Consider the following 56,531-nt stretch of genomic DNA (forward strand, 5'->3'; position numbering starts at 1 on the left):
CCCGAAAAAAGTGGAGATCCTGACCGAAGCGGGGATCAACATCGTCGAGCGCGTACCGCTGATTGTCGGCCGTAACCCGAAGAACGCCCACTACCTGGATACCAAAGCCGCGAAAATGGGCCATCTGCTGAAAGAGTGATGCTAAAAAGCCCGGCACGGGTGCCGGGCTCGTTTCATCAGTCCAGCATCTTACGAATCACATAATGTAAAATGCCGTCGTTCTGGTAATAGGTCAGCTCGGTTGCCGTATCAATACGGCACCGGCAATCCAGCACCTCGATTTTCCCGTCTGCCCGCGTTAACTTCACCGGCACCGTTTTACCCGGCTGCAGGTTTTGCAGACCGCTAATCTCAATCTGCTCTTCCCCGGTCAGTCCCAGCGTTTTACGCGTCACGCCCTGCGGGAACTCGAGCGGCAGGATCCCCATACCGATCAGATTCGAGCGGTGAATACGTTCAAACGATTCGGCGATAACCACGCGAACGCCAAGCAGACGCGGACCTTTCGCCGCCCAGTCGCGGCTGGAGCCGGAACCGTACTCTTTCCCGGCGATCACCGCCAGCGGCGTACCTTCCTGTTGATATTTGACCGCCGCATCATAGATCGAAACCACTTCCGTCCCCGGCAGATGGCGCGTCATGCCCCCTTCCACGCCCGGTACCATCTCGTTACGAATGCGGATGTTGGCAAAGGTCCCGCGCATCATGACCTCATGATTGCCGCGACGCGAGCCGTAGGAGTTAAAATCGCGGCGTTCGACGCCCCGGCTCTGCAGATAACGGCCTGCCGGGCTATCGGCTTTGATACTCCCCGCCGGAGAGATATGGTCGGTCGTGACGGAATCTCCCAGCATCGCCAGTATGCGCGCGCCGTGGATATCCTTAAGCGGTGCCGGCTCGGCCAGCATCTCATCAAAGAACGGCGACAGACGAATATAGGTCGAGTCATCCTGCCAGTCGTAGGTATCTGAGCCCACGACGTTGATGGTTTTCCACTCCGGCGTGCCTTCAAAGACCTCCGCATACTCTTTGCGGAACATCTCGGTTGAGACCTTTTCAACGGCCAGCGCGATTTCACGTGAAGATGGCCAGATATCTTTCAGGTATACAGGATCGTTCTTGCGATCGTGACCAATCGGGTCGGTCGCCAGGTTGATATTCATGTTCCCTGCAAGGGCATATGCCACAACCAGCGGCGGTGAGGCGAGCCAGTTGGTTTTCACCAGCGGGTGAATACGCCCTTCAAAGTTTCGGTTACCGGACAGGACCGCGCCTACCGTCAGGTCACCCTGCCTGATCGCCGTTTCAATGGGTTCAGGCAGCGGGCCGGAGTTACCAATACAGGTCGTACAGCCGTAGCCCACGAGGTTAAAGCCCAGTTCGTCAAGGTACGGCGTCAGTTTGGCCTGCGCCAGGTAATCCGATACCACTTTGGAACCCGGTGCCAGCGAGGCCTTGACCCATGGCTGAGGTTTTAGCCCAAGCTCTACCGCCTTTTTCGCCAGCAGACCGGCCGCCATTAAGACGCTGGGGTTCGAGGTGTTGGTACAGGAGGTAATAGCCGCAATAACAACCGCGCCATCCGGGAGCTGATACTGATGTCCGTTCAGAACATAGTCGACCGGACGGTGATCTTTCTGCGCCACGTTCACTTCAAGGGCATTGCTGGCGGCAAAGGCTTTTGGCACGTCACTCAGCGCAACCCGATCCTGTGGACGTTTCGGTCCGGCGAGGCTCGCCTCGACGCTTCCCATATCGAGTTCGAGCGTGCTGGTGAAGACCGGTTCATCGCCCGGGTTTCGCCACATGCCCTGCGCTTTGGTATAGGCCTCCACCAGCGCGACCTGCTCTTCGCTGCGCCCGCTAAGGCGCATGTATTGCAGCGTGACGTCATCGATGGGGAAAAAGCCGCAGGTTGCACCGTATTCCGGCGCCATATTGGCAATGGTGGCGCGGTCGGCCAGCGGCAGCGAATCCAGACCATCCCCGTAGAATTCTACAAACTTGCCCACCACACCATGCTTACGCAGCATCTGGGTGACGGTGAGCACCAGATCGGTGGCGGTAATGCCTTCAGACAGCTTGCCGGTGAGCTTGAAGCCCACCACGTCAGGGATAAGCATGGACACCGGCTGGCCGAGCATGGCCGCTTCCGCTTCGATACCCCCGACGCCCCAGCCCAGCACGCCCAGACCGTTGATCATGGTGGTATGGGAGTCCGTGCCCACCAGCGTGTCCGGATAGGCGACCCACTCTTTATCCTGCAATTCACTCCAGACGGCTTTACCCAGATATTCAAGGTTAACCTGGTGACAAATACCGGTACCCGGCGGGACCACGCTAAACCGGCTGAACGCCTGCTGCCCCCACTTCAGGAACACGTAGCGCTCGTGGTTGCGCTCCATCTCCAGACGCACGTTCTCGCCAAAGGCGTCGTCATCACCAAAGCGGTCAACGGTTACGGAGTGGTCAATGACGAGGTCAACGGGGGAAAGCGGATTCACTTTTGCCGTATCTCCGCCGAGACGCTTAACGGCCTCGCGCATCGCGGCTAAATCAACGACGGCAGGAACACCGGTAAAGTCCTGCATCAGCACCCTGGCCGGGCGGTAGGCGATTTCTCTGTCGGCATGGGCATTTTCCAGCCACCCTGCCAGCGCCTGGATATCATCGAGGGTGACAGAGTCACCGTCCTGCCAGCGCAATAGATTTTCCAGTAAAACTTTCAATGACTTGGGTAAACGCGAAATGTCCCCAAGCGTTCTGGCAGCCAGCGGCAGGCTGTAGTAATGCCAGGTTTTATTTTCTGCCTGTAACGTATCCTTACTGGCTTCGCGTAGGGTTAACGACATAAGCTCCTCCTTAATCACAGAGATGCCCCGACAATCATCAGGGCCGTAATTAAAGATAACACAAAGATGTCGTAACGTTTTGATAACAACCCAAATTGATAAATTTAGGATTGGTCCAGAAAGGGAAAACAAAAAACCCCGCCGTGGCGAGGTTTTACAATTTAGTGGAGGGCCAACCAGATGAGCTGACTCCAGAACAGAATCGACACGGTAAAAACGCCGATCCATGACCAGTATTTGTGAGACGTCATGTTATTCATCATAGGGACACCAGGCATTATTTATTAAAAGTTCCGAGGTAAGTCCTCAGTGCTATATTGCTGATGTGTATTTATTAAAGAGTACGAAAGTGCAGAGTCGATATTCAGACTATTTGCATCATTACGCAATTAACTAAATTATTGTTTTTTGGGTTCGTCTTCTGCGAACACATCAATAAACGCTTGCTGCTGCGGCGTCAGTTTCCAGGACGCGGGTACAACAGTCGCAGGTGCTTTACGCCCTCTGTGGCCGTTGTCACGATGCTGACACATCTGTTTTACCGTTTCTGTACGTACCGTCACTGCCATATTTAACCCCAATATTTCCAGGCAAGGAGAGCAACCACCACCCAAAACAGGGTAGAGACGAGAAAGACCGCCAGCCAGGCTTTACGCTTGAGCGCAGGATCCCTTTGCGGTTCTTCACTTCCTGAAGGCATTGCTAACCTCATACAATCGACATCGCTTATCATTTAGGACCAAACAATTGGTACAATTAATCATCTGTTGAGATAAATCCTAAAGAAACTTTAGCCGAAAAGCCAGTGAATTTACGCACCGGAAGGTATGAAATATTCAATCTTTTGACCAGAAATAAATAATTGAAAAGAAAAATTTGCGAAGGCGTAAATTAGTTTCTACTTTTGTCGCCAATTCACGACATTATAACCATGCGGATTAAATGGATAATGACATTATATGACAGGGGATACGCAGATGATGATAATTCTAATTTAGCTTTGAGGCGTTATTTCGGTATCTTTCCCTAAGGGAAAGATACCGGGTGTGATTATTTTTCGGGGAGTTTGATGTCTTTAAACATCTCTTCAATATCTTCATTTGAGCGTAATGCAACGGCGGTATCAACCACGTCACGCGTTAAATGAGGGGCAAAGCGCTGAATAAAATCATACATATAGCTGCGCAGGAAGGTGCTGCGACGGAAGCCAATCTTTGTGGTGCTATGACTGAAAACATCATGCGCATCAAGACGCACCAGGTCAGGGTCTGACACCGGATCCACCGCCATGCTGGCAATAACGCCCACCCCCAGACCAAGTCGCACATAGGTTTTAATCACGTCGGCATCCGTCGCGGTAAAGACAATGCGCGGCGTTAACCCTGCCCGGTTAAAGGCCGTATCAAGCTCGGACCGTCCGGTAAAGCCAAACGTATACGTTACCAGCGGATATTGCGCCAGCTCTTCGATAGTCACCGACCCTTTGCCCGCCAGGGGGTGATCGGGGGTCACCACGATAGAACGGTTCCAGTGATAGCATGGAAGCATCACCAGATCGTCATACAGGTGAAGCGCTTCGGTGGCGATGGCAAAGTCTGCATTCCCCTTGGAAACGGCTTCAGCAATTTGCGTTGGCGAGCCCTGGTGCATATGCAAAGAGACGCGGGGATAACGCTCGATAAAGCCTTTGATAACGCCGGGAAGCGCATAGCGCGCCTGGGTATGCGTCGTGGCAATATACAGCGAACCTTTATCCGGCCAGGTGTGTTCCCCTGCCACCGACTTAATTGCGTCGACTTTAGAGAGGACTTCCCGCGCAATGCGGATGATTTCCTGCCCCGCAGGCGTCACCTGGGTGAGATGCTTACCGCTGCGGGCAAATATCTGGATACCTAACTCGTCCTCCAGCATACGAACTTGTTTGCTGATGCCCGGTTGCGAGGTATACAACCCCTCGGCGGTAGAAGAGACGTTAAGGTTATGATTCACCACCTCAACGATATAACGAAGCTGCTGTAATTTCATGCCAGACCATCCGATTTAGCGCATGCGGTCAATCGCTTAAGACGATTTAATAATAAGAAACAGGTTAACTATAACCACTATATCATTTATAGCCTGACTGTATAGTACGGAACAAAAAATAATAACAAGGCAATAAAAAAGGGCCGGAAATCCGGCCCTTTTACAGGTAAGTTACGGTAAGGGAAGATTATTTCTTGCCTTCGACCCATTTGCCATCGACAAAGAAGGCTGACCATCCGGTCGCTTTACCCTCTTTCTCGGCCGCAACATACTGCTGCTTAGTTTTACGGCTAAACCGTACCACGGTTTTGTTGCCTTCCGGATCCTGCTGTGGCGCATCGGCCAGATAACGCAGTTTCTCAGGCAGACGATCGCGGAAGCGATGCAACTCTTCCACCAGCGGCGCGCGCGTTTCACGCGATTTCGGGAAGGTGTTGGCGGCCAGGAAGACACCTGCGGCACCATCACGCAGCACGAAATACGCGTCGGATTTCTCGCACGGCAGTTCTGGCAGCGGAACCGGATCTTCCTTCGGAGGAGCCACTTCGCCGTTACGCAGAATTTTGCGCGTGTTTTTACACTCGTCGTTGGTACAGGCCATGTACTTACCGAAACGCCCCATTTTCAGGTGCATTTCAGAGCCGCACTTCTCGCATTCCACAATCGGGCCGTCATAGCCTTTAATGCGGAACTCGCCCTCTTCGATCTCATACCCGTCACACGTTGGGTTATTACCGCAGACGTGCAGCTTACGTTTTGGATCGATCAGGTAGCTGTCCATTGCCGTGCCGCATTTCTTGCAGCGGCGTTTGGCACGCAGAGCGTTAGTTTCCGCATCGTCACCTTCCAGCACGTTGAGAACTTCGTTCTCAGGCACCAGGTTGATGGTGGTTTTGCAGCGCTCTTTTGGTGACAGCGCATAGCCGGAGCAGCCAAGGAATACGCCCGTGGTTGCGGTGCGGATCCCCATCTTGCGGCCGCAGGTTGGGCAGTCGATGCTGGTCAGAACCATCTGGTTAGGCAGCATGCCGCCCTCTTCAGGGTCTTTCTCCGCTTTTTCAAGCTGGTCGGTAAAGTCGCTGAAGAAGCTGTCGAGTACCTTTTTCCATTCCGCCTGATGGCTGGCAACCTGGTCGAGGCTGTCTTCCATTTGCGCGGTGAAATCGTAGTTCATCAACTCGCGGAAGTTTGCTTCCAGACGGTCAGTGACGATCTCACCCATTTTTTCCGCATAGAAACGGCGGTTTTCAACGCGTACGTAGCCACGGTCCTGGATCGTCGAGATGATGGACGCGTAGGTCGATGGACGACCAATACCGCGTTTTTCCAGCTCTTTCACCAGGGACGCTTCACTGAAGCGCGCAGGCGGCTTGGTGAAGTGCTGGGCTGGCACGAGGTCAACCAGCGAGAGCTCATCCCCTTTATTTACCGCCGGCAGCGTTCGGTCTTCATCACCTTTACGCAGCGCTGGCATCACCTTCGTCCAGCCGTCGAAACGCAGGATACGACCGCGCGCTTTGAGACGGAACTCACCCGCACCAACGGTCAGCGTGGTGGAGTCGTACTGCGCTGGCGTCATCTGGCACGCCACGAACTGGCGCCAGATCAGCTGATACAGCTTCTGCGCGTCAGCTTCCATGTCTTTCAGAGATTCCGCTAACACCGAGACGTCAGAAGGACGAATCGCTTCGTGTGCTTCCTGAGAGTTCTCTTTGCTGGCGAACTGGTTAGCGCTTTCCGGCAGGTATTTCTTACCGAAATTGTCACTGATGTAGCCGCGAACCATATTAACAGCGTCCTGGCTCAGGTTGGTTGAGTCGGTACGCATGTAGGTGATGTAGCCCGCTTCATACAGGCGCTGGGCCATCATCATGGTCTTCTTCACGCCATAACCCAGACGCGTGCTTGCAGCCTGCTGCAGCGTGGAGGTAATAAACGGCGCACCCGGCTTGCTGCTGGTCGGTTTGTCTTCACGTTCCAGCACCTGATAGCGTGCTTTTTCCAGCAGCGCTACGGCGGCCATGGTCTGGTCGCGGTTTTCCGGACGGAAAGGCTTGTCGTTGTGATGGCTCACCTGCAGCGGCAGAGCGTCACCGCCCGGCGTGGTCACATTGGCATCGACTTCCCAGAACTCTTCCGGCACGAAGGCTTTAATTTCGCGCTCACGCTCAACGACCAGACGCACGGCGACGGATTGCACACGCCCTGCGGACAGGCCACGGGCAATCTTCTTCCACAGCAGTGGAGAGACCATGTAGCCCACAACGCGGTCCATAAAGCGACGAGCCTGCTGTGCGTTTACGCGGTCAATATTCAGTTCGCCCGGCTTCTCAAACGCCTGACGAATCGCATTCTTCGTAATTTCGTTAAACACTACACGGCTGTAGCGTTTGTCATCACCACCGATCACTTCCCGCAGGTGCCACGCAATGGCTTCCCCTTCGCGGTCAAGGTCGGTTGCGAGATAGATGTGGTCTGCTTTTTCAGCAAGCTGCTTCAGCTCGTTAACGACTTTTTCTTTCCCGGGCAGCACTTCATATTGTGCATCCCAGTTATGCCATGGGTTAACACCCATGCGGTTGACAAGCGCGCTACGTTCATCCTTTTTAGGCTTTTTAGCCCCTTTGGTGGAGGTAGAGTCTGCGCTCTTTTTGCTGGCTGAGCCACTGGTCGGCAAATCGCGGATATGACCGACGCTGGACTTAACCACGTAGTCATTACCCAGATACTTATTGATCGTTTTGGCTTTTGCCGGGGACTCAACGATGACGAGAGCTTTACCCATATTCACCTTTACCTAATTTAATTCTTCCAGGAATACGCCGCACGTTGATTTCCCTTCCGCTGACGACGAGCCAATGATATTGCGACTGCGTCAGGAGATATCAACCCCTTTGACTTACCGGACGTTAATGAGAAGACGCCCAGGTGATTGAGTTTTCGGGTATTTTTCTCACATCTCGTGTAATTCGTGACGAATTCCCGGTTGAATGTCAAGCAATTCTGTTGCCAGAATGACGAAAGCGCACACTCTACCTGATAAAATTCGTTACGCAACTTTATTAGCATGCAAAAGCAGATCCCGCCAGCCAGGACCCTGCACCTTATCCCCTCACATTACAGGGAAAATTTGCCCCCAAAGCGCCCTCGGCGTAGACTATTGTCACTGTTTAAGGAGTGGATTATGCAGAATACGACCCAACCTATTGACCGAGCCTCTCTGCTTATCGAAGCAAACAAGCTTATCCGTGACCATGAAGATACGCTGGCGGGCATTGAAGCCACCGGCGTAGAGCAGCGTAATGGCGTGCTGATTTTCAGCGGCGAATACTTCCTTGACGAACAGGGTTTACCGACCCCGAAAAGCACCGCCGTTTTTAACATGTTCAAATACCTGGCGCATACGCTTTCAGAGAAATATCACCTGGTCGATTAATGCAAAACGCGAGGCATATGCCTCGCGTTTTTGTTTACAGCAGCGGTTTTTGTCCGCGCTGTAGCCAGCGCAGCAGCAGACGGTCCGCGCTTTCTGCCGCACTGTTGGTAAAGCGGTCAAGGAGTCGCTTACGCTGGGTAAAGCGCACGCCCACCAGTTCCCGGCCTTCCATCAGATTGAGCAGCAGATCGTCGCTGGTTCCGACTTCATCCACCAGCCCTTTCTCCTGCGCCTGGACGCCGTACCAGTGCTCGCCCGTCGCGACCTGTTCAATATCGAGCGTTGGGCGCATACGGTGTACAAAATCTTTAAAGAGATGATGCGTTTCGTTGAGATCTTCGCGGAATTTTTGACGCCCTTCTTCCGTGTTTTCCCCCAGCAGCGTCAGGGTACGTTTGTACTGACCCGCCGTGTGAAGTTCGATATCAATCTCTTTATTTTTCAGGAAGCGGTTAAAGTTCGGAATTTGTGCGACCACGCCGATCGAGCCAATAATGGAGAACGGCGCGGCAACAATTTTGTCCGCCACGCAGGCCATCATGTAGCCACCGCTCGCGGCCACTTTATCCACGGCAACGGTCAGCGGGATCTGTTTTTCACGCAGGCGCTGCAGCTGTGAGGCGGCCAGTCCGTAACCGTGAACCACCCCGCCCGGGCTTTCAAGACGCACGACAACCTGATCCTGCGGTGTCGCCACGGCCAGAACGGCAGTCACTTCTTCCCTCAGAGATGACACTTCATGCGCATCCATACTGCCTTTAAAATCGAGCACATAGACGCGTGACGTGGCCTTATCCTGCGGCGCATTGAGCTTTGCTTTTGCCTTTGCCGCTTTGGCTTCCTGTTTATGCTTTTTCTTCTGTGCTTTCAGCCAGAGTTTCTGTTGATGACTATCAAGCAGCGCCAGAGACATCTCTTCCTGCATCTCTTTATACTGCTCGCTCAGGCGGGTGATGCGTAACTCCCCACGCTGACGCTTGCGCTGCGTCAGGTTGGCAATCAGAACGGCTACCACCGCAATGGCAACCACCACCGTCGCGATTTTGGCCAAAAACAACCCATATTGAGAAAGTAATTCCACGCGTTCCACCTTGATTTAACCACGAATCTTTCACGGCAGTGTACAACAGCCCTGCCCATGCGTCTCGCTCGTGACATTACCTCTGCGAGCAGCCTTCAGGAATCCCCGGACTGGAGTTTAAATATTTGCAAATTGTTAATTTTACAGTAATGCGTCCTGTAGACTGATTGAATTATTAGGCTAATTCGGGCATAAAGCCGAAAAGTCATCATAAAGGCGCCAATGCGTCACCGGTCGCCTGAGGAGTCACCGTGCATTATCAACCGCAAAAAAATCTGCTGCAAAACCGGATTATTCTTGTCACCGGTGCCAGCGACGGGATTGGCCGCGAGGCAGCCCTGACATACGCCGAATATGGCGCCAACGTCATTCTGATCGGGCGCAACGAAGAAAAACTGAAAAACGTCTCCCAGGAGATTGAGGCCGTATGCGGCACGCCGGCCCCGTGGTATACGCTCGATTTACTGACCTGCACGCCCGCGGTGTGCCAGGAATTAGCCCAGCGCATCAGCGCTCACTATCCGAGACTCGACGGCGTGCTGCATAACGCCGGTTTGTTAGGCGAGGTTCGTCCGATGGATGAACAGGATCCAGATATCTGGCAGCAGGTGATGCAGGTCAACGTCAACGGCACGTTTTTCCTCACACAAGCATTGCTTCCTTTATTACTCAAATCCGAGTCCGGGTCCCTGGTCTTTACCTCGTCCAGCGTTGGCCGTGAAGGACGCGCAAACTGGGGAGCCTATGCCGTTTCAAAATTCGCGACCGAAGGCATGATGCAGGTGCTGGCGGAGGAGTACCAGAGCCGCCATCTGCGCGTAAACTGCATTAACCCGGGCGGTACGCGCACCAAAATGCGCGCCAGCGCGTTCCCGAGCGAAGATCCGCAGAAGCTGAAAACCCCGGCAGACATTATGCCGCTCTATCTCTGGCTGATGGGCGACGACAGCCGCCGCAAAACCGGGATGACCTTTGACGCCCAGCCGGGACGTAAACCAGGAATTTCGCAATGAGTGAAGAACGTCATCAGCAGCGCCAGCAGCGTCTGAAAGAACAGGTCGATGCGCGCGTCGCGGCAGCCCAGGACGAACGTGGGATCGTCATCGTTTTTACCGGCAACGGAAAAGGGAAAACCACCGCCGCATTCGGCACGGCGACACGCGCCGTTGGACACGGGCAAAAAGTGGGCGTGATCCAGTTTATCAAAGGCGAATGGCCCAACGGTGAGCGGAATTTACTTGAGCCTCACGGCGTTGAGTTTCAGGTGATGGCGACCGGGTTTACGTGGGATACTCAGAACCGGGAAACCGACACCGCCGCCTGTCTCGCCGTCTGGGAGCATGCAAAGAGAATGCTGGCCGATCCCTCTCTGAATATGGTTCTGCTGGATGAGATCACCTACATGGTCGCCTACGACTACCTGCCGCTGGAAGCCGTGCTGGATGCTCTGATGAATCGTCCTGTACACCAGACGGTTATCGTTACGGGGCGCGGATGTCATCGGGATATTCTGGAGATGGCCGATACCGTCAGCGAGCTGCGTCCGGTCAAACATGCGTTTGATGCAGGCATCAAAGCGCAAATTGGAATTGATTACTAAAGAAAAAAGCCCGGTTCGTTGACCGGGCTTTTATATTAACCGTTGTTGTTACGGCTGCCGGAGCGGCGGCTGCTGCTCACCTGGCTGTGTCGCTTCACTGCGCGACGGATCTGATTCGCCTTCATGCGTCGACGATCTTTTTCCACCGCCACTTTTGAGGTGGTTTCCGGCGTCAGGCCGACCAGCTCGCGCAGGTAGTTGGTTTGGGTCAGATCCAGTTCGGTATACCCACCGCGCGGCAGACCTTTCGGCAGCAGAATGTCGCCGTAACGGACGCGGATCAGGCGGCTAACCTGCACGCCTACCGCTTCCCAGAGACGACGCACCTCGCGGTTACGGCCTTCGGTCAGGGTCACGTTGTACCACTGGTTAATGCCTTCCCCACCGGTAAACTTGATGGTTTTGAACGCCGCAGGACCGTCCTCCAGCTGAACGCCACGCGACAGATCGCGCAGTTTATTTTCGTCAACCTGGCCAAATACGCGCACCGCGTATTCACGTTCCACTTCACGGCTTGGGTGCATCAGACGGTTTGCCAGTTCACCATCGGTGGTGAACAGCAGCAGACCGCAGGTGTTCACGTCCAGGCGGCCGACGGCAATCCAGCGAGCGCCACGCAGTTTAGGCAGACGGTCAAACACCGTCGGACGACCTTCCGGGTCGTTGCGGGTGCACAGCTCGCCTTCCGGCTTGTAGTAAGCCAGCACGCGGCAGATCTGTTCCGCGGACTCTTTAACGGAGATAAGATGACCGTCGATGCGGATCTTCAGCCCCGGTACGATTTCTACGCGGTCACCCAGCGTGGCGATTTTACCGTCCACACTCACGCGGCCCGCTTCAATAATGGCTTCGATTTCACGGCGTGAACCGTGGCCGGCACGCGCCAGCACTTTCTGTAACTTCTCGCTCATTGAGCTTCCTCAGGTGTCGCCTTCACAGGCGTCGAATCAGGTCAAAAGAGGGCTGAGCCCTGCTTTGATGGCCGCGTAGTATATCTGCTTATACCTTTACAAGAAAGGCTTTACGTCACCCACGCCTTCACGAATCACTTCCGGTGCATCTTCGGTTAAGTCGACCACGGTGGTCGGCTGCTGGCCGAGATAGCCGCCGTGAATAATCAGCTCGACCACCTTCTCCAGGCGATCTTTGATCTCTTCCGGATCGGACTCGGTAAACTCGCTTCCGGGCAGCATCAGCGAGGTGGAGAGCATCGGTTCACCGAGGGTTTCCAGCAGCGCCTGCGCAATCGGGTTCGACGGCACGCGCATGCCGATGGTTTTGCGTTTCTCCTGCAGCAGACGACGCGGTACTTCCTTCGTGCCCTTCAGGATGAAGGTGTAGTTACCGGGCGTGTTGTTCTTAATCAGGCGAAACGCCACGTTATCAACATACGCATAGGTCGACAGCTCAGAGAGATCGCGGCACATCAGGGTAAAGTTATGGCCGTCCGGCAGCTGGCGAATACGGCAAATGCGCTCCATTGCCCCTTTATCTTCAATTTTACAGCCCAGCGCGTAGCCTGAATCGGTCGGGTAGACAATCACGCCGCCTTTGCGGACGATCTCCACGGCCTGGTTGATCAGACGTGGCTGCGGGTTATCCGGATGGATATAGAAAAACTGACTCATACTTCCCTCTCTTCAATTTGCTGCGGCTGTTCCCAGAGCTGCCAGACCGGCTCAACGCCAGCAGGCAGCCAGAGCTTGCGCCCCAGTTCGATCCACGCGCAGGGCTGATGGAAATCAGAGCCCTGTGACCCAAGCAGGCCGAACTGGCGGGCATAGGTCGCGAGCTGCGCGCGCTCGTTGGGCGCCTGCTGACACTGGGCGACTTCCATCGCCTCGCCACCGCATTCGGCAAAGTGTGCCAGCAGCCTTTTCAGCCATTTAGCAGAAAGATTATACCGCCCAGGATGGGCCAGCACGGCCTTACCGCCAGAATGATGAATCACATCAATAGCTTGTTTTATTGTACACCACTGTGGCGGAACGTATCCGGTTTTACCGCGCGCCAGATACTTTTTAAAGACGTCCGCCATAGTCGTCGCTTTGCCCGCGTCGACCAGAAAACGGGCGAAATGACCGCGGGTGACCGCCCCGCCGTTCGCCATCTTTTGCGCGCCTTCCAGCGCGCCCGGAATATGCGCCTTTTCCAGACGCTCGCCGATCATCTCTGCGCGCTGATTGCGGCGCGTTTTTTGTTCTTGCAAAAATGCCGTAAGTGCCGGATGGTCTATATCGATATTCAGGCCAACAATATGAATCTCATGGTTTTCCCAGACGGTCGAGATCTCGACGCCGGACACCAGATTCAGCGCCAGCCCGCTGCGGGCGATCTCGGCGCGCGCCGCCGGAATGGCATCTGTCGTATCGTGATCGGTTATCGCCAGCGTGCCGACACGCATTTCAACGGCGCGATGAACCAGGGCTTCGGGTGTCAGCAGGCCGTCAGAGGCCTGAGTATGGCTGTGTAAATCATAAATAATGGCGTAGGTGGTATCGCTCAAAGCACTTCCCATAACAGGTTGGAGACATCCGAAAACACCATGATACCGACTTAACGCGAAATTCTGAAATCAAGGGTTGACAACTTGCCATCGAACTAGTTAACTAGTACGCAAGTTCACACGAGAAAGGTATCTGAAAATGACCGCACATTTCACTCTGCACGGCTGGTGGCGCACTTCCTGATCTTCGGGCAGTGTCACGCGTCTGCGAAATGCAAACAGATACCCGCCCGCTACCCAGCGGGCTTTTTTTTGAACAAAATATGAGAACAACAACATGCAAACAGCCAAACCTCATCTCGAACTGCTGACCTGCGAGGCGGCCTATCGCCACAACCCGACCGCGCTGTTTCATCAGGTGTGCGGGGCACGTCCGGCAACGCTGCTGCTGGAATCGGCGGATATCGACAGCAAGGACGATCTCAAAAGCCTGCTGCTGGTCGATAGCGCGCTGCGCATTACCGCTTTAGGTGACACTGTCACCATCAAGGCATTATCAGACAATGGCGCATCGCTGCTGCCGCTGCTGGATGCCGCCCTGCCTTCAGGCATTGAAAACGAACATCATCCAGAAATGCGCATTCTGCATTTCCCGCCGGTGAGCCAGCTGCTGGACGAAGACGCGCGCCTCTGCTCCCTGTCCGTTTTCGATGCCTTCCGCCTGCTGCAGAATCTGGTCACCGTGCCGCAAGACGAGCGTGAAGCGATGTTCTTCGGCGGGCTGTTTGCTTACGACCTGGTTGCCGGTTTTGAAGATTTGCCGGAAACCGAGCAGGGTAATCGCTGCCCGGATTATTGCTTCTATCTGGCTGAAACGCTGCTGGTGATCGACCACCAGAAGCAATACACCCGCATCCAGGCAAGCCTGTTCACGCCGTCTGCCGCTGAGAAAAACCGTCTTGAGCACCGCATCGCTCAGCTGCAGCAGCAGATGACGGAAGCACCACCCGCGCTGCCGGTGCAGCGCGTGGAGAAAATGACCTGCGACGTTAACCAGACTGACGATCAGTACGGCGCCGTGGTTCGCCAGATGCAAAAAGCGATTCGCGCCGGGGAAATTTTCCAGGTCGTGCCGTCCCGTCGCTTCTCGCTGCCCTGCCCGTCGCCGCTCGCAGCCTACGACGTGCTGAAAAAGAGTAACCCAAGCCCTTACATGTTCTTCATGCAGGACAACGAATTCACGCTGTTCGGCGCCTCGCCGGAAAGCTCGCTGAAGTACGATGCCACCAGCCGTCAGATTGAGATCTACCCGATTGCCGGAACCCGTCCGCGCGGGCGTCGCGCCGATGGCTCGCTTGACCGCGATCTGGACAGCCGCATCGAACTCGAAATGCGTACCGACCACAAAGAACTCTCCGAGCACCTGATGCTGGTTGACCTGGCGCGTAACGATCTGGCACGCATTTGTACTCCCGGCAGCCGCTACGTGGCGGACCTGACCAAAGTCGACCGCTATTCGTTCGTGATGCACCTGGTCTCCCGCGTGGTTGGCGAGCTGCGCCACGATCTCGACGTACTGCACGCCTACCGCGCCTGTATGAACATGGGCACCCTCAGCGGCGCGCCGAAAGTGCGCGCCATGCAGCTGATTGCCGCCGCCGAAGGACGCCGTCGCGGCAGCTACGGCGGCGCGGTGGGTTACTTCACCGCGCACGGCGATCTCGACACCTGCATCGTAATCCGCTCCGCCTATGTCGAAGACGGTATCGCCACCGTCCAGGCGGGTGCGGGGATTGTTCTTGATTCTGTTCCGCAGTCTGAAGCTGACGAAACGCGCAGTAAAGCCCGTGCGGTCCTTCGCGCCATTGCTACCGCACACCATGCACAGGAGATTTTCTGATGGCTGACATTCTGCTGCTCGATAATATCGACTCCTTTACCTATAACCTGGCAGATCAGCTGCGTGCGAATGGCCACAACGTCGTTATCTACCGCAACCACGTTCCGGCCCAGACCCTGATTGACCGTCTGGCAACCATGCAAAACCCGGTGCTGATGCTCTCCCCGGGGCCAGGCGCACCGAGTGAAGCCGGCTGTATGCCGGAGCTGCTGACCCGCATGCGCGGAAAACTGCCGATCGTCGGCATCTGCCTCGGCCATCAGGCGATTGTTGAAGCCTATGGCGGCTACGTTGGCCAGGCGGGTGAGATCCTGCACGGTAAAGCGTCCAGCATTGAACATGACGGCCAGGCGATGTTTGCCGGCCTGCCGAACCCGCTCCCGGTCGCGCGCTATCACTCGCTGGTTGGCAGCAATATTCCCGCCGGGCTGACGATCAACGCCTCGTTTGAAGGCATGGTGATGGCGGTGCGCCACGATGCGGACCGCGTCTGCGGCCTGCAGTTCCACCCGGAATCGATCCTGACCTCCCACGGCGCCCGCCTGCTGGAGCAGACGCTCGACTGGGCGTTACAGAAGCTGGAGCAGACCAATACCCTGCAGCCGATTCTGGAAAAACTGTATCAGGCGCAGACCCTGAGCCAGCAGGAGAGCCATCAGCTCTTCTCCGCCGTGGTTCGCGGTGAGCTGAAGCCGGAACAGCTGGCAGCCGCGCTGGTGAGCATGAAGGTGCGCGGCGAAAGCCCGCAGGAGATCGCCGGTGCCGCTACGGCCCTGCTGGAAAATGCCGCCCCGTTCCCGCGCCCGGACTATCAGTTTGCAGATATCGTCGGTACCGGCGGTGACGGCAGTAACAGCATCAATATCTCCACCGCCAGCGCCTTCGTGGCTGCGGCGTGCGGTTTGAAGGTCGCGAAGCATGGTAACCGCAGCGTTTCCAGCCGGTCAGGTTCTTCCGATCTGCTCGCCGCATTCGGTATTAACCTCGATATGAACGCCGAGCGTTCCCGTGAAGCGCTGGATGACCTGGGCGTCTGCTTCCTGTTTGCGCCGAAGTATCACACCGGTTTCCGCCACGCAATGCCGGTTCGTCAGCAGCTTAAAACCCGCACGCTGTTTAACGTGCTCGGCCCGCTGATCAACCCGGCCCACCCGCCGCTGGCGCTGATTGGCGTTTACAGCCCTGAGCTGGTACTGCCGATTGCCGAGACGCTGCGCGTGCTGGGTTATCAGCGTGCCGCCGTGGTGCACAGCGGCGGTATGGATGAGGTTTCTCTTCATGCCCCGACGCTGGTGGCCGAACTGCGCGACGGCGAAATTCTGAGCTATCAGCTGGAGGCTGCCGACTTCGGCCTTGCGCCATACCATCAGGAAGCGCTGTCAGGCGGTACGCCGGAAGAAAACCGTGACATTCTCACGCGCTTATTACAAGGTAAAGGAGAGGTCGCCCATGAGGCCGCCGTTGCTGCCAACGTCGCCATGCTGATGCGTTTGCACGGTGAGGAAGACCTGAAGGCCAACGTTCAAAAAGTTCTGGATGTACTGCGCTCCGGTGCAGCTTACGATCGCGTTACCGCACTTGCGGCAAGAGGGTAAAGAATGCAGACCGTTTTAGCGAAAATCGTTGCCGATAAGGCCATCTGGGTGGAAGCCCGCAAGCAACAGCAGCCGCTTGCGAGTTTCCAGAATGACGTCGTCCCGAGCAGCCGTCGTTTCTATGACGCCCTGCGGGGTACGCGCACCGCGTTTATTCTTGAGTGCAAAAAAGCGTCCCCGTCCAAAGGCGTTATTCGTGACGATTTCGACCCGGCGCGTATTGCCGGCATTTATAAGCATCATGCTTCAGCCATCTCCGTGCTGACGGATGAGAAATATTTTCAGGGCAGCTTCGATTTTCTGCCGATCGTCAGCGGCATCGCGCCGCAGCCGATCCTGTGCAAAGACTTTATTATCGACCCGTATCAGATCTGGCTGGCGCGTTTTTACCAGGCCGACGCCTGCCTGCTGATGCTCTCAGTGCTCGACGACGAGCAGTATCGCCAGCTTTCCGCCGTGGCGCACAGCCTGAACATGGGCGTGCTGACCGAAGTGAGCAACGAAGAGGAGCTGGAGCGCGCGATTGCGCTGGAAGCCAAAGTGGTCGGCATTAACAACCGCGATCTGCGCGACCTGTCCATTGACCTTAACCGTACGCGTCAGCTGGCGCCGCGTCTGGGGTCTGGCGTCACGGTGATCAGCGAATCCGGCATTAACAGCTACGCCCAGGTGCGCGAGCTGAGCCACTTCGCCAACGGTTTCCTGATTGGCTCCGCCATGATGGAACATGACGATCTCAACGCGGCCGTGCGTCGCGTGCTGCTGGGTGAAAATAAAGTCTGCGGCTTAACCCGCGAACAGGATGCCCAGGCCGCGTATGAAGCCGGGGCGATTTACGGCGGGCTGATCTTTGTCGATTCCTCTCCACGCGCGGTCAGCGAAGAGCAGGCGCGTAAGATCATCGCAGCGGCTCCGCTTAGCTACGTGGGCGTTTTCCGCAATGCAGATATTGCAGACGTTGCGGCAAAAGCCGAGGCGTTATCCCTGAGCGCGGTGCAGCTCCACGGCGATGAAGACCAGAGCTACATCGATGCCCTGCGCGCCGCGCTGGCACCACAGGTGCAAATCTGGAAAGCGCAAAGCGTTGGCGATACGTTGCCCTCGCGTAACCTGAACCATGTGGATAAATACGTCCTCGATAACGGCCAGGGCGGTACCGGCCAGCGTTTTGACTGGTCGCTGCTGAACGCCGAAAAGCTGGACAACGTCCTGCTGGCGGGCGGATTAAGCCCGGATAACTGCGTAGAAGCCGCTAAAACCGGCTGCGCAGGCCTCGATTTCAATTCAGGCGTAGAGTCCCAACCGGGTATCAAAGATGCCAGCAAGCTGGCCTCGGTTTTTAAAACTCTGCGTGCATATTAAGGAAGAGAAGATGACGACATTACTTAACCCGTATTTTGGTGAGTTCGGCGGGATGTACGTCCCGCAAATCCTGATGCCCGCGCTGCGCCAGCTGGAAGAAGCGTTTGTCAGCGCGCAGAAAGATCCGGCGTTTCAGGCGGAATTTACCGACCTGCTGAAAAATTACGCCGGTCGTCCGACCGCGCTGACCAAATGCCGCAACCTGACGGAAGGCACCAAAACTACGCTGTATCTGAAGCGTGAAGACCTGCTGCACGGCGGCGCGCATAAAACTAACCAGGTGCTGGGCCAGGCGCTGCTCGCGAAGCGTATGGGCAAAACCGAAATCATCGCCGAAACCGGTGCGGGTCAGCACGGCGTGGCCTCTGCGCTTGCCAGCGCCCTGCTCGGCCTGAAATGCCGCATCTATATGGGAGCGAAAGACGTTGAGCGTCAGTCTCCGAACGTCTTCCGTATGCGTCTGATGGGAGCGGAAGTGATCCCGGTGCACAGCGGCTCCGCGACGCTGAAGGATGCCTGTAACGAAGCGCTTCGCGACTGGTCTGGCAGCTATGAAACCTCGCACTATATGCTCGGTACCGCGGCGGGCCCGCACCCGTTCCCGACTATCGTGCGCGAATTCCAGCGCATGATCGGTGAAGAGACCAAAGCGCAGATCCTCGATAAAGAGGGTCGCCTGCCGGATGCGGTGATCGCCTGCGTTGGCGGCGGGTCTAACGCCATCGGCATGTTCGCAGACTTTATCGACGACGCCAGCGTCGGTCTGATTGGCGTCGAGCCTGCCGGTCACGGCATTGAATCGGGTGAACACGGCGCGCCGCTGAAGCATGGCCGCGTGGGGATCTACTTCGGGATGAAATCCCCGATGATGCAAACCGATGAGGGTCAGATTGAAGAGTCTTACTCTATTTCTGCCGGCCTCGACTTCCCGTCCGTCGGGCCACAGCATGCGTTCCTGAACAGTACCGGCCGCGCGGACTATGTCTCCATTACCGATGACGAAGCGCTGGAAGCCTTTAAAACGCTGTGCCGCAGCGAAGGGATCATCCCGGCGCTGGAGTCTTCGCACGCCCTGGCGCACGCGCTGAAAATGATGAAAGAAAACCCGGAAAAAGAGCAGCTGCTGGTGGTGAACCTTTCCGGACGCGGTGACAAAGATATCTTCACCGTTCACGATATTCTGAAAGCACGAGGGGAAATCTGATGGAACGCTACGATAACGTATTTGCAGAGCTGAAATCCCGCCAGGAAGGCGCGTTCGTTCCCTTCGTCACCCTGGGCGATCCGGGTCCGGAACAGTCGCTGAAGATTATCGACACCCTGATTGAGGCCGGGGCCGACGCGCTGGAGCTGGGTATTCCGTTCTCCGATCCGCTGGCGGATGGCCCGACCATCCAGAATGCGACCCTGCGCGCATTCGCCTCCGGCGTGACGCCGACCCAGTGCTTCGAGATGCTGGCGGCGATTCGCCAGAAGCACCCGACCATTCCGATCGGCCTGCTGATGTACGCCAACCTGGTGTTCAACCGCGGTATCGATGAGTTTTACGCCGAGTGCGCACGCGTGGGCGTCGACTCCGTTCTGGTGGCAGACGTGCCGGTCGAGGAATCTGCGCCATTCCGTCAGGCGGCCATGCGCCATAACGTCGCCCCGATTTTCATCTGCCCGCCGAACGCCGATGACGCCCTGCTGCGCCAGATTGCCTCTTACGGACGCGGCTATACCTACCTGCTCTCCCGCGCGGGCGTGACCGGTGCCGAGAATAAAGCCGCACTGCCGCTGCATCATCTGGTGGAGAAGCTGGCCGAGTACCATGCCGCGCCTCCGCTGCAGGGGTTCGGGATTTCCTCCCCGGATCAGGTCAGCGCAGCGATTGACGCGAAGGCGGCAGGTGCCATCTCCGGCTCCGCAATTGTGAAGATCATCGAGAAGAACGTGGACAAGCCAGAGCAGATGCTGGCCGAGCTAAAAGCGTTTGTGACCGCAATGAAAGCGGCGACGCGTAAAGCATAACCTCTCTACCGTCTGGCTTCCTGCCAGACGGTTACCCTTCCTTCCCCACCTTCTACAACGGATTACCTCAAAATTGATCCCGTCGATATTTTCGGCGTGAATGGCTTTCCATTCTGGCGTGCAAGCGTATGATCTGGACTCTTTTTTATCTTTAATCCTTCTGAGTTCAGAGGCTTATTCATGTCATGGCACGCCTTCAAACAGACTTACCTGGTTAAGTTCTGGTCACCTGTCCCGGCCGTTATCGCGGCAGGCATTCTCTCTACCTACTATTTCGGCATCACCGGCACCTTCTGGGCCGTGACCGGCGAGTTCACCCGTTGGGGTGGTCAGTTGCTACAGCTCGCTGGCGTGCATGCCGAAGAGTGGGGGTACTTTAAACTCATTCATCTGGACGGCACGCCGCTTACCCGCATCGACGGGATGATGATCATCGGCATGTTCGGCGGCTGTTTCGCGGCGGCGCTGTGGGCAAACAACGTTAAGTTGCGGATGCCCAAAAGCCGTATTCGAATAATGCAGGCGGTGGTCGGCGGCATCATTGCCGGGTTTGGCGCCCGTCTGGCGATGGGCTGTAACCTGGCCGCTTTCTTTACGGGGATTCCTCAGTTTTCGCTTCACGCCTGGTTCTTTGCTGTCGCCACGGCCATCGGCTCTTACTTTGGCGCAAAATTCACCCTGCTGCCGCTGTTCCGCATTCCGGTGAAAATGACAAAAGTCAGCGCAGCGTCACCGTTAACCCAGAAGCCGGACCAGGCGCGTCGTCGTTTCCGCCTCGGTATGCTGGTCTTTATGGCTATGGTCGCCTGGGCGCTTTGCACTTCGATGAATCAGCCCAAACTCGGCCTGGCGATGCTGTTCGGCGTGGGTTTTGGCCTGCTCATTGAACGCGCGCAGATCTGCTTTACCTCCGCGTTTCGCGATATGTGGATCACCGGCCGGACGATGATGGCGAAGGCGATTATCGCCGGGATGGCGGTCAGCGCCATCGGTATCTTCAGCTATGTTCAGCTCGGCGTTGAACCGAAAATCATGTGGGCCGGTCCTAACGCGGTCATTGGCGGCCTGCTGTTCGGCTTCGGTATAGTGCTGGCTGGCGGGTGTGAAACCGGCTGGATGTACCGCGCCGTTGAAGGTCAGGTGCATTACTGGTGGGTGGGCCTGGGAAATGTTATCGGCTCGACGATCCTGGCGTACTTCTGGGACGATCTGTCCCCGGCGCTTGCCACGAGCTGGGACAAGGTCAACCTGCTGAGCACCTTCGGCCCTCTCGGCGGCCTGCTGGTCACCTATGCCCTGCTGCTGGTCGCTTTTTTACTGGTTATCGCGCAGGAGAAACGCTTCTTCCGTCGCGCGAGTGTTAAAACAGAAACCCAGGAGAATGCTGCATGAAAGAGATCGTGCCCGATTACCGTCTGGATATGGTTGGTGAACCCTGCCCTTATCCGGCTGTTGCCACGCTTGAAGCCCTACCGCAGCTCAAAAAAGGGGAAATTCTGGAAGTGGTCAGCGACTGCCCGCAGTCCATTAACAACATTCCGCTGGATGCGAAAAACCACGGCTACACGGTGCTGGATATCCAGCAGGATGGCCCGACCATTCGCTATTTGATTCAAAAATGATCGCCAGGGGCCTCGCGAGGGGCCTTTATCGCATTGAATTATAAGACATCTTGATCCACGGCAAAAACGCGATCTTTGACTTAAGTAAAATCTCACTTCCCTTTTGAAGGAGGTTTTCGCGGTTTGATGTATTTACGAGCTTTACTGGTTTTCGCCTTATTAATTCCCTTCCATGCGCTGTCCCTGAATTTCTCTTCTACCTTCCTGCGCCTTAATTGTCCGCAAAGAGGACTTATCGAGGTCATTCTGCACGTTTATGACCATACCCAGGAACGATGGCGCGGCCATTTTGAAACCGGCGCGGGACATAAACGTGCAGGTGATACCGAAATCATCCCGTTTGCCAACGGCGATATTCTCTTTCATTCCCTGTCCAGCGACGCTTTCAGCTATTTATATGATGGGGAAAATATCCTGAGGCACTGCGTAAAGCTTGATGAGCGGCCGGTTTATCCGTCGTTTTGAAGTGAGCAAAGCAAACTGGCCACCCTGTGGCCAGTTTGACGGGGGATTAGAAACGATAACCCGCAGAGAACATAAACACCCACGGATCCAGGCGAGTATTGATACTTTGCTGCTGACCGCCCGCCTTGAAGCGTACGTCCGTATCAATATCCATGTACCAGACCGAGGCGTTAATCAGCCAGTCGCGGTTAATCAGATAGTCCAGACCGACCTGCCCCGCCATACCCCATGAATCTTTCAGGCTGAGGTCAGTCAGACCGGCCTCTTTACCGGTATCGTTAAACTTCTCGTCAAAGAAGGTGGTGTAGTTCACACCGGCGCCAATATAAGGACGCACCTTGCTGCTGGCATCGCCAAAGTACCATTGCGCCATCAGCGTTGGCGGTAAATGGTGAACCGTAGCGATATCACCGGTTGCGCCCAGGCCCACGCGATGACGGAACGGCGTTGCAGCCAGAAGCTCAACACCAACGTTTTCCGTCGCCATATAGGTGAACGTTAACCCTAACTGGGTGTTATTACTGACGTTAAAACCGCCCATACCCAGCACGTTATCCGATCCTTCAGTCGGGCGAACCGTAGCCGAACCGGCACGAATAAAGAATTCGCCTGCTTCATGCGCATACGCGCCGCCAGAGAGACTGCTTAATACAAGGGCTGCCACCGCTAATTTTTTCATATCCGCTCCATCGTTGTGGTTTTAATCGCGGATGAGAATATACTCACAAATGAGTAATAAGTGATCTGCTACAGATCACATTAAAACCAGTAACTTAACATTCATTGATCTGGATTAATTTTTTGTTACGCGTCCAAAAGCGATAAGTTGTTTCCATGTCAATTTTTGGCATTTCACGGTTACAAAATTTTCCCTTTTTCCCCTCTTGCTCTTCCTCTGACGGCTGGATAATTTATCGCTCTCACAAGTTGATTTGATGCGTTCTTCTTTTGCAGGTGTGCCATGAGTGACATTAACCCGTGCATGACGTGCGGAGCCTGTTGTGCGTATTTTCGAGTCTCTTTCTACTGGGCCGAAGCCAGCGATGGCGGCGGTACCGTTCCGGTTCATCTTACTGAGCCGTTAACGCCCTTTCTGCGCTGCATGAGCGGCACAAACCAAAAGCAGGCCCGCTGCGTAGCGCTACAGGGTGAGCCAGGGGTCTCTACCCGATGTTCTATCTATGATGACCGGCCCAGCCCGTGCCGGGAATTTGCCATGTCGGGGGAAGATGGGCAGGTCAACGAAGCCTGCAATCGCGCCCGGGCGCGCGTTGGATTACCGCCGCTTTACAAAGATATGCTTTTCCATACAAGCCTTGATGCTGCCACAGCAGGTGCATCCGGTGTACAATTGCCGGCTAATTAACACCTGCAATACTCAAGGAGAGTGCATGTCTATCACGGCGAAGTCTGTCTACCGTGACACGGGAAACTTTTTCCGCAATCAGTTCATAACCTTTTTACTGATCGCGTTGCTATGTGCCTTTATCACGGTGGTGCTGGGCCATGCCTTCTCACCGAGTGAAGAACAGATTGCCAGCCTGAGCCAGGGCGACCATCTTGCCGGAAGCGTGGGGCTGTTTGAACTGGTGCAAAACATGACGCCGGAGCAGCAGCAAATTCTGCTGCGGGCGTCTGCCGCGTCCACGTTCTCGGGCCTGATCGGTAATGCGGTTCTGGCGGGCGGCGTTTTGCTGATGATTCAGCTGGTCTCGGCGGGTCACCGGGTCAGCGCCTTACGGGCGATTGGTGCGAGTGCGCCAGTCTTACCTAAGCTGTTTATTCTGATCTTTTTAACCACCATGCTGGTGCAAATGGGGATTATGCTGGTGGTGGTGCCGGGCGTATTACTGGCTATCGTGCTCTCATTTGCGCCTGTGATGGTGGTGCAGGATAAAATGGGGATTTTTACCGCGATGCGCAGCAGCATCAGACTGGCATGGGCTAATATGCGTCTGGTGGCTCCCGCCGTGATCGGCTGGCTGCTCGCCAAAACGCTCCTGCTGTTGTTTGCACCGAATTTTGCGGTATTAACGCCAAATGTTGGTGCGGTAGTGGCGAATACGCTGAGCAACCTGATTTCAGCGGTACTGCTGGTCTATCTGTTCCGCCTGTATATGTTAATTCGTCAGTAATCCTGAGGCGGGCGGCATCGCTGCCTCCCGCCCCGCTCAGAAGATGGAATCACAGAATGAAGCAGTTTCTTGATTTTTTACCGCTCGTGGTCTTTTTTGCTTTTTATAAGCTGTATGACATTTATGCCGCGACCACTGCGCTGATCGTTGCGACCGCTGTTGTACTCATCTACAGCTGGGTTCGCTATCGTAAAGTCGAAAAGATGGCGCTGATAACGTTCGTTCTGGTCGCCGTATTCGGCGGGCTGACTCTTTTCTTCCACAATGATGAATTTATTAAGTGGAAAGTGACCGTTATTTACGCGCTGTTTGCGGGCGCATTGTTAATTAGCCAGTGGGTCATGAAAAAGCCGCTGATCCAGCGCATGCTGGGCAAAGAGCTGACGCTACCTCAGGAAGTCTGGTCCCGTCTGAATATCGCCTGGGCGGTCTTCTTTATTCTCTGTGGTCTCGCCAACATCTATATCGCCTTCTGGCTGCCGCAGAATATCTGGGTCAACTTTAAGGTCTTCGGCCTGACCGCGATGACGCTTATCTTCACGCTGTTAAGCGGCGTATACATCTATCGCCACATGCCGCAGGACGACAAGCACTGATTAATGACTGACCAGAACGTCTACGACAGGCGTTCTGGTCTATTCTCTCCGCTGTGAAATCATAGTAGCATCCCGCCTGAAGTCTTCCGTTACGAGTTAAAACAATGACAACAACTAACGCCCCGCAGGGCGAACTGGTTTTACGCACACTGGCAATGCCCGCTGACACCAATGCCAATGGCGATATTTTTGGCGGCTGGCTGATGTCGCAGATGGATATGGGCGGCGCAATTCTGGCAAAAGAGATTGCCCACGGGCGCGTGGTGACTGTGCGAGTGGACGGCATGACCTTCCTGCGCCCGGTTGCGGTGGGAGACGTGGTTTGCTGCTACGCGCGCTGCGTCAAACGCGGCAACACCTCTATTTCAATCAACATCGAAGTATGGGTTAAGAAAGTCTCTTCTGAACCCATTGGACAGCGTTATAAGGCCACTGAAGCGCTGTTTATTTATGTTGCAGTGGATAGCGAGGGAAAACCTCGTCAACTTCCGCAGGCCTGATTGACAGGCAAAAAAAAGCCTCCATCAGGAGGCTTTTTTTATTCCATCTGCGCCCCGCCGTTCAGGCGGAAAACAATATTCACAATCAGTCCGCTGCCCGGTTTTCCGGCTTCATAGCGCCATCTGCGCATCGCCGATTTCACTTCGCGCTCAAACATATTGGAAGGCTGAGCGGACAAGATTTCCACGTTATCCACGCGGCCATCGGCAGTGACGTCAAATTTAACCCGTACGCGGCCTTCAATACGTAAGGCCTGCGCCCGCGCCGGATACTGAGGCTGGTTGCGACTCAGCGCGCGCGGGCCCGCAGGGGCACTGACTGTCGGCTTAGGCGCAGTTGCGGTGTTATTCATCACCGGACGCGAAGGCGCCGCATTCTCGACCGTCTGGGTCGCACGTGGTTCAACCGGACGTTCCTCGCGTTTCGGACGCTCCTCGACCTTCTTCACCGGTTTTGGCTTCGGCTTAGGTTTTGGCTTCGGTTCAGGCTTGTGGATCTCCACCGGCGCTTCCTTCGGTGGCGGCGGAACAGGCTCGGGCTCTGGCTCAGGTTCAGCCACCGGCTGCGGTGGCGGAGGTGCAGCCTGCGGCGGTTCGAGATCCGCTGGCGATACCATCGTCACCGAAATCGGCTGCGCGGGCGCGGGCATTTCAATAACCTGATGAACCGAGGTATACAGCAAACCCGCCACAACAGCACCGTGAATCACGACAGAAAGCAGCGTCGGCCAGGGGAAGCGGCGAGGTAAATCAAGGGTCATCGAAGTCATAATCATCAACGTTAAAAAACCGAACACTGATTTTAAATGCAAATAGCAATCATATTCAATAAGACACTTTGTTCTGGCGCAACTTTAGCGCATAAGAGGCCAAAAAAGGCGCATTCAGATCAGGGTATTAACATTGTTTTTATTTTACATTGCAGTCGTTTGCCCTTTCACATAACGTAACTGACACTTTTACCGGTTAAGGAGCTTCGCCGTGTTTTACGTGATTTACTCTGAAGATGTTGCTGATTCGCTCGAAAAACGCCAGTCTGTGCGCCCTGCGCATCTGGCACGTTTGCAGCTGCTCCAGGATGAAGGCCGTTTACTGACCGCCGGCCCAATGCCTGCAGTAGACAGCAACGATCCTGGCGCCGCCGGTTTTGCCGGTTCCACAGTGATTGCTGAGTTTGAATCTCAGGAAAGCGCTCAGGCATGGGCTGACGCAGATCCGTATGTTGCCGCAGGTGTATATGCGAAAGTGACGGTCAGACCGTACAAGAAAGTGTTCTGATACCAAAGCGGCTCCGAAAGGAGCCTTTTTTATAGTAGAGGTTACGCGTCTCTGCGCCGGGTAAACTGCTGCTCCGTTATAAGGGTTCCCCACTGATCGCCCTCCCACTCCTTGACGAGCGTAAATCCAAACGATTCGTATAAACGCCGTGCGGCGGTCAGCTTATTGAATGTCCATAGATGCACAGCAGAGAAACCAGCGCTGTCGCAAAAGCGCATCGCATCGGTCAGCAGTTTTTTCCCCACCCCGTGTCCCCGGCAGCCATCGTCGAGAATAAACCAGCGAAGATGCGCTTCACCCGGCACTAAATCCTCACCATCTATCGCCACTGACCCCACTATCCTGCCGTTCATCACCGCCAGCCAGATCTGGTTGCATGGCTTATCCAGGCGGTCACTAAATTCTGCAACTCCTGCGGCCACTTTAGCCTCAAAAAAACGGCCAAAATGATGCTCGCGCGCGTAATAGACCCCGTGCATCTCCGCGACACGGCCAATCATGCCGGGAATATATCCCTGCACTATCGTGAGCTCGTCGGGCAGCGTGTCGCTGCCTGTCTCACGGCACGCCAGCAGCGCGTTGGCATAAAGGGAAAGTCCCTGAGAAATGGTCTGCTGCTGCGCAGGAGCCAGACTCTTTATTGCTGAGACCACGCGCTCGTTGCTAAAGGTATTAATTTTACTGACCGTCTCATGACCTTTCGCGGTCAGCCTGAGACTCTTCGCTCTCGCATCTTCAGGTGAAGTCACTTCCTCGAGTTCGCCCGCGGCAATCAGGCGAGCCAGCATCCGGCTGACGCTGGATTTATCCAGGCCCAGCAGCTGCACCAGCTGACTCGCCGTCATCTCTTTGCGTAGGGCTATTTCGACCAGGGTATGGACGGCCGACGGTGAGTAATTCGTTGAGGCCAGGGTCGAGGCCATAAAACCTAACTCTCGCACCATCAGGCGCGAGGAACGTCGAATAACACTGACTACCGGGGTTTCGCTGTGCATGTTGTGCCCTCATCATTTAGTTGCACTATACAACTAAATAGTGAAGGGTTGTCAAACATAATAAAAAAGGCTCCCTCAGGAGCCTTTCAAACCATCAATGCAGCGACGCTAGCCTCGCCGCAAACCCGACAAACAGCAGCCCTATCAGCCCGTTCCCCAGCTTTGCCAGTTTCTTTTTCGTTTTCAGATAACGCGTGACAAACGCGCCGGAGAAGATCAGGAAGCTCATGTACATAAAGCTTATCAACTCCAGCGTCGTCGCGAGGATCAGGAAAGAAGTTCCGGTACTCTGCGCATTCACGTCAATGAACTGAACGAAGAACGATACGTAGAACAGAATCGCTTTGGGATTGGTCAGGCTTAACACCAGCGAACGTTTCATGATCATACTGGCCGGTTCGGGGCCGCTCTCATGGGCATTTTTCTGGCGGTTCACCACTGACCAGAGCATTTTGCCACCCAGCCAGAGCAGATAGAAAGCCCCGAGATAGCGCACGATATTAAACAGTACCGGCGTGGTCTGGATTAATGCCGCGACGCCCGCCCAGGCCAGAAACATCAGCACCGCATCGCCGATAAACACGCCCGTGGCGGCAAGATACCCTTTTTTAACGCCGTGACCGATCCCGGTTTTTAGCACAAACAGGGTATTCGGCCCTGGCACCAGCACGATAAAAAACGCGCCGACAACATACGTCCAGAAATTCAGTACGCCAAACTCCGCAAACACTTCTCCCTCCTTTTGCTAAACACAACAGGAATATCGCTGCAAATACGCTATTCCTAAAAAATCAGACGCTATAAAATCAGCGGGCACCCGTTACGGTGCCCTCATGGTTTCAGATATCCTGGACTGCGAACAGCAACGCATTGCGGTGCCTGGTCAATCCACATTTTCTGATGGCGTGAATACGCATATTGCGGCGGGATTGTGCTTCCAGCCAACGAGCCTTGCGACGACTCACCTGTCGCAACATGCGCCAGCGCCCTACTTCTGTTCTACTGCGCTTCATGTCTACAACTCTTTAACTTACAGAGTCGCCATTATAAACCCAACCCGGCAGCAAACCAGCGCTTTTACCTGGCGTTTTTATTTGCCAGATGAATCCTGATGCGTACACTCATAACAATACGCTTTCAAAAGGATTTTTTTACCTATGACAACCTTCTACACCGTGGTGAGTTGGCTGGTCATTTTGGGATACTGGCTGTTAATCGCGGGTGTGACATTACGCATCCTGATGAAGCGCAGAGCCGTACCCTCTGCCATGGCCTGGCTTCTGATCATTTATATCCTCCCGCTGGTGGGAATTATTGCCTATCTCTCTTTCGGCGAGCTTCATCTGGGTAAACGCCGCGCCGAGCGCGCCCGTGCCATGTGGCCCTCCACCGCGAAGTGGCTGAACGATCTTAAGGCCTGCAAACATATTTTTGCCGAGGAGAACAGCAGCGTCGCCTCCTCACTGTTTAAGCTGTGCGAGCGCCGTCAGGGGATTGGCGGCGTTAAGGGCAATCAACTGCAGCTGCTGACCTCGTCCGATGACGTCATGCAGGCGTTAATCCGCGATATTCAGCTGGCTCGTCATAATATCGAGATGGTTTTTTATATCTGGCAGCCCGGCGGGATGGCTGACCAGGTCGCTGAATCGCTGATGGCCGCCGCGCGGCGCGGCATTCATTGCCGCCTGATGCTTGACTCCGCGGGTAGCGTGGCATTTTTCCGTAGCCCCTGGGCGGGCATGATGCGTAATGCCGGGATCGAAGTGGTTGAAGCGCTGAAGGTGAATCTCCTGCGCGTGTTTCTGCGCAGGATGGATCTCCGTCAGCATCGCAAAATGATCATGATCGATAACTATATTGCCTACACCGGCAGCATGAATATGGTTGACCCGCGCTTCTTCAAACAGGACTCGGGCGTAGGTCAATGGGTTGATTTGATGGCGCGAATGGAGGGGCCGATTGCCACCTCGATGGGCATCGTTTATTCCTGCGACTGGGAAATAGAAACCGGCAAGCGTATCCTGCCGCCACCGCCGGACGGCAATATCATGCCGTTTGAAGAGGCGAGCGGTCACACCATTCATACCATTGCTTCCGGGCCGGGCTTCCCGGAGGACTTAATCCATCAGGCGCTGCTGACGGCAACCTACTCGGCGCGTGAATATCTGATCATGACGACGCCCTACTTTGTCCCCAGCGACGACCTCCTGCACGCGATCTGTACCGCCGCGCAGCGCGGTGTCGATGTCAGCATCATTTTGCCACGCAAAAATGACTCCCTACTGGTGGGCTGGGCCAGCCGGGCATTCTTCAGCGAACTGCTGGCCGCAGGGGTAAAAATTTATCAGTTTGAAGGCGGATTGCTCCACACCAAGAGCGTTCTTGTCGACGGTGAGCTGAGCCTGGTGGGAACGGTCAACCTGGATATGCGCAGCCTGTGGCTAAACTTTGAAATCACGCTGGTCATTGATGATGCCGGCTTTGGCGGCGACCTTGCGGCGGTGCAGGATGATTATATCTCCCGCTCGCGGCTGCTGGATGCCAGACTGTGGGTAAAACGTCCGATGTGGCAGAGAATTGCCGAACGACTGTTTTACTTCTTTAGTCCGTTGCTGTAAAACGTGCCCAACGATGTTAAACAGGTAGTCATCATGGAAATGGATCTGAACAATCGCCTGACCGAAGACGAAACGCTCGAGCAGGCCTATGACATTTTTCTCGAACTGGCGGTTGATAATCTCGATCCCGCAGACGTGATCCTCTTCAATCTGCAGTTCGAAGAGCGCGGCGGCGCTGAATTGTTCGACCCTTCAGAAGACTGGGCTGAGCATGTGGATTTCGACCTGAATCCTGACTTCTTTGCCGAAGTGGTGATTGGGCTGGCCGATGAAGACGGCGGCGAAATTAACGATATTTTCGCCCGCGTCCTGCTCTGTCGCGAGAAAGACCACAAGCTGTGCCATATTCTCTGGCGCGAATAATAAAAAAGGCTGCGATTGCAGCCTTTTTTATTTACTCCGGCAATTCACTGCCGCAGCGGTAACAAAACCGCGCGCTGTGTTCATGTTCGCCCTGCTGGCAATGAGGACACTTACGCTGCTGCTTGCGGCTCTGAAACGCGCTGCTCATGTGTGTGGTAATAAGTCCCGTCGGGATCGCAATCACCGAATAGCCAATCAAAATCAGCACGGACGCCACGATGCGCCCCAGTGGCGTATGGGGCGTAATATCTCCGTAGCCCACGGTCGTGACGGTCACAATGGCCCAGTAGACGGACGCATTGAGCGTCGTAAAGCCATATTTAGGCCCTTCTATTAAATACATCAGCGCGCCAAAAACAATCATGACGATGGCAATAAACGAGTAGAACAAAATAAGCTGATGCCGGGCGCTGACGATCGCACTCCAGAACACGCGTAATGACGGCATAAAACGCAGCAATTTCAGAATACGTAATACCCGAATCACGCGCATCGCTCGCCAGGCAAAGACATAACTCAGGCTAATCTCCGGCCACAGCCACATGACATAGAGCGGCAGGATGGTGGCTAAATCGATAAATCCCCAGAAGCTGAAAACATATCTGGCCGGATTGGGCCAGGCTATTACCCGGAGGAGATATTCAGCGGTAAAAACCAGGGTAATCGCCAGCTCAAGCCAGACAAAGATATGCCATTCGTCAAACGTCAGGTGGTATTGCGTCCCGGCACCCGATTCAATAAAGATGACTACCACGCTGAGGAGCGCAAATAAACCGCACAGACCTTCAAAGCGTCGCCCTGAAACCGTTTCAGGGTCGAATAAAAAATGATATAGCCGCCGACGGGCTGACGTGAATATACGCGACACAGTTACCTCGCAAAAAATAAGGGCTGACATCATGTCAGCCCTTGCGATTATAACGGGTCTACTTTCAGGCAGGAAACCGCATGTCGGAAACTGCCTTCCAGAACCGGTCGCGTTTTAGCACATTCCGGCCCGGCCATCGGGCAGCGCGTGCGGAAGACGCAGCCTGACGGTGGGTTAATCGGCGAGGGTAATTCCCCTTCCAGAAGCTGGATGGTTTTATTTTTCTCCAGATCGGGATCGGGGATCGGCACCGCGGACATCAGCGCTCTGGTGTATGGATGCAATGGATTATGGTACACCTCGTCATAGGTGCCCAGCTCCACGGCATGCCCCAGATACATCACCAGCACGCGGTCAGAAATGTGTTTCACCACGGCCAGGTCATGCGCGATGAAGATCAGCGACAGCCCCATTTCGCGCTGCAGCTTCTGCAGCAGGTTAACCACCTGCGCCTGAATGGAGACGTCCAGCGCGGAAACCGGCTCATCGCAGATAATCAGCTTCGGTTCGAGGATCAGCGCACGGGCAATACCAATACGCTGGCACTGACCGCCGGAGAACTCATGCGGATAGCGGTTGATGAGGTTTGGCAACAGGCCGACTTTCATCATCATCGCCTTCACGCGATCGCGCACTTCCTGACGAGACATTTTCGGATGATAGGTGCGCAGCGGCTCGGCAATAATCTCGCCGATGGTCATACGCGGGTTTAATGATGCCAGCGGATCCTGGAAAATCATCTGGATATCGCTGCGCACCTCGCGCCACTCGTCGGGCTTCATGCCCAGCAGATCTTTACCCAGCCAGGCCACTTTACCGTCGGTGGCTTTGACCAGACCGATAATGGCTCGCGCAAAGGTCGATTTACCGCAGCCGGACTCTCCCACCACGCCCAGGGTTTCCCCTTCGTACAGGCGCAGCGTGACGCCGTCCACCGCTTTCAGGGTCTTCGGCGGCTGCCAGAACCACTGTTTGCCGTCTTTGATGTCGAAATGCACTTTAAGATCGGCGATTTCGAGCAGCACGTTGCGTTTTTCATCTAATGCGTTCATACCAGCTCCTCCTGCGGCTTAAAGCAGGCGCGCAGACGGCCTGGTGCAAACTCTTCCAGCGGCGGAGCGCTGTTGCAGATTTCCATCGCGTGCGGGCAGCGCGGCTGGAACGGACAGCCTTTCGGCAGACGCAGCAGGTTTGGCGGGTTGCCCGGAATGGTGAGCAGGGATTCCCCTTCCGCATCAAGACGCGGCACCGCGTTCAGCAGACCAATCGAGTACGGATGGGCTGGCTGATAGAAGACATCGCGCGCTTTGCCGTATTCCATGGTACGACCGGCGTACATCACCAGCACTTTGTCACAGATGCCCGCCACTACGCCCAGGTCGTGGGTGATCATGATAATCGCCGTGTTGAACTCGCGCTTCAGCTCGTTCAACAGGGTCATGATCTGCGCCTGAACGGTAACGTCCAGCGCGGTGGTAGGTTCATCGGCAATCAGCAGCTTTGGCCGGCACAGCAGCGCCATCGCAATCATCACGCGCTGACGCATACCGCCAGAAAACTCGTGCGGGAACATGCGCATACGCTTGCGCGCTTCCGGCATTTTCACCGCATCCAGCATTTTGACCGACTCTTCAAAGGCTTCCGCTTTGCCCAGGCCTTTGTGCAGCATCAGGACTTCCATCAGCTGCTCGCCTACGCGCATATACGGGTTCAGCGAGGTCATAGGATCCTGGAAAATCATCGAGATCTGCTCAGCGCGCAGCTTGTTCAGCTCGTGTTCCGGCAGGTTGAGGATTTCGCGACCGTTGAATTTAGCGGAGCCCCCAATCACGCCGTTAGCAGCCAGCAGGCCCATCAGCGCAAAGGCAGTCTGGGATTTTCCGGAACCGGATTCCCCTACGATCCCCAGCGTTTCACCCGCGCGCAGGTTGAAGTTGAGATCGTTGACGGCGGTAACATCCCCGTCCGGCGTTTTAAAGGTCACGCGGAGATCTTTCACATCCAGCAGAAGGTTATTCTGCTGTTGCGCCTGTGGCGCAGTGGCCGTTTCAATAATTGTCATGACGGCGCTCCTTAACGGTCTTTCGGGTCGAGGGCATCACGCAGGCCATCGCCGATAAAGTTAAAACAGAACAGGGTAACGACCAGGAAACCCGCCGGATAAAGCAGTAGCCACGGTGAAACTTCCATCGAGTTTGCGCCATCGCTTAGCAGCGCGCCCCAGCTGCTCAGTGGCTCTTGTGTACCCAGACCCAGGAAGCTCAGGAAAGATTCAAACAAGATCATGCTTGGTACCAGCAGTGAGGCATAAACCACCACCACGCCCAGCACGTTAGGAACGATATGGCGAACCACGATATTCCCGGTGGACACACCGCCTACCTGCGCGGCTTCGATAAACTCTTTGCGTTTGAGGCTCAGCGTCTGGCCGCGAACAATACGCGCCATATCCAGCCAGGAAACCATCCCGATAGCCACAAAGATCAGCAGGATATTCTGTCCGAAGAAGGTCACCAGCAGGATGACGAAGAACATGAACGGGAAGGAGTTCAGGATTTCCAGCAGACGCATCATTACCGAGTCTATTTTGCCGCCGAGGTAGCCGGAAAGTGAACCGTAGAGCGTACCCACGATCACCGCCACCAGCGCGGCAGCAATACCGACCATCAGCGAGATACGGCCACCGATAGCGACACGCACCAGCAGATCGCGTCCCGAGGAGTCCGTGCCAAAATAGTGGCCTGATTCCATATCCGGCGCGCTGGACATCATGCCCCAGTCGGTGTCGAAATAGGTAAATTGCGACAGCATCGGCGCCAGGGTCACAAACAGCGCGATGATCACCAGAACAACCAGACTGGCAACCGCTGCACGGTTGTGCATAAAGCGACGGCGCGCGTCCTGCCAGAGGCTACGACCTTCTACTTCCAGTTTTTCACTGAAGTTTTCCAGCGCCTCGCTGTTTTTCTTACTCAACATCATGGCGTGCTCCAGCGTTAGTAACGAATTTTCGGATCGATGACGGCATACAGCACATCGACGATAGCGTTAAAGAGAATGGTCAGCGCACCGACGAGAATGGTCAGGCTCAGCACCAGCGAATAGTCGCGGTTGAGCGCGCCGTTAACGAACAGCTGACCAATGCCGGGCAGGCCGTAGATTGTTTCGATAACCATAGAGCCGGTGATGATCCCGACGAATGCCGGTCCCATGTAGGAAAGCACGGGCAACAGCGCCGGTTTGAGCGCGTGGCGGAAGATAATCCGACGCATCGGCAGCCCTTTAGCGCGCGCGGTACGAATGAAGTTCGAGTGCAGCACTTCGATCATTGAACCACGGGTGATACGCGCGATACTGGCGATGTACGCCAGCGATAATGCCACCATTGGCAAAATCATGAACTTCAATGCCCCGCCGTTCCAGCCGCCGCCAGGCAGCCACTTCAGCGTGATGGCAAATATCATCACCAGTAATGGCGCGACAACGAAGCTGGGTATTACTACCCCGGTCATTGCCACCCCCATTACGGCATAATCCCATTTGGTATTTTGTCTGAGCGCGGCGATGACGCCTGCGGTGACCCCGAAAACGATGGCCAGAATAAATGCCGCAGCACCCAACTTAGCCGAAACCGGGAAGCTGGACGCGACCAGGTCGTTAACGGAATAGTCTTTATATTTAAATGACGGTCCAAAATCGCCGTGGGCCAGCTGCTTCAGGTAATTGAAGTACTGGGTGGAGATAGGATCGTTCAAGTGGTATTTCGCTTCGATATTCGCCATAACTTCAGGCGGTAGCGTACGCTCACCGGTAAATGGACTGCCCGGCGCAAGACGCATCATGAAGAAGGAAATCGTGATGAGAATAAATAGCGTTGGAATCGCTTCAAGACAGCGACGTAGGATAAATTTCAACATTGCCCGTACCTTCTGGCGTGTGCCTATATTATGTGACGTTGGTTAGACACCGTGGGGCGAGCACGCCCGCCCCACTCATTGCCATTAATGCTTGATAATATACAAGTTTTTAACGTAGATATTATCCATCGGGTCTTTACCGGTATACCCACCTACCCACGGTTTCACCAGACGGGCGTTAACGTAGTAGTAAACCGGAACGATCGCGGAATCTTTATCCAGCTGCTGCTCGGCCTGAGAGTACAGCTCTTTACGCTGTGCTTCGTCAGTGGTTTTCAGCGTGTCGCCAATCAGCTTGTCGAACGCCGGGCTCTTATAGTGAGCGGTGTTGTTCGAGCTGTCGCTCAGCATGGTGTTCAGGAAGGAGGTCGGTTCGTTATAGTCCGCACACCAGCCAGCACGAGCCACATCAAAGGTGCCCTGATGACGGCTGTCGAGGAAGGTTTTCCACTCCTGGTTCTCCAGCTTCACGTTCGCGCCCAGATTCTTTTTCCAGATTGAGGCAACGGCGATAGCCAGTTTTTTGTGCAGATCGGAAGTGTTGTACAGCAGGCTGAAGGTCAGCGGCTTATCTGCGGTGTAGCCCGCTTCGGCCAGCAGTTTCTTCGCTTCTGCGTTACGCTGTTCCTGAGTCTGTTTGAACCACTCTGGCTCGGTCAGTTTTGCACCATCGGTGTATGGAGGGGTGTAGCTGTACGCAGGCAGATCGCCCTGGTTTTTCACTTTGTTGACGATGATATCGCGATCCAGTGCCAGCTTCAGCGCAGTACGGACACGTACGTCGGTGAACGGTGCTTTCTGGTTATTGATTTCGTAGTAGTAGGTGCACAGGTACGGATCGACGTGAACTTCTTTAGGGATCTCTTTTTTCAGTTTCTGGAACAGTTCAATCGGCATGTTGTTATAGGTCATGTCGATTTCACCGCTGCGATAGCGGTTAACGTCAGTCACTTCGGACGAAATTGGCAGGTAGGTCACCTGGTCAATAACGGTTTTCGCGTTATCCCAATACTGCGGGTTACGGTCAAGCACCATACGTTCGTTGACCACCCAGTCTTTCAGCTTATAGGCACCGTTGGTCACGATATTGGCAGGCTGCGTCCATTTCTCACCAAATTTTTCCACGGCGGATTTTGGTACCGGGGAGACGGACGGGTGAACCAGCAGCTTATAGAAGTACGGAACAGGTTCGCTCAACGTCACTTCAAAGGTATTGGCATCGATCGCTTTTACGCCCAGGTCGGTAACAGGTTTTTTGCCCGCGATGATGTCATCAATATTGGCGATGTGGCCATATTGCAGGTAGCTCGCATACGGAGAGGCGGTGGTTGGATTCGCCAGACGCTGCCAGCTATAAACGAAATCTTCGGCCGTGACCGGTGTACCGTCGGACCATTTCGCATCTTTACGCAGATGGAAGGTCCAGACTTTGAAATCTTTGTTTTCCCATTTTTCTGCAACACCCGGCGCCGGGTGGCCGTCTACGTCTGTCACCAGCAGGCCTTCGAACAGGTCGCGGTTAACGTTAGACTCAGGAACACCTTCAATTTTGTGCGGGTCAAGAGACTGAACTTCCGCACCGTTGTTACGCACCAGCGTCTGTTTCTCCGCCAGTTGAACACCTGCAGGAACGTCCGCAGCCATTGCAGCGTTGCCCGCGATTAGCGCAGTTAAAATCCCCGCCGCTACCAGATTTTTTTTTGTGATGATGGACATTGTGTTGGTACTCCACTCATTATAATGACTGGCCTTCGCCAGCTGTGTAATCCCCTGTTGGGGCCTGTACAGCGCAGGAGTTTTTTTTGCTGCTGTCAGGTTCTTCTTTTACTGCTTGCTATCACCGACTTTTTTATTACTGACCGCTCGTATGGCCGTCTTGCGTCGATTCTTTACAGGCCTCCCCTGTTTGAGGCCTGCGCTGGATATCTGAGAAGAGAACCATATGAAAATAATTCTCATCTGCTTGTTTTATGCTGCAAAATATTAGGCCGGAAAGTATCAAATGGCGTAAACGCGCGCCAATACATTTTGCAAATTTGTTAAGCAATTCTCTTTTACGGTGAGTACCGCATCGTTGAGGGCAGCCCTGCCGGACATCGAACACCACTTAAAAATCATGACATTCAATAAGATAGAGAAAACTTTCTCTACAAGCGCGTCGCTGCGCTATCATCGAGTGATTTTGTACAAAAATTTAACAACTGGTTATTATTTAGCACATTCATCTAGGGGAATGTTGAATTTACTAATATCATTTCGGTTATCTCTCAGCAAGCCCCAGAGTATCATGTGAGTAAAATAACAGATCGATCGAAGGTTTTCTGCGCAGGCGGGTTTGGCGGGAATTAATAACTCATTGAAATACAAGCAATGAACATTATTAGTAGAATTTATTATGATATGTGAGCATTTCAACTTTAGTTATAGGATTTACTGATAATGACGTAAAAAAAACGGAGCCGTGGCTCCGTTCTTTCATACGAAATATCAGTGCAGCAAACCGGGGAAAATGCTTTTAATTCCCGTAACGATGAATTCAATCCCTAACGCCATCAACAGCAGGCCCATAATACGCGTTATGACGTTAATGCCCGTCTGCCCCAGCAGGCGCACCAGCCAGGGCGCCATGCGGAATACTCCCCAACAGCAGAGTGCGAAAAGCGCAATGGCAACGGAAAAGCCAATCAGGTGCATCAGGCTATGGTAACGCGTGCCCCAGACAATGGTTGAACTGATGGCGCCAGGGCCAGCCATGAGCGGTAAGGCCAGCGGCACCACGCCAATACTCTCGCGGATGGCGGTTTCTGACTTCTCCTGCTTGTTCTGTTTATCCTCGCCCAGCTTACCGCTGATCATGGACATGGCGATGGTCACGACCAGGATCCCACCCGCTATGCGGAAAGAGTCAATCGAAATGCCGAAGAGCTGGAGAATGGCGTCCCCAAGAAAAAGGGAGGTGAGCAATATGATAGCCACTGACAGGTTAGCGGTGAGGTTGGTCTTATTCCTCGCCGCCGCCGTCTGGTAACTCGTCATACTAATAAAGACAGGAATGATCCCCACCGGGTTGACCAGGGCAAACAAACCAATAAAAAATTTAAAATACGTTGGAAAATCAAAGAGCGTTTGGATCACGTTTTGCTCCGCTTATACACATGCCCGGGACTGACACTTTGTCATGAGAAATCGCGCTGAAGATACCCTTTTTATTAGCATACTTCACTCGAAATCTGTGGCAAAACGTTATCATTTCAGGATGTTAAACATATGTATAATCAATGATAGCGTCGCTTCCATTACTTACGTAATTATTTAACACTTGAAAAATCTCAACGAAATAACCCTGCTGAAAGGTATCAGCTTGGGGGAAAATTGACGCAGATCATGATTTCCGTACTCAGAAGTGAGTAATCTTGGTTACGCCCCCAGGGAGATCACCTGATAAAAAGGGATGATGCTAAGGTAAGGCTCTTTTAGTAAATTAGTGTGCTGACGCAGAAAGTAACTCTTTGTTTTACTTTGTGTTACGCAAGTCGTATCGGCTCTGTCTATACTGTGTGACGTATCGAGCGCTGGTTTACTAAAAGAGTTTAAACATTATCAGGAGAGCATTATGGCTGTTACTAATATCGCTGAACTGAACGCCCTCGTCGAGCGCGTTAAAAAAGCCCAGCGTGAATATGCCAATTTCACCCAAGAACAGGTTGATAAAATCTTCCGCGCGGCCGCACTGGCTGCTGCAGATGCTCGAATCCCTCTCGCTAAAATGGCCGTTGCCGAATCCGGCATGGGTATCGTGGAAGATAAAGTGATCAAAAACCACTTTGCTTCCGAGTATATCTACAACGCCTATAAAGATGAGAAAACCTGTGGCGTGCTGTCCGAAGACGACACCTTCGGTACCATCACCATCGCTGAACCTATCGGCATCATCTGCGGTATTGTTCCGACAACTAACCCGACGTCTACAGCTATCTTCAAATCACTGATTAGCCTGAAGACCCGTAACGCAATCATCTTCTCTCCACACCCACGTGCAAAAGACGCGACTAACAAAGCGGCAGATATTGTCCTGCAGGCGGCGATCGCTGCTGGCGCACCAAAAGATCTGATTGGCTGGATCGACCAACCTTCCGTTGAGCTCTCCAATGCGTTGATGCATCACCCGGACATTAACCTGATCCTGGCGACCGGTGGTCCTGGCATGGTTAAAGCCGCATACAGCTCCGGTAAACCAGCGATCGGTGTGGGCGCCGGTAACACCCCTGTTGTTATCGACGAAACTGCTGACATCAAACGTGCCGTTGCGTCTGTACTGATGTCTAAAACCTTCGATAACGGCGTGATCTGTGCATCTGAACAGTCTGTTGTTGTTGTTGATTCCGTGTACGACGCTGTTCGTGAACGTTTCGCCAGCCACGGCGGCTACCTGCTGCAGGGCAAAGAGCTGAAAGCCGTTCAGGACATTATCCTGAAAAATGGCGCACTGAACGCCGCTATCGTGGGTCAGCCAGCGTACAAAATTGCTGAACTCGCAGGCTTTACCGTTCCGGCAACAACCAAAATCCTGATCGGTGAAGTGAAAGTTGTCGACGAAAGCGAGCCGTTTGCACATGAAAAACTGTCTCCAACGCTTGCCATGTACCGTGCGAAAGATTTCGAAGACGCGGTAGAGAAAGCCGAGAAACTGGTTGCCATGGGCGGTATCGGTCACACGTCTTGTCTGTACACCGACCAGGATAACCAGCCAGAACGCGTTGCCCACTTCGGTCAGATGATGAAAACTGCACGTATCCTGATTAACACCCCTGCTTCTCAGGGTGGTATCGGTGACCTGTACAACTTCAAACTCGCACCTTCCCTGACTCTGGGTTGTGGTTCCTGGGGTGGTAACTCCATCTCTGAAAACGTTGGTCCAAAACACCTGATCAACAAGAAAACCGTTGCTAAGCGAGCTGAAAACATGTTGTGGCACAAACTTCCGAAATCTATCTACTTCCGCCGTGGCTCTCTGCCAATCGCGCTGGATGAAGTGATTACTGATGGCCACAAACGTGCGCTCATCGTGACTGACCGTTTCCTGTTCAATAACGGCTACGCTGACCAGATCACCTCTGTACTGAAAGCGGCTGGCGTTGAAACTGAAGTGTTCTTTGAAGTTGAAGCTGACCCTACCCTGAGCGTGGTGCGTAAAGGTGCTGAGCTGGCTAACTCCTTCAAACCAGATGTGATTATCGCTCTGGGCGGCGGTTCCCCAATGGACGCCGCGAAAATCATGTGGGTCATGTATGAGCATCCTGAAACCCACTTCGAAGAACTGGCGTTGCGCTTTATGGACATCCGTAAACGTATCTACAAGTTCCCGAAAATGGGCGTAAAAGCGAAAATGATCGCGGTAACCACCACTTCCGGTACCGGTTCAGAAGTTACGCCATTCGCAGTAGTAACGGACGATGCAACAGGTCAGAAATACCCACTGGCTGACTATGCACTGACCCCAGACATGGCTATCGTTGATGCGAACCTGGTCATGGAGATGCCGAAGTCACTGTGTGCGTTCGGTGGTCTGGATGCGGTAACTCACGCCCTGGAAGCTTACGTTTCTGTGCTGGCATCTGAGTTCTCTGACGGTCAGGCTCTGCAGGCGCTGAAACTGCTGAAGGAAAACCTGCCAGCGTCCTACAACGAAGGGTCTAAAAACCCGGTAGCACGTGAACGCGTTCACAGTGCAGCAACCATCGCCGGTATCGCGTTTGCGAACGCCTTCCTGGGTGTTTGTCACTCTATGGCGCACAAGCTGGGCTCTCAGTTCCACATTCCTCACGGTCTGGCGAACGCCCTGTTGATCAGCAACGTTATCCGTTATAACGCTAACGACAACCCAACCAAGCAGACTGCTTTCAGCCAGTACGACCGTCCGCAAGCGCGCCGTCGTTACGCTGAAATCGCAGACCACCTTGGTCTGAGCGCACCGGGTGACCGCACTGCTGCGAAGATTGAGAAACTGCTGGCATGGCTGGAAAGCCTGAAAGCTGAGCTGGGTATTCCCAAATCTATCCGTGAAGCAGGCGTTCAGGAAGCTGACTTCCTCGCTCACGTAGATAAGCTGTCTGAAGATGCATTCGATGACCAGTGTACTGGTGCCAACCCGCGCTACCCACTGATCTCCGAGCTGAAACAGATTCTGCTGGATACCTTCTACGGTCGTGAGTTCAAAGAAGGTGACGTTGCCGCTGTGAAAACAGAAGTTCCTGTCATCAAAGCTGACAAGAAAGCGAAGAAAAGCGCTTAATTGAAAGCAGAAGAAAAAACCCGCCTTTATGGCGGGTTTTTTTATGTCTGTATAACAAGGCTGGCGTTATTTCCTGTTGTCGTGTTGAATCGCCGTCAGCGAGCCTACAGACAACGCTTCTTTATAATGCTTACGACAGACTGAAACATAGCGTTCATTACCGCCTATAACCACCTGCTCGCCATCTGCATAAGGTTTCCCGGCCTGGTCAAGACGAAGCACCATGCTGGCTTTTCGACCGCAGAAGCAGATTGTTTTCAATTCGACAAGCTTATCCGACCAGGCAAGCAAATACTGGCTACCAGCAAAGAGCTCACCGCGGAAATCCGTACGCAGGCCGTAACACAGCACGGGAATATCGAGCTCATCGACCACCTCTGAAAGGGCAAGAACCTGTTCACGCGTCAGAAACTGGCTCTCATCTACCAGAACACAGTGAATGGGCTGCAAAGCATGTTCTGTACGAATGTCCTCAAACAGATCGGTTTTCGGGTTAAACAGTCTGGCAGGCGACGAGAGCCCTATTCTGGAACTCACCTTCCCTGCGCCAAAGCGATCGTCAATTTCAGCCGTATAAACAACGGTACGCATCCCGCGCTCCTGGTAATTGTACGAGGATTGCAGCAACGCGGTGGATTTCCCGGCATTCATTGCCGAATAGTAGAAATAAAGTTGTGCCATTGGCCGTAAAACCCTAATCAATGTGTAATATTCCCGATGATTCATTGTACCATAATTTGTCTGGTCATCAGCGATGTAGCATACAGAGGAAGCGTTTCAGCGCGGAGTTCACAACCTTCTTTTCATGAAAATAACCCGCTAAAACATGAAGTAAACGCCTTCAGCCTGGCCAATATGTTATATGTTTAGCCAAACATAACACTGCATTTTATAGTGGAATCGCCATTCATTAAAATTCACTATTTATTAACTATTTCAGTCTTAACATCACGGTGGGGAACTAATACAAAAGGCTGATATTTCTCCGCCGCAACTATAATTCCTGCGGTAAATGTCACAAAAAAAAGAGGCAATCGACCGGGTCCAGCCGGGTTAGCTGATAACAAACGAGACTGTTGGGTGATGAAATTTAAGTTAGCGTAATTAATAATAGCGGCATTATTTAGTATTTTTTGAATTCCTTACATTCCTGGCTATTGCACAACTGAATTTATGGCTCTATTATTAGGTCAACAAACCACCCCCCATTATAAGTTTGAGATTACTACAATGAGCGAAGCACTTAAAATTCTGAACAACATCCGTACTCTTCGTGCGCAGGCAAGAGAATGCACCCTCGAAACGCTTGAAGAAATGCTGGAAAAATTAGAAGTTGTAGTTAATGAACGTCGTGAAGAAGAAAGCGCAGCTGCTGCTGAAATCGAAGAACGTACTCGTAAACTGCAGCAATATCGTGAAATGCTGATTGCTGATGGTATCGATCCAAATGAATTGCTGAACAGCATGGCTGCAGCTAAAACCGGTACTAAAGCCAAGCGTGCTGCTCGTCCTGCTAAATATAGCTACGTTGACGAGAACGGCGAAACAAAAACCTGGACTGGCCAGGGCCGCACTCCTGCTGTTATCAAGAAAGCCATGGACGAACAAGGTAAACAGTTGGACGACTTCCTGATCAAGGATTAATCCAGACGTATTCAGAAAAATCCCGCGTAATGCGGGATTTTTTTTAACCTAAATTTGTCGCAAACATCCCCTTACACTCTGTCATAAAGCATTATTTGGCAATTTTAATAACTGTACTTTGAGACAGGTTTTGGAAGTGTTTAGGGCATAAAAAAACCGGTGGGCAGCGCCTCACCGGTTTCGGACATATCTAACCGTGGCTTATTTCTTAATACCTACGCTCTCTTTGAGCCAGGTTTTAAATTCTTCACCAAGAGTATTGTGGCGAATACCATATTCAACGAACGCCTGCATATAACCAAGCTTATTACCGCAGTCATGGCTCTTACCTTTCATATGGTAAGCCTCAACGGTCTCTTTCTCGATCAGCATATCAATGGCATCCGTCAGCTGAATCTCATCACCCGCTCCTGGAGGCGTTTTCGCCAGCAGAGGCCAGATTTCAGCGCTCAGGACATAGCGACCTACAACAGCCAGGTTTGAAGGCGCTACGTCGGCTTTAGGCTTCTCTACCACGCCAACCATTGGCACGCTTTCGCCCGGCTCAAGGTTAACGCCTTTGCAGTCAACCACACCGTATGCCGTCACGTCTTCAACAGGCTCAACCATAATCTGGCTGCTACCGGTTTCGTCGAAACGTTTGATCATCTCTGCCAGGTTATCCTGAGAAAGATCGGATTCGTATTCGTCCAGAATTACGTCAGGCAGAATTACCGCTACAGGCTCATTACCTACAACAGGATGTGCACACATCACAGCGTGGCCCAAACCTTTAGCCAGGCCCTGACGAACCTGCATAATGGTAACGTGTGGCGGGCAAATAGACTGAACTTCTTCTAACAGCTGACGCTTAACACGTTTTTCCAGCATGGCTTCAAGTTCAAAGCTTGTATCGAAATGGTTTTCGATAGAGTTTTTTGATGAATGCGTAACCAGCACAATTTCAGTGATGCCGGCTGCGATACATTCATTAACGACATACTGGATTAATGGCTTATCAACCAGAGGCAGCATCTCTTTAGGAATTGCCTTAGTTGCTGGTAACATCCTGGTCCCCAATCCCGCTACCGGGATGACGGCCTTTCTGACTTTCGAATTTAGGGCAGCCATTCAAATTCTCCTGAGCTGTTCAAGTTTTGAACTTTTATGCAATAAATAACGCGTTGAGTATATCAGCCTCACCCCGCAGTCCGGGTCTGAAAAGAACGCGTTGCCGATCAATTAGGACAAATACGCATGAATCTGGGCAGCGATAGTAGCACTCCCCGTAAAACACAGGTAAAGCAATCTTAAAATTAAGATCCAATTGCTTATTCCGTGGACAACATTAAGCGTAGCCGTCCCCCGGCGCCCCAAATTTGGCACTGCCAGGAGGAACAGCGGTGGCTAATTTGATTAAGATACGCCGTACCCAATGTCCCAAGCGGAACACCGTTACTCACCTGAATATGATGTTCACCGGTATTCAGTGAAGCGTTGAGACCTGCTGAAACGAGGATCAGATTCTTTAAACCGCTGTGGTAATAGCCGACCAGCAGCGGGAACTGTCCAGGCAAATTAGCCTGGCGAAAAAGCTGGTTTACCTGTTTGAGCAAACTACCTAACTCCGGCAGCCGTTGTCCCTGATGGGATAACTGTTCCTGCAGCAGACCATTAAAAAGCGCGCGAAGAAGTAACGCGGCTAATACACCATTATCCCCTGCCCGGGTGACATCCAGAGAATAAAACGCAAGGTCGGAATCAGATAAAGGTGCGATATCCAGTACCAGTCCCGGCTGATCAGCCGCCACCAGCTGACGATAATTTACGCGGCAGTGTGAAATAGTTTGCTGTACGGGTGGCTGAAGTTCTTGCAACAGTTTCGCCGCAGCAGGAGGGTCACTCACCAGGGCATCCCAGTCCTGGAAAAGACGCTCCTCTTCCTCTACCCGGGAATTAAACATATTCGGATAAAGGCACGCTAAGACCGTTTCTCGCAGCCGGTTCAGATCCTTGACCGGTTTAAGCAGAATATCCTGGACACCGAGTCGCAATGCTTTGGCGATATCCGCCATATTCTCTGTGGCAGAGATCACCAGAATCGGCGTCTGGTTGCCTTCGTTACGCAGATGTTCAACCAGCTTCAGCCCGTTCATGCGCGGCATCTCAATGTCGCAAATCATTAAATCGGGCGTAATGCTGATCATTTTTTCCAGGGCGTCGATACCATCTTCAGCCAGTGAAGTGATTGCTCCCAGCGAGGATAACCACGAATCCAGTAGCGATCGGAAAACGGGCTCGTCTTCAACAATCAAAATGTGTTTTCCGGCCAATGGCTGCGTCATGGTTCCTCCCCTGGCTGACAGTAACTAAATAGTGGCATGCGATCGGCACTATCGCCTGTCAGATTTTGCTGAAGTAGTCAAAAAAAGGTGCTTAACGTGCTGTTTGCACAAAAGGCAACAATTCGTCCATTTTCTTTTCGACGGCTAACGAGCCCGCTGCGATGGCGGCCTCAGCCCGATGGAAATCAAGAGTAGAGATTTGCGGACAGTAAGGCTGAATAAGAATATCTGGCGGGTCGCCTGCCATACGATTGCGCTTAAGGCGATTCTCCAGTACCTGGATTGACGTGGTCATGATTTCTATCGCCGTCGGCGCGGTAACCGAGCGTCGCGCGGCCATGCGCCCGATTCTACCGCGCAGGCGCTCATGCCAGGCCAGTTTCTCGCCCTCGGCATCTTCGCTCTGGAGATTGACCGGCATGAGGTCCTGTTGCATCAGGTGGGCGTCGTGCTGCAGGTCGACGGCAATTACGATATCCGCCCCCATTGCACGGGTCAGAGAGATGGGAACCGGGTTTACAACGCCACCGTCGACAAGCCAGTAACCGTTGTGTGGGACAGGTGCCATGAGCCCCGGCATGCTGCAGGAGGCGCGCACGGCAAGATGGATGTCCCCTTCGGTTAACCACAGTTCGCGCCCCGTGCTGAGGTTCGTCGCGACGGCGCCAAAGGGCATCTGACAATCAGTGAAGTCTTCGAGAGGCATAACCTGACGGAACTGGTTAAAGACGCGTTCGCCGCGCAACAGCCCACCACGCTGCCACGAGAGGTCCATCAGACGCAGGACGTCCCAGTAACTGAAGGAACGCACCCAGGTCTCGAGTTCCGGAAGCTTCCCGCACGCGTAGGCGGAGCCGACAAGCGATCCTATTGAACAACCTGCGACAATATCTACGTTAATGCCCATCTTGTTTAAGGCATTAATCACGCCGATGTGTGACCATCCCCGGGCTGCACCTGAGCCCAGCGCCAGTCCAATTTTAACCTTTCTCATTAGCCCTGTTTTACTTCCCCTGGATTCCTGACATAGCGTCAACGCAACAGCTCAGTTAACATAGTGCTACCCGAAGCGTTTTACGCCTTTATTATTTGTTCCAGGAAGAGAATCGTGTCTCAACTCTGCCCTTGTGGTAGCGCTCTGGAGTATAGCCTATGTTGCCAGCGATATCTGTCTGGCGATCAGGTTGCACCAGACCCGTCACACCTCATGCGTTCACGTTACACCGCTTTTGTGATCAAAGACGCAGACTACCTGATTAAAACCTGGCATCCCTCCTGCCATGCTGCCGAATTCAGACAGGACATCGAAGCCGGCTTCGCGAACACGCAGTGGCTCGGCCTCACCGTCTATGAATCCTCAACGGGCAGTCATGTGGATGAAGGTTACGTCAGCTTTGTTGCTCGTTTTACCGAGAATAATAAACCAGGTGCCATTATCGAGCGTTCCCGGTTCTTAAAGGAAAGCGGGCAGTGGTATTATATTGACGGAACGCGCCCACAGTTTGGTCGTAACGATCCCTGCCCGTGTGGTTCAGGTAAAAAATTTAAAAAGTGTTGCGGGCAGTAATGCCTGACAACCCAGACTTCGCAAATACAAACAGGATTTCCCGGCGATGCAATCATTACAACGTAAAGTTCTGCGCACCATCTGTCCCGATCAAAAAGGACTGATCGCACGAATTACCAACATTTGCTACAAACATGAACTGAATATCGTGCAGAACAACGAGTTCGTTGACCACCGTACCGGCCGCTTCTTTATGCGTACCGAACTCGAAGGTATTTTCAACGACACCACCCTGCTTGCCGATCTCGACAGCGCGCTTCCGGAAGGTTCCGTGCGCGAGCTGACCCCAGCCGGTCGACGCCGCATCGTGATCCTGGTGACCAAAGAAGCACACTGTCTGGGCGACCTGCTGATGAAAGCAAACTACGGCGGTCTGGACGTGGAAATAGCTGCCGTTATTGGCAACCATGAGACGCTGCGCACGCTGGTCGAGCGTTTTGATATTCCGTTCGAGCTGGTGAGCCACGAAGGCCATACCCGTGAAGAACACGACGATCTGATGGCGCAGGCCATTGAAGCGCATAACCCGGACTACGTGGTGCTGGCGAAATACATGCGCGTGTTAACGCCATCCTTCGTGGCGCGTTTCCCGAACAAGATCATCAACATTCACCACTCGTTCCTGCCGGCCTTTATTGGCGCGCGTCCCTACCACCAGGCCTACGAGCGCGGCGTGAAGATCATCGGTGCGACCGCGCACTATGTGAATGACAACCTGGACGAAGGTCCAATCATCATGCAGGACGTGATTCACGTGGACCACACCTACACGGCCGAGGACATGATGCGTGCAGGGCGTGACGTTGAGAAGAACGTGCTCAGTCGTGCGCTGTATCAGGTGCTGGCGCAGCGTGTCTTTGTCTACGGCAACAGAACCATCATTCTTTAATCTTTCGGAAAATGAATTGATTAGCTTTGCGCCTTTACGGATAAAAAGCAGGCAAACAGCTTCATTTACCTAAAGGAATGCTTTACAGGGGCGCCTCATTTGATATGATGCGCCCCGCTTCCAGCAGAAGCAGGTAAGTCAAAAAGCATTACCCCGTGGTGGGGTTCCCGAGCGGCCAAAGGGAGCAGACTGTAAATCTGCCGTCATCGACTTCGAAGGTTCGAATCCTTCCCCCACCACCATCTCTCAGCACGACATCAAAATTTGAATTACCCCTGGTGGGGTTCCCGAGCGGCCAAAGGGAGCAGACTGTAAATCTGCCGTCATCGACTTCGAAGGTTCGAATCCTTCCCCCACCACCATCACTTTCAAATAACTCCAAACCTCCTTTTTGCACCAGGCATCATGTATTTCCGTAACGGGGAAGGATGAGAAGCTTCGACTAAGGTTCGATTCGAGCGTAGCGAGAAAGCGTTGCCGCAGGCAACGACCCGAAGGGCGAGGCGCAACGCGCCGAGTAATCCTTCCCCCACCACCATCACTTTCAAATAAATCCAAACCTCCTTTTTGCACCAGGCATCATGCATTTCCGTAACGGGGAAGGATGAGAAACTTCGACTAAGGTTCGATTCGAGCGTAGCGAGAAAGCGTTGCCGCAGGCAACGACCCGAAGGGCGAGGCGCAACGCGCCGAGTAATCCTTCCCCCACCACCATCACCATCACTTTCAAATAATCCAAAAAATCATTATAAAACTGAACCGAATCCGCCTTTGTAGGCCGGGTAAGGCGCAGCCGCCACCCGGCGACAGAAGACAGAAGCCAGAAGCCAGAAGCCAGAAGCCTACATCGGCGGCAAACGACGCTTCACCGGCGAACTCTTCACAATCGACGTATTGCACTGGGCATGCTCCGCCAGGCCGTCCAGCAGCACATCCAGCTGCTCTATCGATCGCACCACCAGCCTAATCACAAAGCAATCTTCCCCGGTGACTTTGTCGCTCTCTATACACTCCGGCATCGCCTGAATGTATTTATCCACCTTATGCAACAACCCCGGCAAAGGCCGCACGCGCACCAGCGCCTGCAGCGTATACCCCAGCGCCGCCAGATTCACCCGTGCGCCATACCCCTGAATCACACCGCGCTCTTCCAGCCTCTTCAGGCGTTCTGCCGTGCTGGGGGAAGTCAGACCGATGCGTCCGCTGAGCACCTTCAAAGACATGCGCGCATCCTCGACCAGACAGGCTAAAATTTGACGGTCGATATCATCGAGAAGGTATTCCATCGTTTTCACCTAATTTTAAAAAGTCATCACTGCATTTCACCTTATCTCATCCCTGTAAAACCCGACAGCGATTTTCGACAATAGCGACATACAATCAGGAGGTGGATGATGCGTGATTTCCATAAAGGCGTCTGGCAAATGAGCCTGGCGATGTTAATTTCCGGCTCTATCGGTGCGTTTGTTTTACTCAGCGGTCTGCCGGTGACGGAAGTGGTGTTCTGGCGCTGTCTTATCGGGGCAATGGCGCTTTTTATTTTTATCCGGGTAAGTCAAAAGCCCTTCAGTCCCCTCACCCGCACCACGCTGCTGCTGGCCATTCTCGGTGGCGTAGCGCTCGTGGTGAACTGGCTGCTGCTCTTCGCGGCCTATGAACGGATCTCGATTGGTCTTTCGACCGTGGTTTATAACACCCAGCCGTTTATGCTGGTCTTAATGGGGATGTTTTTAGGTGAGCGCGTTAGCCTGGTGAAATGGGGCTGGCTGTTCCTCGCCTTTGGCGGCGTGATGATCTTGCTCTCCAGCGAGCTGACCGGCGCGCACGGCAGTGAATGGCTCGCCGGAATCGGCCTGGCGATGGCCGCAGCTTTTTTCTATGCGGTCACGGCCATTATCGCTCGCAAGCTCAGATCCGTTGCGCCGCAGCATATTGCCTTTATCCAGGTGCTGACGGGCGTCGTGATGCTTTTGCCCTTTGCCAGCATGCCGTCATTTTCCGGTGATTTTCCCTGGCCGATCCTGCTGACGCTGGGCATCGTCCATACAGGCATTATGTACCAGCTGCTCTACAGCGCGATCCAGAAGCTGCCTACGCCCATTACCGGCTCCCTGTCGTTTATCTATCCGGTGGTGGCGATCGTTGTCGATAATCTGGTGTTCGGACACTCGCTGAACCTGACCCAGCTGGCGGGCGGCGCGCTTATCCTGTTTGCTGCCGCGGGCAATAACCTGGGCTGGGGCGAAAAAAAACCCCGCGAGTGCGGGGTGAGTGTCAAAACGGCGAATTAGCGACGGGCACGCACAATCTGGTATTTGCGCGTCAGGTACTCCACCGGCGCGCTCCAGATATGCACCAGACGTGAGAACGGGAACAGCACAAACAGCGTCATCCCCAGCACCAGGTGAATGCGGAAGATAAACGCTACGCCGTCCAGGTGCGCGGAGGCTCCGCCGTGGAAGGTCACCACGGACTGCGCCCAGCCGACCAGCTTCATCATTTCGCTGCCGTCCATATGCTGCGCCGAGAACGGAATGGTCAGCAGGCCCAGCGCGCACTGCACCATCAGCAGGGAGAGGATCAGGATGTCCGCTGCGGTCGTGGTCGCACGCACGCGCGGGCTGAACAGACGACGTTTCAGCAGCAGAAGGCCACCCACCAGAGTCATCACGCCGCAGGCACCGCCGGCGATCATCGCCATCTTCTGCTTCACCTCGATCGGCAGCCACGCTTCATACATCCAGTGCGGCGTCAGCATCCCGAGGAAGTGACCGGCAAAAATCCCCAGAATACCGATGTGGAACAGGTTAGAGCCCACATGCATCCCTTTACGATCCAGCATCTGGCTGGAGGCCGCACGCCAGGTGTACTGGCCGTAGTCGTAACGCAGCCAGCTTCCCACCAGGAACACGGTGCCCGCGATATACGGGTAAATGTCAAAGAAGAACATATTCAGGAAGTGCATTAGTGCCGTCCTCCGTTAGAGATATTCAAATATTGCGGGGCAACCGCGCCGGCAAAGCGACGCTGGTGAGCGGAGATTTCAGACTCGCCGCAGTTCTGGTCAGCAAAGAATTTCACCTGCTCTTCTTCCCAGACCGCATCCAGCGCCTGTGGGGTATCGTCGCGGGCTTCATCCGCGATTTTCTCCGCCACTTTTTCACTGTCGACCGCGGCGTTGGCCAGCTTCACCAGCAGATCGAACAGCACAGTATAGCGGCTCTCGCGCTGCTGAAGACGCGCGCCGAGCAGCGCCAGGATCGGCGCGATGTCCTGCAGACCGCCCAGCGCCTCTTCTTTCGGCAGCTGCGCCAGGTACTCCAGATACAGCGGCAGATGATCCGGCAGTTCGCGGCTGTCGAGCTGCAGGCCGTGCTGTTCATACTGGGCCATCAGGTCGACCATCGCCTGCCCGCGGTCACGGGACTCACCGTGAACGTGTTCAAACAGCAGCAGCGAGGTCGCACGCCCCCGGTCAAACAGCTGGCTGTAGTCCGACTGGGCATCCAGAAGGTCGCGCGCCAGCAGATCGCGGAGGAAAACACCCAGCGTCTGGGCATCGTCTTTATCCAGGTTTTCAGATGACGCGAGTGCATCAAAGAGTTCCTGCTGATGCTGCGCAAGCGCAGCATCCGGGTACTCGAGCAGACGCGAAACAATGACGAGTTCAATCATTGGTGCGGCTCCGTTTTGCTGGTCACATCCATGGCATCGATGCGGCGGCTGTTGAACAGGTTGAATTTGCTGTCTGACCCGTGGCAACCGTCGCCAAAGGTAAAGCCACAGCCATTTTTTTCCGGGAAGGCTTCACGGGCCAGCTCGCGGTGGCTGCTCGGCACCACGAAACGGTCTTCGTAGTTGGCAATCGCCAGATAGCGGTACATCTCCTGCGCCTGCGCTTCGGTCAGACCAACCTCTTCCAGCGCGCGGGTATCGATCACGCCGTCTACGGTTTCCGCGCGTTTGAAGTGACGCATCGCCAGCATACGCTTCAGCGCGAGCAGTACCGGCTGGGTATCCCCTGCGGTCAACAGGTTCGCCAGGTACTGAACCGGAATACGCAGGCTTTCCACGTCCGGCAGGATGCCGTTGCTGCCCAGTTCGCCCGCGTCAGCCGCGGACTGAATCGGCGACAGCGGCGGCACGTACCAGACCATCGGCAGGGTGCGGTATTCCGGGTGCAGCGGCAGCGCAAGCTTCCAGTCCATCGCCATTTTGTACACCGGTGACTGCTGCGCCGCGTCAATCACGCTCTGCGGCACGCCGTCTTTCAGCGCCTGCTCAATCACCTTCGGATCGTTCGGATCGAGGAACACGTCCAGCTGACGCTGATACAGATCTTTCTCGTGCTCGGTGCTGGCGGCATTTTCAATCGCGTCCGCGTCATACAGCAGCACGCCGAGGTAGCGAATACGGCCTACGCAGCTTTCTGAGCAGACGGTCGGCATTCCGGCTTCGATACGCGGATAGCAGAAGATGCACTTCTCAGATTTACCGCTCTTCCAGTTGAAGTAGATTTTTTTGTACGGGCAGCCGGTGATGCACATACGCCAGCCGCGGCACTTGTCCTGGTCGATCAGCACGATGCCATCTTCTTCACGCTTGTAGATGGCGCCGCTTGGGCAGGTCGCCACGCACGCCGGGTTGAGGCAGTGCTCGCACAGGCGCGGCAGATACATCATGAAGGTATTTTCGAACTGGCCGTACATCGCCTTCTGCATGTTCTCGAAGTTCTGGTCTTTGGCGCGCTTCTCGAACTCGCCGCCCAGAATCTCCTCCCAGTTTGGACCGCTGGTAATCTTGTCCATGCGCTGACCGGTGATCAGCGAGCGCGGACGGGCAATCGGCTGGTGCTTGCTTTCCGGCGCGTTGTGCAGGTTCTGATAGTCGTAGTCAAACGGCTCGTAGTAATCGTCGATGCCCGGCAGGTGCGGGTTAGCGAAGATTTTACCCAGCAGCATCGCGCGGTTACCCATGCGCGGCTGCAGCTTGCCGTTGATTTTACGGATCCAGCCGCCCTTCCACTTCTCCTGGTTTTCCCAGTCGGTCGGGAAGCCGGTGCCCGGCTTGCTTTCCACGTTGTTGAACCAGGCGTACTCCATACCTTCACGGCTGGTCCAGACGTTTTTACAGGTGACCGAGCAGGTATGACAGCCGATGCATTTATCCAGATTCAGCACCATGCCGACTTGTGAACGAATTTTCATTTTACGCTCTCCTGTACCTGGTCATTACCTTCGCCGTCTAACCAGTTAATATTCTTCATCTTACGTACCACCACGAACTCATCGCGGTTCGATCCTACGGTGCCGTAGTAGTTAAAGCCGTAGGCCAACTGCGCATAGCCACCGATCATGTGGGTCGGCTTCGGCGTAATACGGGTCACGGAGTTGTGGATCCCGCCGCGCTGCTCGGTAATTTCTGACCCCGGCAGGTTAACGATACGTTCCTGCGCGTGGTACATCATGGTCATCCCGGCCGGTACGCGCTGGCTCACCACCGCACGCGCCGTCAGGGCACCGTTGCTGTTGAACACTTCGATCCAGTCGTTATCTTCGATACCCAGATCTTTGGCGTCCGTTTCGCTCATCCAGACAATCGGACCGCCGCGAGACAGGGTCAGCATCAGCAGGTTGTCGCTGTAGGTGGAGTGAATGCCCCACTTCTGGTGCGGCGTCAGGAAGTTCAGCGCCTTCTCAGGGTTACCGTTCGATTTCGCGCCCATCACCGCTTTCACGGAGCGGGTGTCGATTGGCGGACGGTAGACCAGCAGGCTTTCACCGAAGTCGCGCATCCACTGGTGATCCTGATACAGCGACTGACGACCGGACAGGGTGCGCCATGGGATCAGCTCGTGAACGTTGGTGTAGCCCGCGTTATAGGACACGTGCTCATCCTCCAGGCCAGACCAGGTCGGGCTGGAGATAATCTTGCGCGGCTGCGCCTGAATATCGCGGAAGCGGATTTTCTCTTCCTCTTTATTCGTCGCCAGATGCGTGTGGTCACGGCCGGTAAACTCGCTCAGCGCCGCCCAGGCTTTGACGGCAACGTGGCCGTTGGTTTCCGGGGCCAGGGTCAGGATCATCTCTGCCGCATCAATCGCCGTGTTCAGCATTGGCTGGCCTTTCGCCGGACCGTCCGCTTTGGTGTAGTTGAGCTTGCGCAGCAGATCCATTTCGCTCTGGGTATTCCAGGCGATCCCCTTCCCGCCGTTACCGATTTTCTCCATCAGCGGGCCGATAGAGGTAAAGCGCTCGTAGGTTGCCGGATAGTCGCGCTCAACCGGAATAATGTGCGGCGCGGTTACGCCCGGGATCAGGTCGCATTCACCTTTTTTCCAGTCCTTCACGTCCAGCGGCTGCGCCAGTTCGGCGGCGGAGTCGTGCTGGATTGGCAGCGTCACCACGTCGGTCTCTTTGCCGAGGTGCCCAACGCAGACTTCGGAGAATTTCTTCGCGATGTCCTTGTAGATATCCCAGTCGCTTTTCGATTCCCACGCCGGGTCAACGGCAGCAGACAGCGGATGAATAAACGGATGCATATCCGAGGTATTCATGTCGTCTTTTTCGTACCAGGTCGCGGTTGGCAGCACGATATCGGAGTACAGGCAGGTGCTGGACAGACGGAAGTCGAGCGTCACCACCAGATCCAGCTTGCCGTCGAGGCCGTTATCTTTCCACTCCACCTCTTCCGGCTTCACGCCGCCCTGCTTGCCGAGATCTTTCCCCTGGATACCGTTTTCGGTACCGAGCAGGTATTTCAGCATGTACTCGTGGCCTTTACCGGACGAGCCCAGCAGGTTGGAGCGCCAGATGAACAGGTTACGCGGATGGTTTTTACCGTTCTCCGGCTGTTCTGCCGCGAAGCGGATTGAGCCATCCTTCAGGGATTTCACGGTGTAATCCACTGGTGACATGCCCGCCTGCTTCGCCGCTTCCGCAATGCGCAGCGGGTTAGTGCCCAGCTGCGGGGCAGACGGCAGCCAGCCCATGCGCTCTGCGCGCACGTTGAAGTCAATCAGGTGGCCGCTGTAGCGGGATTTATCCGCCATCGGCGACAGCAGCTCCTGCGCGGTGACCGTTTCGTAGCGCCACTGGCTGGAGTGGTTATAGAAGTAGGAGGTGCTATTCATATGGCGTGCCGGACGCTGCCAGTCGAGGGCAAACGCCAGCGGCTGCCAGCCGGTCTGCGGACGCAGTTTTTCCTGGCCCACGTAGTGCGCCCAGCCGCCGCCGCTCTGACCGACGCAGCCGCAGAAGATCAGCATGTTGATCAGACCGCGATAGTTCATATCGAGGTGATACCAGTGGTTCAGACCCGCGCCGACGATGATCATCGAACGGCCGTGCGTTTTGTCCGCGTTTTCTGCAAACTCACGTGCGATACGGGTAATGTGCGCGCGAGGCACGCCGGTAATCTGTTCCGCCCAGGCCGGGGTGTAGGCCTTCACGTCGTCATAGCCGGTTGCGCAGTTTTCATCGCCCAGACCGCGCTCCAGACCGTAGTTCGCCATGGTCAGGTCATAAACGGTGGTGACCAGCGCGGTAGAGCCGTCGGCCAGCTGCAGGCGCTTAACCGGCAGTTTGTGCATCAGAACGTTTTTCAGTTCAACCTTGTTGAAGTGCTCTGAACCTTCACCGCCGAAGTACGGGAACCCGACCTCGGCGATCTCGTCCTGGCTACCCAGCATGCTCAGGCGCAGCTCCGTCTCTTCGCCGGTGGTGCCGTTGCGTTGCTCAAGGTTCCACTTGCCCTTCTCGCCCCAGCGGAAGCCGATAGAGCCGTTTGGCGCCACCAGCTCGCCGTTGCTGTTATACGCAACGGTTTTCCACTCAGGGTTGTTTTCCTGGCCCAGCGAATCCACCAGATCGGCTGCGCGCAGCGTGCGGCCCGCGGCATAGTAGCCCTCACGCTCTTCCAGCATGACCAGCATCGGCATGTCGGTGTAGCGGCGAACGTAGTCGGTGAAGTACTGGCTTGGCTTATCAAGATGGAATTCACGCAGCATGACGTGGCCCATCGCCATCGCCATCGCCGCGTCGGTACCCTGTTTCGGCGCCAGCCACAGATCGCAAAGCTTGGCGATTTCCGCGTAGTCAGGGGTGACCGCCACGGTTTTGGTGCCTTTGTAACGGACTTCGGTAAAGA

The 56,531-nt window shown here is 54.4% G+C and carries 56 protein-coding genes, 2 tRNA genes, 2 other RNA genes and 1 other annotated feature (2 of these 61 cut by a window edge); of the genes, 28 read left to right on the top strand and 32 right to left on the bottom strand.

Translation table 11 applies throughout. From position 1 onward, the window contains the following. A protein-coding gene (gene ribA / locus UR289_RS06020) for a GTP cyclohydrolase II (RefSeq protein WP_008501210.1) crosses the window boundary here: on the top strand, positions 1–139 show its final stretch. Its footprint begins 452 nt before the window's first position; only the last 139 of its 591 coding nucleotides appear in the window; its start codon lies beyond the left edge, outside the window; it ends in the stop codon at positions 137–139. Between the two features lie 37 nt (positions 140–176). On the opposite strand, the gene acnA is transcribed toward ribA, so the two are convergent. The 6 genes from acnA to topA form a co-directional block, all read right to left on the bottom strand. Next, positions 177–2,852, bottom strand: a complete 2,676-nt coding sequence (gene acnA / locus UR289_RS06025; RefSeq protein WP_320709430.1) for an aconitate hydratase AcnA — start codon at positions 2,850–2,852, stop codon at positions 177–179. A gap of 161 nt (positions 2,853–3,013) precedes the next feature. Beyond that, positions 3,014–3,112 (bottom strand): small membrane protein YmiC, encoded by a 99-nt coding sequence (gene ymiC / locus UR289_RS06030; protein ID WP_032623144.1) that lies wholly within the window; start codon positions 3,110–3,112, stop codon positions 3,014–3,016. A 138-nt stretch (positions 3,113–3,250) separates the two neighbouring features. After that, positions 3,251–3,421 carry a hypothetical protein gene (locus UR289_RS06035; RefSeq protein ID WP_032656727.1) on the bottom strand — a complete coding sequence of 57 codons (171 nt, stop codon included), beginning with the start codon at positions 3,419–3,421 and terminating at the stop codon, positions 3,251–3,253. A 2-nt stretch (positions 3,422–3,423) separates the two neighbouring features. Next, positions 3,424–3,564 carry a YmiA family putative membrane protein gene (locus UR289_RS06040; RefSeq protein WP_213327741.1) on the bottom strand — a complete coding sequence of 47 codons (141 nt, stop codon included), beginning with the start codon at positions 3,562–3,564 and terminating at the stop codon, positions 3,424–3,426. Positions 3,565–3,902: 338 nt separating this feature from the next. Beyond that, positions 3,903–4,877, bottom strand: coding sequence for an HTH-type transcriptional regulator CysB (cysB, locus tag UR289_RS06045; protein WP_008502814.1), 975 nt, complete (start codon positions 4,875–4,877; stop codon positions 3,903–3,905). Between the two features lie 187 nt (positions 4,878–5,064). Further along, positions 5,065–7,662: a type I DNA topoisomerase gene (gene topA / locus UR289_RS06050; protein WP_047651111.1), complete on the bottom strand. Its 2,598-nt coding sequence runs from the start codon at positions 7,660–7,662 to the stop codon at positions 5,065–5,067. 399 nt (positions 7,663–8,061) lie between these two features. Here topA and UR289_RS06055 point away from each other — a divergent pair, with 399 nt between their 5' ends. Then, the gene (locus UR289_RS06055) at positions 8,062–8,313 is read left to right on the top strand and encodes a YciN family protein (protein ID WP_023312072.1); all 252 of its coding nucleotides are present in this window, start codon (positions 8,062–8,064) and stop codon (positions 8,311–8,313) included. 34 nt (positions 8,314–8,347) lie between these two features. Here UR289_RS06055 and sohB read toward each other — a convergent pair whose 3' ends face one another. Continuing rightward, positions 8,348–9,394 (bottom strand): protease SohB, encoded by a 1,047-nt coding sequence (gene sohB, locus UR289_RS06060; RefSeq protein ID WP_320709432.1) that lies wholly within the window; start codon positions 9,392–9,394, stop codon positions 8,348–8,350. Between the two features lie 251 nt (positions 9,395–9,645). On the opposite strand from sohB, the gene UR289_RS06065 reads away from it, so the two are divergent. Further along, on the top strand, positions 9,646–10,407 hold the full coding sequence (locus tag UR289_RS06065) for a YciK family oxidoreductase (protein ID WP_320709434.1): 762 nt from the start codon (positions 9,646–9,648) through the stop codon (positions 10,405–10,407). Beyond that, a complete protein-coding gene (gene cobO / locus UR289_RS06070; RefSeq protein ID WP_033145744.1) occupies positions 10,404–10,994 on the top strand; it encodes a cob(I)yrinic acid a,c-diamide adenosyltransferase in 591 nt (196 codons plus the stop codon). The genes UR289_RS06065 and cobO overlap by 4 nt, the downstream gene beginning before the upstream one ends. 35 nt (positions 10,995–11,029) lie before the next feature. On the opposite strand, the gene rluB is transcribed toward cobO, so the two are convergent. The 3 genes from rluB to rnm form a co-directional block, all read right to left on the bottom strand. Then, a complete protein-coding gene (gene rluB, locus UR289_RS06075) occupies positions 11,030–11,905 on the bottom strand; it encodes a 23S rRNA pseudouridine(2605) synthase RluB (protein WP_023312076.1) in 876 nt (291 codons plus the stop codon). A 96-nt stretch (positions 11,906–12,001) separates the two neighbouring features. Beyond that, positions 12,002–12,622: an L-threonylcarbamoyladenylate synthase gene (locus UR289_RS06080; protein WP_003856793.1), complete on the bottom strand. Its 621-nt coding sequence runs from the start codon at positions 12,620–12,622 to the stop codon at positions 12,002–12,004. After that, positions 12,619–13,500, bottom strand: coding sequence for an RNase RNM (rnm, locus tag UR289_RS06085; RefSeq protein ID WP_032656720.1), 882 nt, complete (start codon positions 13,498–13,500; stop codon positions 12,619–12,621). The genes UR289_RS06080 and rnm overlap by 4 nt, the downstream gene beginning before the upstream one ends. Before the next feature lie 139 nt (positions 13,501–13,639). On the opposite strand from rnm, the gene trpL reads away from it, so the two are divergent. The 8 genes from trpL to yedF all read left to right on the top strand — a co-directional run bounded on the left by trpL (position 13,640) and on the right by yedF (position 21,932). Continuing rightward, complete coding sequence (trpL, locus tag UR289_RS21855; RefSeq protein ID WP_106993556.1) at positions 13,640–13,684, top strand: trp operon leader peptide; 45 nt, start codon at positions 13,640–13,642, stop codon at positions 13,682–13,684. After that, positions 13,661–13,754, top strand: a sequence feature (Trp leader region). Its footprint overlaps the gene before it by 24 nt. A gap of 23 nt (positions 13,755–13,777) precedes the next feature. Next, positions 13,778–15,340, top strand: a complete 1,563-nt coding sequence (locus UR289_RS06090) for an anthranilate synthase component 1 (RefSeq protein ID WP_087822730.1) — start codon at positions 13,778–13,780, stop codon at positions 15,338–15,340. Further along, a complete protein-coding gene (gene trpD, locus UR289_RS06095; protein WP_320709439.1) occupies positions 15,340–16,935 on the top strand; it encodes a bifunctional anthranilate synthase glutamate amidotransferase component TrpG/anthranilate phosphoribosyltransferase TrpD in 1,596 nt (531 codons plus the stop codon). Before UR289_RS06090 ends, trpD begins: the two co-directional genes overlap by 1 nt. Before the next feature lie 3 nt (positions 16,936–16,938). Then, positions 16,939–18,297 carry a bifunctional indole-3-glycerol-phosphate synthase TrpC/phosphoribosylanthranilate isomerase TrpF gene (gene trpCF, locus UR289_RS06100; protein ID WP_320709440.1) on the top strand — a complete coding sequence of 453 codons (1,359 nt, stop codon included), beginning with the start codon at positions 16,939–16,941 and terminating at the stop codon, positions 18,295–18,297. 10 nt (positions 18,298–18,307) lie between these two features. Further along, on the top strand, positions 18,308–19,501 hold the full coding sequence (trpB, locus tag UR289_RS06105) for a tryptophan synthase subunit beta (protein ID WP_320709442.1): 1,194 nt from the start codon (positions 18,308–18,310) through the stop codon (positions 19,499–19,501). Then, positions 19,501–20,310 carry a tryptophan synthase subunit alpha gene (trpA, locus tag UR289_RS06110; protein ID WP_033145748.1) on the top strand — a complete coding sequence of 270 codons (810 nt, stop codon included), beginning with the start codon at positions 19,501–19,503 and terminating at the stop codon, positions 20,308–20,310. The genes trpB and trpA overlap by 1 nt, the downstream gene beginning before the upstream one ends. Before the next feature lie 180 nt (positions 20,311–20,490). Further along, the gene (gene yedE, locus UR289_RS06115) at positions 20,491–21,702 is read left to right on the top strand and encodes a selenium metabolism membrane protein YedE/FdhT (protein WP_320709444.1); all 1,212 of its coding nucleotides are present in this window, start codon (positions 20,491–20,493) and stop codon (positions 21,700–21,702) included. Beyond that, positions 21,699–21,932, top strand: a complete 234-nt coding sequence (yedF, locus tag UR289_RS06120; protein WP_003856774.1) for a sulfurtransferase-like selenium metabolism protein YedF — start codon at positions 21,699–21,701, stop codon at positions 21,930–21,932. The genes yedE and yedF overlap by 4 nt, the downstream gene beginning before the upstream one ends. Before the next feature lie 159 nt (positions 21,933–22,091). Here yedF and UR289_RS06125 read toward each other — a convergent pair whose 3' ends face one another. Beyond that, the gene (locus tag UR289_RS06125; protein ID WP_320709446.1) at positions 22,092–22,298 is read right to left on the bottom strand and encodes a hypothetical protein; all 207 of its coding nucleotides are present in this window, start codon (positions 22,296–22,298) and stop codon (positions 22,092–22,094) included. Between the two features lie 145 nt (positions 22,299–22,443). Next, entirely contained in the window at positions 22,444–23,076 is a 633-nt protein-coding gene (gene ompW / locus UR289_RS06130; protein ID WP_023312086.1) for an outer membrane protein OmpW, read from the bottom strand. 282 nt (positions 23,077–23,358) lie between these two features. On the opposite strand from ompW, the gene UR289_RS06135 reads away from it, so the two are divergent. From UR289_RS06135 to yciA, 4 genes are all read left to right on the top strand, one after another. Continuing rightward, positions 23,359–23,763 (top strand): YkgJ family cysteine cluster protein, encoded by a 405-nt coding sequence (locus UR289_RS06135; protein WP_047651122.1) that lies wholly within the window; start codon positions 23,359–23,361, stop codon positions 23,761–23,763. Positions 23,764–23,788: 25 nt separating this feature from the next. Beyond that, positions 23,789–24,532 carry a YciC family protein gene (locus UR289_RS06140; protein WP_032656704.1) on the top strand — a complete coding sequence of 248 codons (744 nt, stop codon included), beginning with the start codon at positions 23,789–23,791 and terminating at the stop codon, positions 24,530–24,532. Positions 24,533–24,588: 56 nt separating this feature from the next. After that, on the top strand, positions 24,589–25,128 hold the full coding sequence (locus UR289_RS06145; protein ID WP_320709449.1) for a septation protein A: 540 nt from the start codon (positions 24,589–24,591) through the stop codon (positions 25,126–25,128). Between the two features lie 104 nt (positions 25,129–25,232). Continuing rightward, positions 25,233–25,628 (top strand): acyl-CoA thioester hydrolase YciA, encoded by a 396-nt coding sequence (yciA, locus tag UR289_RS06150; RefSeq protein WP_008502796.1) that lies wholly within the window; start codon positions 25,233–25,235, stop codon positions 25,626–25,628. Between the two features lie 38 nt (positions 25,629–25,666). Here the strand turns inward: yciA and tonB are convergent, their stop codons facing one another. Continuing rightward, complete coding sequence (tonB, locus tag UR289_RS06155; protein ID WP_320709664.1) at positions 25,667–26,389, bottom strand: TonB system transport protein TonB; 723 nt, start codon at positions 26,387–26,389, stop codon at positions 25,667–25,669. 220 nt (positions 26,390–26,609) lie between these two features. On the opposite strand from tonB, the gene UR289_RS06160 reads away from it, so the two are divergent. Continuing rightward, positions 26,610–26,906: a YciI family protein gene (locus UR289_RS06160; RefSeq protein ID WP_023312090.1), complete on the top strand. Its 297-nt coding sequence runs from the start codon at positions 26,610–26,612 to the stop codon at positions 26,904–26,906. A gap of 41 nt (positions 26,907–26,947) precedes the next feature. Here the strand turns inward: UR289_RS06160 and UR289_RS06165 are convergent, their stop codons facing one another. The 3 genes from UR289_RS06165 to UR289_RS06175 all read right to left on the bottom strand — a co-directional run bounded on the left by UR289_RS06165 (position 26,948) and on the right by UR289_RS06175 (position 28,914). Next, a complete protein-coding gene (locus UR289_RS06165; protein WP_320709450.1) occupies positions 26,948–27,901 on the bottom strand; it encodes a helix-turn-helix domain-containing GNAT family N-acetyltransferase in 954 nt (317 codons plus the stop codon). A gap of 94 nt (positions 27,902–27,995) precedes the next feature. Continuing rightward, a complete protein-coding gene (leuE, locus tag UR289_RS06170; protein ID WP_023312092.1) occupies positions 27,996–28,631 on the bottom strand; it encodes a leucine efflux protein LeuE in 636 nt (211 codons plus the stop codon). Positions 28,632–28,740: 109 nt separating this feature from the next. Then, positions 28,741–28,914, bottom strand: a complete 174-nt coding sequence (locus UR289_RS06175) for a YciY family protein (RefSeq protein ID WP_086379783.1) — start codon at positions 28,912–28,914, stop codon at positions 28,741–28,743. A 144-nt stretch (positions 28,915–29,058) separates the two neighbouring features. Between UR289_RS06175 and cls the strand changes: the two genes are divergently transcribed. Then, a complete protein-coding gene (gene cls, locus UR289_RS06180; RefSeq protein WP_029741729.1) occupies positions 29,059–30,519 on the top strand; it encodes a cardiolipin synthase in 1,461 nt (486 codons plus the stop codon). Between the two features lie 33 nt (positions 30,520–30,552). Further along, positions 30,553–30,882 carry an HI1450 family dsDNA-mimic protein gene (locus UR289_RS06185; protein ID WP_006810881.1) on the top strand — a complete coding sequence of 110 codons (330 nt, stop codon included), beginning with the start codon at positions 30,553–30,555 and terminating at the stop codon, positions 30,880–30,882. Positions 30,883–30,913: 31 nt separating this feature from the next. Here the strand turns inward: UR289_RS06185 and UR289_RS06190 are convergent, their stop codons facing one another. The 7 genes from UR289_RS06190 to UR289_RS06220 form a co-directional block, all read right to left on the bottom strand. Further along, positions 30,914–31,783 carry an ion transporter gene (locus UR289_RS06190; RefSeq protein WP_219939755.1) on the bottom strand — a complete coding sequence of 290 codons (870 nt, stop codon included), beginning with the start codon at positions 31,781–31,783 and terminating at the stop codon, positions 30,914–30,916. 14 nt (positions 31,784–31,797) lie between these two features. Then, positions 31,798–32,802, bottom strand: a complete 1,005-nt coding sequence (gene oppF, locus UR289_RS06195) for a murein tripeptide/oligopeptide ABC transporter ATP-binding protein OppF (RefSeq protein WP_023312094.1) — start codon at positions 32,800–32,802, stop codon at positions 31,798–31,800. Then, positions 32,799–33,812 carry an ABC transporter ATP-binding protein gene (locus UR289_RS06200; RefSeq protein ID WP_023312095.1) on the bottom strand — a complete coding sequence of 338 codons (1,014 nt, stop codon included), beginning with the start codon at positions 33,810–33,812 and terminating at the stop codon, positions 32,799–32,801. Before UR289_RS06200 ends, oppF begins: the two co-directional genes overlap by 4 nt. Positions 33,813–33,823: 11 nt before the next feature. Further along, a complete protein-coding gene (gene oppC / locus UR289_RS06205) occupies positions 33,824–34,732 on the bottom strand; it encodes an oligopeptide ABC transporter permease OppC (protein ID WP_023312096.1) in 909 nt (302 codons plus the stop codon). Positions 34,733–34,746: 14 nt separating this feature from the next. Continuing rightward, the gene (gene oppB, locus UR289_RS06210; RefSeq protein ID WP_008502786.1) at positions 34,747–35,667 is read right to left on the bottom strand and encodes an oligopeptide ABC transporter permease OppB; all 921 of its coding nucleotides are present in this window, start codon (positions 35,665–35,667) and stop codon (positions 34,747–34,749) included. A gap of 84 nt (positions 35,668–35,751) precedes the next feature. Then, positions 35,752–37,383 carry an oligopeptide ABC transporter substrate-binding protein OppA gene (gene oppA / locus UR289_RS06215; protein ID WP_038417461.1) on the bottom strand — a complete coding sequence of 544 codons (1,632 nt, stop codon included), beginning with the start codon at positions 37,381–37,383 and terminating at the stop codon, positions 35,752–35,754. Positions 37,384–38,154: 771 nt separating this feature from the next. Further along, positions 38,155–38,802, bottom strand: coding sequence for a YchE family NAAT transporter (locus tag UR289_RS06220; RefSeq protein WP_023312098.1), 648 nt, complete (start codon positions 38,800–38,802; stop codon positions 38,155–38,157). Between the two features lie 478 nt (positions 38,803–39,280). Here UR289_RS06220 and adhE point away from each other — a divergent pair, with 478 nt between their 5' ends. Beyond that, entirely contained in the window at positions 39,281–41,959 is a 2,679-nt protein-coding gene (gene adhE, locus UR289_RS06225) for a bifunctional acetaldehyde-CoA/alcohol dehydrogenase (protein WP_023312099.1), read from the top strand. Positions 41,960–42,025: 66 nt separating this feature from the next. Here the strand turns inward: adhE and tdk are convergent, their stop codons facing one another. Next, entirely contained in the window at positions 42,026–42,640 is a 615-nt protein-coding gene (gene tdk, locus UR289_RS06230) for a thymidine kinase (RefSeq protein ID WP_182383680.1), read from the bottom strand. A 549-nt stretch (positions 42,641–43,189) separates the two neighbouring features. Between tdk and hns the strand changes: the two genes are divergently transcribed. Next, positions 43,190–43,603, top strand: coding sequence for a histone-like nucleoid-structuring protein H-NS (hns, locus tag UR289_RS06235; protein ID WP_008502781.1), 414 nt, complete (start codon positions 43,190–43,192; stop codon positions 43,601–43,603). Positions 43,604–43,804: 201 nt separating this feature from the next. On the opposite strand, the gene galU is transcribed toward hns, so the two are convergent. From galU to rssA, 3 genes are all read right to left on the bottom strand, one after another. Next, positions 43,805–44,713, bottom strand: a complete 909-nt coding sequence (gene galU / locus UR289_RS06240) for a UTP--glucose-1-phosphate uridylyltransferase GalU (protein ID WP_320709457.1) — start codon at positions 44,711–44,713, stop codon at positions 43,805–43,807. A gap of 200 nt (positions 44,714–44,913) precedes the next feature. After that, positions 44,914–45,927, bottom strand: a complete 1,014-nt coding sequence (rssB, locus tag UR289_RS06245; protein ID WP_033145760.1) for a two-component system response regulator RssB — start codon at positions 45,925–45,927, stop codon at positions 44,914–44,916. A gap of 91 nt (positions 45,928–46,018) precedes the next feature. Further along, positions 46,019–46,921 (bottom strand): patatin-like phospholipase RssA, encoded by a 903-nt coding sequence (gene rssA / locus UR289_RS06250; RefSeq protein ID WP_143346876.1) that lies wholly within the window; start codon positions 46,919–46,921, stop codon positions 46,019–46,021. Between the two features lie 114 nt (positions 46,922–47,035). On the opposite strand from rssA, the gene UR289_RS06255 reads away from it, so the two are divergent. The 6 genes from UR289_RS06255 (at position 47,036) to UR289_RS06280 (ending at position 49,097) form a co-directional block, all read left to right on the top strand. Beyond that, positions 47,036–47,494 carry a YchJ family protein gene (locus UR289_RS06255; protein WP_045888025.1) on the top strand — a complete coding sequence of 153 codons (459 nt, stop codon included), beginning with the start codon at positions 47,036–47,038 and terminating at the stop codon, positions 47,492–47,494. Between the two features lie 46 nt (positions 47,495–47,540). After that, positions 47,541–48,383, top strand: coding sequence for a formyltetrahydrofolate deformylase (gene purU, locus UR289_RS06260; RefSeq protein WP_023312104.1), 843 nt, complete (start codon positions 47,541–47,543; stop codon positions 48,381–48,383). Between the two features lie 157 nt (positions 48,384–48,540). Next, positions 48,541–48,625, top strand: a tRNA-Tyr gene (locus tag UR289_RS06265). 35 nt (positions 48,626–48,660) lie between these two features. Beyond that, positions 48,661–48,745 (top strand) — tRNA-Tyr (locus UR289_RS06270). A 45-nt stretch (positions 48,746–48,790) separates the two neighbouring features. Continuing rightward, positions 48,791–48,921, top strand: a non-coding RNA gene (locus UR289_RS06275) — RtT sRNA. A 45-nt stretch (positions 48,922–48,966) separates the two neighbouring features. After that, positions 48,967–49,097: non-coding RNA, RtT sRNA (locus UR289_RS06280), on the top strand. 128 nt (positions 49,098–49,225) lie between these two features. Here UR289_RS06280 and UR289_RS06285 read toward each other — a convergent pair. Then, entirely contained in the window at positions 49,226–49,669 is a 444-nt protein-coding gene (locus UR289_RS06285; protein WP_029740417.1) for an Lrp/AsnC family transcriptional regulator, read from the bottom strand. 108 nt (positions 49,670–49,777) lie between these two features. On the opposite strand from UR289_RS06285, the gene UR289_RS06290 reads away from it, so the two are divergent. Then, on the top strand, positions 49,778–50,674 hold the full coding sequence (locus UR289_RS06290) for a DMT family transporter (protein ID WP_320709666.1): 897 nt from the start codon (positions 49,778–49,780) through the stop codon (positions 50,672–50,674). Here UR289_RS06290 and narI read toward each other — a convergent pair. The 4 genes in view from narI to UR289_RS06310 are tightly spaced (each overlapping or abutting the next) and all read right to left on the bottom strand, a layout consistent with a single transcriptional unit that may run on beyond the window. Next, positions 50,671–51,348, bottom strand: a complete 678-nt coding sequence (gene narI, locus UR289_RS06295; protein ID WP_087822739.1) for a respiratory nitrate reductase subunit gamma — start codon at positions 51,346–51,348, stop codon at positions 50,671–50,673. The genes UR289_RS06290 and narI overlap by 4 nt on opposite strands. After that, positions 51,348–52,058: a nitrate reductase molybdenum cofactor assembly chaperone gene (narJ, locus tag UR289_RS06300; protein WP_320709460.1), complete on the bottom strand. Its 711-nt coding sequence runs from the start codon at positions 52,056–52,058 to the stop codon at positions 51,348–51,350. Before narJ ends, narI begins: the two co-directional genes overlap by 1 nt. Next, on the bottom strand, positions 52,055–53,590 hold the full coding sequence (gene narH, locus UR289_RS06305) for a nitrate reductase subunit beta (RefSeq protein WP_039263580.1): 1,536 nt from the start codon (positions 53,588–53,590) through the stop codon (positions 52,055–52,057). The genes narJ and narH overlap by 4 nt, the downstream gene beginning before the upstream one ends. Then, positions 53,587–56,531: the 3' portion of a nitrate reductase subunit alpha gene (locus UR289_RS06310; protein ID WP_039263581.1), read on the bottom strand. 799 nt of this gene lie beyond the right edge of the window; only the last 2,945 of its 3,744 coding nucleotides appear in the window; the start codon falls outside the window, past its right edge; its stop codon occupies positions 53,587–53,589. Before UR289_RS06310 ends, narH begins: the two co-directional genes overlap by 4 nt.

It is taken from the genome of Enterobacter sp. 302C9 (assembly GCF_034106085.1).
GTDB lineage: Bacteria > Pseudomonadota > Gammaproteobacteria > Enterobacterales > Enterobacteriaceae > Enterobacter > Enterobacter asburiae_B.

What these genes read in the sequence shown, in the direction of transcription:
- acnA (WP_320709430.1), bottom strand. Translation starts at nt 2,852, where the DNA reads ATGTCGTTAACCCTACGCGAAGCCAGTAAGGATACGTTACAGGCAGAA.
- ymiC (WP_032623144.1), bottom strand. Translation starts at nt 3,112, where the DNA reads ATGAATAACATGACGTCTCACAAATACTGGTCATGGATCGGCGTTTTT.
- UR289_RS06035 (WP_032656727.1), bottom strand. Translation starts at nt 3,421, where the DNA reads ATGGCAGTGACGGTACGTACAGAAACGGTAAAACAGATGTGTCAGCAT.
- UR289_RS06040 (WP_213327741.1), bottom strand. Translation starts at nt 3,564, where the DNA reads ATGAGGTTAGCAATGCCTTCAGGAAGTGAAGAACCGCAAAGGGATCCT.
- cysB (WP_008502814.1), bottom strand. Translation starts at nt 4,877, where the DNA reads ATGAAATTACAGCAGCTTCGTTATATCGTTGAGGTGGTGAATCATAAC.
- topA (WP_047651111.1), bottom strand. Translation starts at nt 7,662, where the DNA reads ATGGGTAAAGCTCTCGTCATCGTTGAGTCCCCGGCAAAAGCCAAAACG.
- UR289_RS06055 (WP_023312072.1), top strand. Translation starts at nt 8,062, where the DNA reads ATGCAGAATACGACCCAACCTATTGACCGAGCCTCTCTGCTTATCGAA.
- cobO (WP_033145744.1), top strand. Translation starts at nt 10,404, where the DNA reads ATGAGTGAAGAACGTCATCAGCAGCGCCAGCAGCGTCTGAAAGAACAG.
- rluB (WP_023312076.1), bottom strand. Translation starts at nt 11,905, where the DNA reads ATGAGCGAGAAGTTACAGAAAGTGCTGGCGCGTGCCGGCCACGGTTCA.
- UR289_RS06080 (WP_003856793.1), bottom strand. Translation starts at nt 12,622, where the DNA reads ATGAGTCAGTTTTTCTATATCCATCCGGATAACCCGCAGCCACGTCTG.
- UR289_RS06090 (WP_087822730.1), top strand. Translation starts at nt 13,778, where the DNA reads ATGCAAACAGCCAAACCTCATCTCGAACTGCTGACCTGCGAGGCGGCC.
- trpD (WP_320709439.1), top strand. Translation starts at nt 15,340, where the DNA reads ATGGCTGACATTCTGCTGCTCGATAATATCGACTCCTTTACCTATAAC.
- trpCF (WP_320709440.1), top strand. Translation starts at nt 16,939, where the DNA reads ATGCAGACCGTTTTAGCGAAAATCGTTGCCGATAAGGCCATCTGGGTG.
- trpB (WP_320709442.1), top strand. Translation starts at nt 18,308, where the DNA reads ATGACGACATTACTTAACCCGTATTTTGGTGAGTTCGGCGGGATGTAC.
- trpA (WP_033145748.1), top strand. Translation starts at nt 19,501, where the DNA reads ATGGAACGCTACGATAACGTATTTGCAGAGCTGAAATCCCGCCAGGAA.
- yedE (WP_320709444.1), top strand. Translation starts at nt 20,491, where the DNA reads ATGTCATGGCACGCCTTCAAACAGACTTACCTGGTTAAGTTCTGGTCA.
- yedF (WP_003856774.1), top strand. Translation starts at nt 21,699, where the DNA reads ATGAAAGAGATCGTGCCCGATTACCGTCTGGATATGGTTGGTGAACCC.
- UR289_RS06125 (WP_320709446.1), bottom strand. Translation starts at nt 22,298, where the DNA reads ATGAAAGAGAATATCGCCGTTGGCAAACGGGATGATTTCGGTATCACC.
- ompW (WP_023312086.1), bottom strand. Translation starts at nt 23,076, where the DNA reads ATGAAAAAATTAGCGGTGGCAGCCCTTGTATTAAGCAGTCTCTCTGGC.
- UR289_RS06135 (WP_047651122.1), top strand. Translation starts at nt 23,359, where the DNA reads ATGAGTGACATTAACCCGTGCATGACGTGCGGAGCCTGTTGTGCGTAT.
- UR289_RS06140 (WP_032656704.1), top strand. Translation starts at nt 23,789, where the DNA reads ATGTCTATCACGGCGAAGTCTGTCTACCGTGACACGGGAAACTTTTTC.
- UR289_RS06145 (WP_320709449.1), top strand. Translation starts at nt 24,589, where the DNA reads ATGAAGCAGTTTCTTGATTTTTTACCGCTCGTGGTCTTTTTTGCTTTT.
- yciA (WP_008502796.1), top strand. Translation starts at nt 25,233, where the DNA reads ATGACAACAACTAACGCCCCGCAGGGCGAACTGGTTTTACGCACACTG.
- tonB (WP_320709664.1), bottom strand. Translation starts at nt 26,389, where the DNA reads ATGACCCTTGATTTACCTCGCCGCTTCCCCTGGCCGACGCTGCTTTCT.
- UR289_RS06165 (WP_320709450.1), bottom strand. Translation starts at nt 27,901, where the DNA reads ATGCACAGCGAAACCCCGGTAGTCAGTGTTATTCGACGTTCCTCGCGC.
- UR289_RS06175 (WP_086379783.1), bottom strand. Translation starts at nt 28,914, where the DNA reads ATGAAGCGCAGTAGAACAGAAGTAGGGCGCTGGCGCATGTTGCGACAG.
- cls (WP_029741729.1), top strand. Translation starts at nt 29,059, where the DNA reads ATGACAACCTTCTACACCGTGGTGAGTTGGCTGGTCATTTTGGGATAC.
- UR289_RS06185 (WP_006810881.1), top strand. Translation starts at nt 30,553, where the DNA reads ATGGAAATGGATCTGAACAATCGCCTGACCGAAGACGAAACGCTCGAG.
- UR289_RS06190 (WP_219939755.1), bottom strand. Translation starts at nt 31,783, where the DNA reads ATGATGTCAGCCCTTATTTTTTGCGAGGTAACTGTGTCGCGTATATTC.
- oppF (WP_023312094.1), bottom strand. Translation starts at nt 32,802, where the DNA reads ATGAACGCATTAGATGAAAAACGCAACGTGCTGCTCGAAATCGCCGAT.
- UR289_RS06200 (WP_023312095.1), bottom strand. Translation starts at nt 33,812, where the DNA reads ATGACAATTATTGAAACGGCCACTGCGCCACAGGCGCAACAGCAGAAT.
- oppC (WP_023312096.1), bottom strand. Translation starts at nt 34,732, where the DNA reads ATGATGTTGAGTAAGAAAAACAGCGAGGCGCTGGAAAACTTCAGTGAA.
- oppB (WP_008502786.1), bottom strand. Translation starts at nt 35,667, where the DNA reads ATGTTGAAATTTATCCTACGTCGCTGTCTTGAAGCGATTCCAACGCTA.
- oppA (WP_038417461.1), bottom strand. Translation starts at nt 37,383, where the DNA reads ATGTCCATCATCACAAAAAAAAATCTGGTAGCGGCGGGGATTTTAACT.
- adhE (WP_023312099.1), top strand. Translation starts at nt 39,281, where the DNA reads ATGGCTGTTACTAATATCGCTGAACTGAACGCCCTCGTCGAGCGCGTT.
- tdk (WP_182383680.1), bottom strand. Translation starts at nt 42,640, where the DNA reads ATGGCACAACTTTATTTCTACTATTCGGCAATGAATGCCGGGAAATCC.
- hns (WP_008502781.1), top strand. Translation starts at nt 43,190, where the DNA reads ATGAGCGAAGCACTTAAAATTCTGAACAACATCCGTACTCTTCGTGCG.
- galU (WP_320709457.1), bottom strand. Translation starts at nt 44,713, where the DNA reads ATGGCTGCCCTAAATTCGAAAGTCAGAAAGGCCGTCATCCCGGTAGCG.
- rssB (WP_033145760.1), bottom strand. Translation starts at nt 45,927, where the DNA reads ATGACGCAGCCATTGGCCGGAAAACACATTTTGATTGTTGAAGACGAG.
- rssA (WP_143346876.1), bottom strand. Translation starts at nt 46,921, where the DNA reads ATGAGAAAGGTTAAAATTGGACTGGCGCTGGGCTCAGGTGCAGCCCGG.
- purU (WP_023312104.1), top strand. Translation starts at nt 47,541, where the DNA reads ATGCAATCATTACAACGTAAAGTTCTGCGCACCATCTGTCCCGATCAA.
- UR289_RS06285 (WP_029740417.1), bottom strand. Translation starts at nt 49,669, where the DNA reads ATGGAATACCTTCTCGATGATATCGACCGTCAAATTTTAGCCTGTCTG.
- UR289_RS06290 (WP_320709666.1), top strand. Translation starts at nt 49,778, where the DNA reads ATGCGTGATTTCCATAAAGGCGTCTGGCAAATGAGCCTGGCGATGTTA.
- narI (WP_087822739.1), bottom strand. Translation starts at nt 51,348, where the DNA reads ATGCACTTCCTGAATATGTTCTTCTTTGACATTTACCCGTATATCGCG.
- narJ (WP_320709460.1), bottom strand. Translation starts at nt 52,058, where the DNA reads ATGATTGAACTCGTCATTGTTTCGCGTCTGCTCGAGTACCCGGATGCT.
- narH (WP_039263580.1), bottom strand. Translation starts at nt 53,590, where the DNA reads ATGAAAATTCGTTCACAAGTCGGCATGGTGCTGAATCTGGATAAATGC.